Raw genomic sequence first — 57,671 nt, forward strand, 5'->3', positions numbered from 1 at the left:
TCGAGGCCGACCGGGTCACGATCCGGCATGCGGACCTCGACGAACGGCAGGCCCTTACCGAACTGCTCACCAAGGAAGAGAAAGAACGGACCACCACCTGGTCGGTACGACTGTGACAGGTTCCCCGGCAAGTGAGACTTGACGAGAAAGGGTCCGTGGGACTGGAACCGTCTCCGCGCCCCCGCATGTCCGCGCGCCAAGGGCGCGAAGGGCCGGCCGCGGCAGGACGCGTAGCAGCACGGCTTCCACGTGCTGCGACACGCCTACTCCTCGATCATGCCGGAGGCCGGGGAGTCCGTGGTGGGTGACGCCGGCGCGGTGGCTCGGGCACTCGTCGCCAGCCGTCACGCTTGGTTACTATGCTCACTTCATGCCAGAGGCCGGAAGCAAGGGCCCTGCCGCTACTGACGGATTGCTGGGAAGGCAGGGAGACGAGCATGCCGGTCGACACTCCCCGAGTTCTCCCCAGGACTGATCGGGGAGGTTTTCCCGGATTGCAACGCCTTCGAGCTGCCATGGAATGCAAGGTAGAAGAGTCGTGGGACCTTCAAGGATGCTGAGGGAGGTCACGGCAACCCGCTACATCGCCCCGCTGCGCGAGGGCGGCTCGCTGCCCGGTCTGGTCGAGGCCGACGACCGGATCACCTATGTGGTGAAGTTCGCCGGTGCGGGACAGGGTCGCAAGACGCTCGTCGCGGAGGCGATCTGCGGGCGGCTCGCCCGGCTGCTGGGCCTGCGCGTCCCCGGGCTCGTCACCGTACGGATCGATCCCGTGCTCGGACTCGGCGAGCCCGACCCGCAGGTCCAGGACCTCCTCAAGGCGAGCGGGGGGCTGAACCTCGGCGTGGACTACCTCTCCGGCGCGCTCGGGTTCGACTCGCTCGCCTACGCCGTCGACCCCCTGGAAGCCGGACGCATCGTATGGTTCGACGCATGGGTGGGCAATGTGGACCGTTCCTGGCGAAACCCCAACATGCTGGTCTGGCAAGGTGACCTCTGGCTGATCGACCACGGCGCCACCATGATCTGGCACCACAACTGGCCGACCGCGGGGACCGCCGCCACCCGGCCCTACGACGCCTCCGACCATGCGCTCGCGCCCTTCGCGCCCGACATCGCCTCCGCCGCCGCCGACCTGGCTCCCCGGATCACCCCCGACCTGCTCGCCGAGGCCACCGCCGACGTGCCGGACGCCTGGCTGGCCGACGAGGCCGGCTTCGCCGGCCCCGACGAGGTGCGCGAGGCCTATGCGTCCGCGCTTCTTGCACGCGCGGCGACCATCCACGAGCACATCACACCGGGCCGGCCGTCCGGTCGTCCCGCACCGTCGTCGGGCTGGCTGCCGGCCGGCCCCGCAGCCACGGGCGAGGGCGTATGAGCGACCGGCACGTCTTCGAGTACGCGCTGCTGCGGGTGGTGCCGAGGGTGGAGCGCGGTGAGCGGTTCAACGCCGGTGTCGTCGTCTACTGCCGCGCCCGCGGTTACGTCGCCGCGCGCACCCACCTCGACGAGGCCAAGCTCGCCGCGCTCGATCCGGGGGCCGACGCCACCGGAGTACGCGCCGCCCTGCACGCAGTGGAACGCGTCTGCCGGGGCGGCGACCAGGCGGGGGAGGCCGGGCGGGACGACGCCGGGCGCCGCTTCCGCTGGCTGATCGCACCCCGTTCCACCGTCGTCCAGCCGGGCCCGGTGCACACCGGGCTCACGGACGATCCCGAGGCGGAGGCGGACCGGTTGCTCGACCTCCTGGTGAGGTGAGCGAGGAGGCACGGGCAGGCAGGCCGTTGACACCGGGTGCCAGGGCTTCTAGCGTCACGACACGAAGGTACTAAGCGGTCGCTCACCGATGGTCCGCGGCTCACCGACGGACCACCGCACCGGACCGGCTGTCCCAGGACGAGGGGAACGAGGAGAAACATGTCCACCACTGAGCAGCGCGTCGCGATCGTCACCGGCGCCGCGCGCGGCATCGGCGCCGCCACGGCGGTACGACTGGCCGCGGAGGGCCGCGCCGTGGCCGTGATCGACCTCGACGAGGACGCCTGCAAGGACACCGTCGAGAAGATCACCGCCGCCGGCGGCAGGGCGCTCGCGGTGGGCTGCGACGTCAGCGACGAGGCGCAGGTGACGTCCGCGGTCGAGCGGATCGCCGCCGAGCTGGGCGCGCCGACGATCCTGGTGAACAACGCCGGGGTGCTGCGGGACAACCTGCTGTTCAAGATGAGCGCGTCGGACTGGGACACCGTCATGAACGTGCACCTGCGGGGCGCCTTCCTGATGTCGCGCGCGTCCCAGAAGCACATGGTCGACGCCGGCTTCGGCCGCATCGTGAACCTGTCCTCGTCCTCCGCGCTGGGCAACCGCGGCCAGGTCAACTACGCCGCGGCCAAGGCCGGTATGCAGGGCTTCACCAAGACCCTCGCCAAGGAGCTCGGCAAGTTCGGCATCACGGCCAACTCCGTGGCGCCCGGCTTCATCGCCACCGAGATGACCAAGGCCACCGCGGAGCGTGTCGGCATGGGCTTCGAGGACTTCCAGGCCGCGGCCGCCACGCAGATCCCCGTCCAGCGCGTCGGACAGCCCGAGGACATCGCCAACGCCGTCGCCTTCTTCACGGGCGACGCGGCCGGCTTCGTCTCCGGCCAGGTCCTGTACGTGGCCGGCGGCCCGCTCAACTGATCGCGAGGAACACCGCAGATGACGCAGCAGGACAGCGGCAGGGTCGCCCTGGTCACGGGCGCGAGCCGAGGCATCGGCTACGGCGTGGCCGAGGCCCTCGTCGCACGCGGCGACCGGGTGTGCATCACCGGACGGGGTGAGGACGCCCTCAAGGAGGCCGCCGAACGGCTCGGCGCGGACCGTGTCATAGCCGTGCCGGGCAAGGCCCATGACGAGGCGCACCAGGCGGTCGCCGTCGAGCGCACCATGGAAGCCTTCGGGCGGATCGACTTCCTGGTCAACAACGCCGGCACCAACCCGGTGTTCGGGCCGATGGCGGACCTCGACCTCAACGTCGCCCGCAAGGTGTACGAGACCAACGTCATCTCGGCACTCGGCTTCGCCCAGCGCACCTGGAAGGCGTGGCAGAAGGAGAACGGCGGCGCGATCGTCAACATCTCCTCCGTCGCCGGCGTGTCCGCCTCGCCCTTCATCGGGGCCTACGGCATGAGCAAGGCGGCGATGCTCAACCTGACCCTCCAACTGGCCCACGAGTTCGCGCCGAAGGTGCGGGTGAACGCCATCGCGCCGGCAGTGGTCAAGACCCGCTTTGCACAGGCGCTCTACGAGGGACGTGAAGCGGAGGCCGCGGCCGCGTACCCGCTCGGACGGCTCGGGGTGCCCGAGGACATCGGGGGCGCGGCGGCCTTCCTCACCTCCGACCAGTCGGACTGGATCACCGGGCAGACCCTGGTGGTGGACGGCGGCATCTTCCTCAACGCGGGTGTCGGCTGACCAACCGGAAGATGCCGGAACACGCGCTCTTCCCGGGTGCCAACGCCCCGTCGGATCACCGGCTGATGCGGCGGGGCGGGTCGCGGGGCACTGCGATATCGTCGCCCGATCCAAGGCGTTGCCTGATCGAGGAGAGCGCGTGTTCAACCGGATCAGATGTGTACGGCGGATCGCGGCGACAGCCTCGATATCCGTGCTTGCCGGGTGTGGTCTCATGCCGTCGCACAACGCGGGGGACGGGCACCGGATCGTCGTGGGCACCACCAGCGCACCCAGCACACTGGACCCCGCCGCTGCCTGGGACGGCTCCTGGGAGCTGTTCCGCAACATCTACCAGACGCTGCTCGCCTACCCGGTGGGGGCCACGGAGCCCAAGCCCGACGCCGCCGAGAACTGTACGTTCTCGGACGCCGCCAAGCGCACCTACCGGTGCACGCTCCGCGGGGACATGACGTTCTCCAACGGCGACACCCTCGACGCCCACGCCGTCAAGTACTCCGTGGACCGGATACGCAGGATCAACGTGCCGGGCGGTCCCGTGGGCCTGCTGGGCAGCCTCGACCGGGTGGAGACCCGGGGCGACTCCGTCGTGGTCTTCCACCTGAAGAAGGCCGACGCCACCTTCCCGTTCGTCCTCGCCACACCCGCCATGTCGATCGTCGACCCCGCGGACTACCCGGCCGACGCCGTCCGCAAGGACGGGGGCATCACCGCCTCGGGCCCCTACGAACTGAAGAAGTACGTGGCCGGCGACCGGGCCGAGCTGACCAGGAACGACAGCTACAAGGGGTTCGCGGACCTCAAGAACGACAGCGCCACGATCCGCTACTTCCAGGACTCGCACGCGATGGTGGACGCCCTGGAGAAGAAGCAGATCGACGTGACGGTCCGCGGACTGGCCGCGGACGACATCGTCGCGCTCCAGGGCGGCCGGTCGCACGACGGCCTCCAACTGATCGAGGAGGCCGGCGCCGAGACCAGCTACCTCGTCTTCAACCCCGAGGACGGCTGGGCGCGCAAGCTCCCGGTGCGCAGGGCGGTCGCCCAGCTCATCGACAGGGGCGCCATCGCGGACAAGATCTACAAAGGCACCGTCGACCCGCTCTACTCGATGATCCCGAAGGGCGTCGTCGGCCACACCGCCGGGTTCTTCGACGACTACGGCGACCCCAGCGTCTCCAGGGCCCGGGGGCTCCTGACCGATGCGGGCATCACCGAGCCGGTGCCGCTGACCATGTGGTTCGCCTCCGATCGGTACGGCTCCGCGACGGCGCCGATGTTCGCCGAGATCAAGCGGCAACTGGAGGCCTCCGGCCTGTTCCGCATCACCCTGAGGAGCAGGCCCTGGACGACGTTCGAGGCCGGGTACCAGAAGGGCGAGTACCCCGTGTTCGGGCGCGGTTGGTCCCCCGACTTCCCGGACCCGGACGACTTCGTCACCCCCTTCGTCGGGGAGCAGAACGCCCTCGGTACGCCCTACAGGATTCCGAAGATCACCGACGAGCTGCTGCCCCGGTCCCGCGAGGAGAGCGACCGCGGAGAGGTCGTCAAGCAGTTCCAGCAGACCCAGGACATCCTGGTCGCTGACGCACGCCTGATCCCGCTGTGGCAGAGCAAGCTGTTCGTGGCGGCGAACGACGACGTCTCCGGCGCGGAGAGTGCCTTCGACTCGTCGTCGATCATGATGGTGTGGGAACTGGGCCGGAAGACCAGTTGGTAGGACGGCGCCCGACGGCGGATGTCAGTGGTCGCCGGTAGGTTCTGTGTCCTGTCGGCGACCACATGATCGGCGTGGCCGCCACGTGCGCGTACCCCGGAGGAAGTTGACGTGACCGACACCGCCATGCTGCCCGAGTCCTGGCGCGGCGTCCTCGGCGAGGAGCTGCAGAAGCCGTATTTCAAGCAGCTCACCGAGTTCGTGGAGGAGGAACGGGCGAAGGGTCCCGTCTACCCGCCGCGCGAAGAGGTGTTCGCCGCGCTCGACGCCACCCCCTTCGACCAGGTGAAGGTCCTGATCCTCGGCCAGGACCCGTACCACGGCGAGGGCCAGGGCCACGGCCTGTGCTTCTCTGTGCGGCCCGGCGTGAAGACGCCGCCCTCGCTGCGCAACATCTACAAGGAGTTGCAGGACGAGCTTGGCCTCCCCGTCCCGGACAACGGCTACCTGATGCCCTGGGCCCGCCAGGGAGTCCTCCTGCTCAACGCGGTGCTCACGGTCCGGGCCTCAGAGGCCAACTCGCACAAGGGCAAGGGCTGGGAGAAGTTCACGGACGCGGTGATCCGTGCGGTCGCCGAGCGGCCCGACCCGGCGGTCTTCGTGCTCTGGGGCAACTACGCGCAGAAGAAGCTGCCGCTCATCGACGAGAAGCGGCACGCGGTCGTCAAGGGCGCACACCCCTCGCCCCTGTCCGCCCGCAGGTTCTTCGGCTCGCGCCCGTTCACGCAGATCGACAAGGCGGTGGCGGAGCAGGGGCACGCGCCGATCTCGTGGCGGATCCCCGACCTGGGGGAGTCCCGCTGAGGGTTTCCCTCTGACGGCCTTCGCCGAGGGCCTTCGCCGAGGAGCAGCCCCGGGGCGGGCGGCCCGGGCGGGCGTCATAGGGGTGGGTGGCGCCGCAGGTCGGCGCATCGGCCTGCGGTCGGGGGCGGAGTCGGCGCTGGCCGGGCCGCCGGCGGGTGAAGCGCCCCCGCTCCTTCGTGGCGCTCAGCCCCGTCCGCCGCCCGGCCGCCGCGCGTACGGCCCCGGCCGTCACCGTGCTGGCCCAGTCCCGGATGCGGGACCCGGGGGCTGGACGCCATTGTCGGTGGCGGTGGATGGCGTCGGTACCGGTGGTGGCGCGCGGGCACCGGCACGGCCGGCGGGTGCCGGGGCTGTCCGCATGACGTTCCCGGGGCCCGTGCCAGGACGGCGCCTCATGGTGGAAGAGGCGTGGGCCGGGGCCCGACGGGTCCTCGGCGGAGCGGGCCGTGGCGCGAGCGTGGAGGAAGCGGTGGCTGAGCACGAGGAGCAGGCGGAGCACGAGGAGTGTGCGGAGCGCCAAGGGGGCCGGGAGCGCACGGCCGACGACGCCATGACGACCAGGATCGGCCAAGTGATCATGCTGCACCACGGGGGAGACCGCGAGGAGGCGCGTGGCCGCTTCCTCGCCCTGTGGTCGGAACTCGGCGAGGGCGGCCACCCGTTCCACCGCTGCACCCTCGCCCACTACATGGCGGACACCCAGGACGACCCCGCGGACGAGCTGGCCTGGGACCTGCGCGCCCTGTCCGCCGCGGAGGAACTGGCCGGGCTGCCGGCCGCCGCCGTCCACGGCGGGCCGCCCGCCGCCCGCGCCTTCCTGCCGTCCCTGCACCTCAACCTGGCCGCCGACTACGACCGGCTCGGCCGCACCGAAGCGGCGCGCAGCCATGTGCGCAGCGCTCGCGGCGCCGTCGCCGCCCTGGCCGACGACCGCTACGGCAACGGAGTGCGGGCCGCCATCGGCCGCCTGGAGCGCAAGCTCGCCGGCGAAGTGACATAGCGACGCGCCGGTACGGTGGGCCCGGCGCACGGCTTCGGGCGGCCGCCCGGCTTGCGGGGGTCGCAGGCGTCCCTTCCGGCCGTACACGCGCGCGTCCCGCCGTCGCGCCGGGCTCGCGGCCGGCTGCCGCCCACCGCCCCTCCCACACACCGCCGGGCGTCGGCCACCGCCGGCCCGCCGGGCCCCGCGCCGTCAACAGGCCGTCGCCCGGCCGCCGGCGTTGCCGCCGGGGCCGCAGCCGCCGGGCCGTACCGGGACCATCCAGAGCGGTCCGGCGGGGGCGGCCGGGATCTGCGCCGGGACCCATGGGACGGGCAGATGCGGCAGCGGCGTGCGAGGCACCGGGGCGGGTGGGCCGGGCGACTCGTGCGGCAGGGGCCCCGGGGCTGCGCCGGGCGGCCCGCCCGCCCGCTCGTGCGCACCCGGCGCGGTGGCGGCGGGCCCGGCCCGGCGCCGTCCGGGTGCGGGTGGCCGGGAGCGCCGTATACGGTCCAGCACCTCGGGGACCGGCGCCCGCACCGTCCGCGGCACGGGTCCGCCGTCCGGGCCCGACGGGCGGTCGGGCGGGCTCGCGGGCGGGGCGGTCGAACGCGCGGCGTCCGAAGACGGCTGTACGGCCACACAGGCCGTGACGGCCGAGGCCGCGGCGGCGATCAGCAACGCGGCCGATGTCATGGTTCTGTGCACGTGGGCAACTCTGCTGTGCCCGCGCCCTCTCGCCCGCACACGAAACCCGGCATGGCCCGCACGAGTGACGACCCGTACAGGTGACGGACGCCTTGGACCACCGTCGCCGCCGGGCCCTCGGCGGTCGGTGCCGAGCATGCAGGCGAGCACGGTTCCCGGCCCCGTAGCGCACCCGTGGCGCCCGCTGCCCAGCCGGTGGTCGGAACGGCGGGCCGGGATCGAGAACCCTGCTGAGCGTCGAAGCCCACGAGGGCGCTGGTCGGCTTGCGGCCCCCTCACCTGCATGGTGCGGGCGTGGGCGCCGATGCCGCCGGAGACGAGCAGGGTGTCGCCCGTGATGCGGCCGACCGCGTCGGACGCGAGGGAGGCGACGGCTCCGGCGCTGTCCGCGGGGGCTCCGACGCGGCGAGGGGGAGCGCCTTCGGCCCAGGAGGCGATCGCGTCGGTGAAGATGCCCGTCTTGCTGTACGGAGGGGTGCCGACCGGGCCGGGGCTCACCACGTCGACCCGGATGCCCGTGGGGCGAGTGCGCCGGCCAGGGAGCGCACGAGGGGCAACTCCCCAGGCGCCGGTCATCACGGACGGCATGCCGCACACCGTGCTGCCCGGCGTACGCACCCGTGCTGCGCGGCTTCGACGAGGTGGCCGACCGGCGGCCGCCCCCGGGCACGTATGCTTCCTCGACATCGGAGCACACCCCTTGACCCCACGCTCCGTAGCGCATCGCGTATGACGACCGTTGACGAGAGCTGAGGAGACACCGGTGAAGGTCGGCTGCATCGGGCTCGGCGACATCGCCCAGAAGGCGTATCTGCCGGTGCTCACCGCCCTGCCGGGCGTCGAACTCCACCTGCACACGCGCACGCCCGCGACACTGGCCCGCGTCGCCGCCGCCCTGCACATCCCCGACGAGCGCTGCCACACCGACCTGGACGGGCTGCTCGCCCAGGGCCTCGACGCGGCGTTCGTGCACGCGCCCACCAAGGTGCACCCGGAGATCACCGCCCGCCTCCTGGAGGCGGGCGTGCCGACCTGCGTCGACAAGCCGCTCGCCTACGAGCTGGCGGACTCCGAGCGGCTCGTGAGCCTCGCCGAACAGCGCCGGACCAGCCTCGCGGTGGCGTTCAACCGCCGCTACGCACCCGGTTACGCACAGTGCGCCGAGCATCCGCGCGAACTGATCCTGCTGCAGAAGAACCGGGTCGGCCTGCCCGAGGACCCCCGCACCTTCGTCCTGGACGACTTCATCCACGTCGTGGACACGCTGCGCTTCCTGGCCCCCGGGGAGATCGACCACGTGAGCGTGCGCGCCCGTACCGCGCGCGGGCTGCTGGACCACGTCGTGCTGCAACTCGGCGGCGCAGGCTTCACCGCGCTCGGTGTGATGAACCACCGCAGCGGCTCCACCGAGGAGATCCTGGAGGTCTCCGGACAGGACACCAAGCGGCAGGTGCTCAACCTCGCCGACGTCGTGGACCACAAGGGCCAGCCGAGCGTGCGGCGGCGGGGCGACTGGGTGCCGGTGGCGCGGCAGCGGGGCATCGAGCAGGTCGTCCTCGCGTTCCTGGACGCCGTGCGGGCGGGCACCGTGCTCAGCGCCCGTGACGCGCTGGCGACGCATGAGCTGTGCGAGCGGGTGGTAGCCGCGGTGCTTGAGCAGGCCGCCTGAGCGAGCGGAGGCACTCGGCCCCGCCCAGCACGGCCAGCACCAGCAGCGCGCCGTGCACCGGCCAGTCCCCGAAGCGGACGTACCAGGTGGTGCCGGTGGCCACCGGCACCTCGTACACCACCGCTCCCCGCGTGTCCGTGCCGAGCGGCGCACCGATGCGCTCGCCCCCCGGCCCGTACGCCGCGGACACCCCGGTCAGCGTCGCGTGCACCATCGCACGGCCGGTCTCCGCGGCCCGCAGCGCCGCGAGTGACGCGTGCTGCGCAGGTGCCCAACTGTGCTGGAACGAGGACGTGGAGGACTGCACCAGCAGCACACCGGCACCGTCCGCCGCCAGATGGCGGCTCATGTCGGGGAACGCGGACTCGAAGCATATGAGGGGCCCGATCCGCAGAGTGCGACCGCCCTCGGCGGCGCGTCCGACGTCCATGAGCACCTGTTCCCGCCCTCGGACCCGGTCCTCACCTGCCGCCTTGCCGACGGAGGTGGCCCAGCCCAGGACCGAGCGCGCGGGAACGTACTCGCCGAACGGCACCAGGCGCATCTTGTCGTACCGGTCGCCCGTGGGTCCGTGCGGGCCGACCAGGACGGAGCTCTTGTAGATGCCCGGAGTGCCGGCGTGCGCAACCCGGCCGCCGGCGTGCGCAACCGAACCGTGCATCTTCGGGCCGCCGGCGTGCGCCGAGGTGGCCGTGCGGCGCGCGTCCACATTCACCAGGACGTCCGCGCCCACCCGCCGGGAGAGGGCGGCGAGACGCGCGGCGAGGTCCGGACGGTCCGCGAGGTCGAAGCCGACGCTGCTCTCGCCCCAGACCACCAGGTCGGGGTGCCGGTCGGCCAGGCTTCTGGTCAGCCGCTCCTCGCGGGCGAACCGCCGCTCGCCGCTGCCGGGTCCCGCGACGACGCCGGGCTGGACGACGGCGATCCTGGCCACTCCCGCGGGCTCGGGACGGGGGGCCCACGCCCACGCGGTTCCAATGAGGGCGGCGACCGCGAGCAGACCGACCACGACGGGGGCCCGCGCGCCGGGCACGCGGAGCACCAGCACCACAGCGGTGTTGACGGCCACCACCAGCAGGCTGACCAGCCACACTCCGCCCAGTGAGGCGAGTCGCAGCGCCGGAGCGACCTGCCACTGGCTGGACCCCAGCAAGCCCCACGGGCCGCCCAGGCCCTGCCATGACCTGACGAGTTCGACCACCAGCCAGCCGGAGGGCACCACCACCAGCGCCGCAGCGGCACGGCCCGTCGAGGGGCGGCCACCGACCATCCGGCGGGCCAGCACGCCCCAGGGCGCCCACAGCGCTCCGAGCAGGGCGGCTATCACGACCGTGAACACGTGCAGGCTCGGCAGCAGCCAGTGGTGCACCGCCAGCATGAACCCGGTGCCGCCCAGCCACCCGTCGTACGCGGCACGGCGCCGCGTCCCCGCCGAACGCACCAGCAGCAGCCACGGGACCAGCGCCCCGTACGCGAACCACCACAGGGCAGGAGCGGGAAAGGCCAGTGCGGGCAGCGCCCCGGCCCCGACCGCCGCGGCACCGCGCCACCAGGGCGAGCGCAGCAGCCCGGTGTCTTTGCCGGGGCGCCGCGGACCCGCGGCCCCGGCCGCCCGCCCCGGGGTCCGGTGCCCGCCCGCCGGGCCGTACCACCGCCCGGCCCGCCGCGGCACACGCCCCGCCCCGCCTTCACGCACCGGTGCACGGGTGCGTGCCAACACAGCCGCCCGCCCCGGCACACGGGTGCGTCCCGCCGCACGCACACGTGCGACCGCACGCCGTGCGGCCCGCGGCAGCGCCGTGCGGCCCACCGTCCTCCGGGCGCCCCTCGGTACGTCCATGCCGCCCCTCCCGATCGCGGACCCCCGGTTCCGGCCCACCAGTGTGGGGGCTCGTGCGGATCATGCACAGGGGGCCTCCCTGCGCGGGGGGCCGCGGCCGCCGCGGGCGGTGGCCGAGAACGCCGCGCCGCGCCGCGGGCACGGCCGCACCCACCCGTAGGCTGCTGACGATGATGGAGACCTTCGTTTTCGACGTGGGGGAGACCCTCGCCAAGGACGACCGCTACTGGTCGGGATGGGCGGACTGGCTCGGTGTGCCGCGCCACACCGTCTCGGCGCTGGTGGGCGCGGTCGTCTCACAGGGCCGCGACAACACCGACGCGCTGCGGCTGCTCAGCCCGGGCATCGACGTCGACTCCGCCTACCACGCACGCGAGGCCGCGGGCCGTGGTGAGTACCTCGACGAGAGCGATCTGTACCCCGATGTACGGCCCGCGCTCGGCCGGCTGCGCGGGCTCGGCAGACGTGTGATCGTGGCCGGCAACCAGACCGCACGCGCCGGGGAGCTGCTGCGCGACCTGGACCTGCCCGCCGACATCGTGGTCACCTCGGGGGACTGGGGGGTGGCCAAGCCGGACCCCGTGTTCTTCGAGCGCGTCCTCGAACTCGCCAAGGCTCCGCCCGAGCGGACCGTGTACGTGGGCGACCACCCTGCGAACGACGTCTTCCCGGCGAAGGCCGCCGGGATGCGCGTCGCCCACATCCGGCGCGGTCCCTGGGGACATCTGTGGGCGGACGACCCGGAGGTGGCGGCCGCGGCCGACTGGCGCATCGGATCGCTCGGCGAACTCCCCGACGCCGCCGCGCAGTGACTCCGCACGGTCTGAGCGCGGCCCGTCCGTGCCTCCTCGCCGCCCCCACCGCCGCTCGACCGACCCCACCGCCCCTCGACCGACCCCGCCACCGGATGGTGCCTCGACCCCCCCCGTCGGGCCCCGCGGCGCGCGGGCCGGCCGTGCGGTCCGGCCGCCGGCCGCACGGCCCGGTTGCTCCGGCGGGAAGGCGGGTTACTCCCGCGGAAACGGGGGACCCCGAAAAGCGACACACCGGTGCGCCGCTCGCGGCGGGCGCCGGGTATCCGCATGCCGAGGGAGAGCGCCATGCCATCGTTCCTCATGGTCCTGACCGGAGCCGCCCGATGGAGCCTGAAGGACGGCACGCAGCATCCCACCGGCTTCTGGGCGGAGGAGTTCGTGGAGCCGCACCGCACCCTCATCGACTCCGGGATCGCCATCACCCTGGCGACGCCCGGCGGCCGCAGGCCGGTGCCTGACGGGATCAGCCTGACGCCGGAGATGAACGGCGGCGACGCGGCCCGGGCCGCCGAGATGCGTGCGTACCTGGAAGAGGTGAGCGACGTCCTGGACGCACCACACCGCCTGGAGGGCGAGGATCCCGCCGCCTACGACGGAATCGTCATCCCCGGCGGCCACGGCCCGATGCAGGACCTGGCCGTGAACGAGGAGGTCGGCCGGCTGCTCGCGGCCATGCTGCCCGACGCCACGAAGGTGGTCGGCTCGCTGTGCCACGGTCCCGCCGCCTTCATGTCGGCGGGCGACGAGAAGAGCTGGCTGTTCGAGGGCCGGACGATGACCGCGTTCACGGACGAGGAGGAACGGCAGGTGGGGCTGGCCGCCAACGCGCCCTGGCTGCTGGAGTCCCGACTGCGCGGCGCGGGCGCCCACTTCGAGGCCGGACCCCCCTGGTCCTCGCACGTCGTGGTGGACGGCAACCTGGTCACCGGCCAGAATCCGGGCTCCGCCAAGGAGGTCGCCCAGGCATTCCTGGAGACACTGGGCGCACGCGTCTGAGGTGCCGGGGCCGCGCGGGCACTCACGGGCCGCCCCGGAGCGCAACTCCCTCGTGCACCGTACGGCTGTGCGGGGCGGGGCCGTGCATCACACCGATGTGCGTCGCACGACTGCGCGCCGCACGCCCTGCGCGCCCGCGGCGCGGAACCCGGAGGCGGACCGGGTGTACGTCGGGGGCGCCGACGGACCCGGGCGGCTGCCCTGGGACGTACGGCACGACATGCTCAGGTGACTCACCCTCATATGACTCGTCGATCGACATGTGACTCGTCGATCGACCGGTCCGGCGGTGCCGCACCGTCCGCACACGGGTGTCGGGCGCCCCGGCGGAGGTGGCGCCGCCGGGGCCCATCGGTGTGGGGGTGGATGTCGGTCGGGGCCCGGTCGTGGAAGGCGGGCCGGAGTTCGCGGGCCTCGTCCTCGGGGCCGCAACGGTCGGCCGGACGCGGGGGGAGCGCACGGCCCTGGGGGGTCAGGCGGCTTCGACGATCTCCCGTCGCATCGCCTCGGCCCACTCGGTCACCAATGCCTCGTACTCCCGTCGCTGCTCCGTCGAGAGCGTGCCACCGGCACGCAGCCACAGCGCACGGATCTGCTCGTTGACCTCGGCAGAAGATCGCACGAGACGACGTGTCTCACGGATAGGGGACATGCTCCAAAGCTTAGGGGGTGAATATGACTCCCCGCTTCGCTCTGTCAGTAATCCATTGCCACGTGTAGCCACCAAAACGCCTCTGACCAGGCGAATCGCAAGTGAGGGAACCCTTCGTGCATCCGGTGTGATGTTGGCCGCATCGAGGTTTGGCGCCAGACCGGCTCGGTGGCGGCAGGGTTCCTGCTCGATGGGTGTGCGGCAGGAAATCTTCCCTCGGTCGGTGGGCTTCCTTGCGGATTTCTTCGTGCACCTGACGGTGGCGGCCGGAAGGCGCTACGGAACACCGGTTGCGGGCGGTGCGCGGCGGGCGCCGCGAGGTGGCTGGGGTCGTGCCGGCGGCGTTCGCGGGCCATGTTCGGCGCTGCCTGCCCTCCGTCCGGCGGGACCCCGCCGAGGGGGCCGGTGCCGGTTCCGGCGGTGCGTGTCGCTGCCGTGCCCGACGGCGGGTCCTGCCCGCGGCGGCGCCCCCGACCGCCGCCGCACACTGACCGGCGCATGTGTGTTGACCCTTCAATTCCCGCCCCCTAAGTTGCGCGCAGGATTGAAAGCGCTTGCTGTGAATCGATTCAATCTCCGTACCCCAGCCGAGGAGGCGACCGTATGAACGGCGAGGGCACCCGGACGACCGCAGACGGCCCCGACGCGACAGCCGCCCGGGCGGGGGGGTTTGCGGATCCGGCGCAGGGCACCGGACTGCGCATCGTGCACGCGCACGGCGAGTGCGTCACCGTCACCGAGCCGGGCACCGGCGTCGAGCTCTTCCGCTACGTCTACCGGCCGGAGGCGGCGTTCGAGGCGCCGAAGCCGTATCTGCACCCGATCAGGACCCTGTCCGGGGACGTGGTCACCGACTACCGGCCCAACGACCACCGCTGGCACAAGGGCCTGCAGATGACGGCCTCGCACCTGTCGGGCCAGAACCTGTGGGGCGGCAACACCTATGTGCACGGCGAGGGCTACCTGCCGCTGCCGGAGCGCGTCGGCTCCATGGCCCACGTCGCCTTCGACGAACTCGCCGCACACGACGGCGGCCTGGTCCTCCAGGAGCGGCTGACCTGGCATCCGTACACCGGTGAGCTGTGGGCCGAGGAGACCCGCCGGATCGAGGTGCGCGACGTGGATCCGGCGGCCGGTACCTGGGCGCTGGTGTGGAGCGTCCAGGTGGCCAACCGCAGGGACGAGCCGCTGCGGTTCGGCAGCCCCACCACCCACGGCCGTGAGCTGGCCGGCTACACCGGCCTGTTCTGGCGCGGACCGCGCGGCTTCCGGGGCGGCCGGATCCTCGCCCCGGACGCCGAGGGCCCCGGCCTGATGGGTGAGCAGGCACCCTGGCTCGCCTACGGTGCCGAGCACGACGGCACCGACGGACACGCCACCCTCGTCTTCGAGCACGCTCCCGAGAACGGTCACGAGGGCGACGGCCTCAACCACCCCGCGCACTGGTTCGTGCGCAACGAGCCGTTCGCCGCCGTGGCGCCGTCCCCGGCCTTCTTCGACGAACTCGAACTCGCCCCCGGGGACACCCTCAGCCGCCGCTACCGGATCGTGGTGGCGGCCGCGGCCTGGGAGCGCACCGACATCACCGGCTATCTCCGGGACCACCCGTGGTGACCGGCGCGGCCGGCCCCGCCGACCGGGCCGGGCGCGGCGGCCGGGGGCGTGCCGCGCCCCTGCTCGCGGCGGCCGGCACCGTGTGCGCCCCGCCGCCGTCGGGCTGCTCGGCCGATGGGGCGGGCGGTGCCGGCGGGGCCGCGTCACCCCCACCTCCACCCGGTGGGGCGACGACGACCGCGTGAGGTGCACCGATGAGGTGGTGCACCTCTTCGGGGCACTCCCCCCTTCGCCGGGGCCGCCTTCGCCGTGACCGCCGTCACCGTGCGTACGGAGCCGGCGACCGTGCGGGGTACCGGGCAGGTCGGTGACGTGGCGGGGTGAGGGCGGAGCTCCGGGCGCGCACCGACGTGGAGATCTGCCGACTGCGGCGTGACGTCAACCTCCACATGGCGCACACATCATGGACGCAACAACCATACGGGTGGCCGGTGCCACCCGCGTAGACTTCCGCACCGCTAGCCACACCCACCAGGCTCGGGACCAAGGCAGAGGGACGTATGAGCAGACACCGCCGACAGCATGTGATAGGCCGGGCGCGGTCGACCGTCATGAAGACCGCCGCCGCGATGGGCGTGGCCACCGCCATCGCGGCCGGCGCGCACTCCGTGGCGGACAGCCCCGTGCGGGCCCAGGCGTCCTCCGAACCCCGGGACGAGACGCTGGAGACGAGCGAGAACCAACTGGCCACGGCCCAGGACACCGCGCACCCCCGGACGCCCTCGGGGACCCCGTCCGACCTCGCGACCGACTCCGCCCGCGCGCCGCAGGCCATCCAGCAGGCGTCCCGGCACACCGGTGCGGGCACCGCGGGCTCCGGCCACGTACAGCACCACACGGCGAGCTCCGCGGGCGGCGCACCCTCCGTCGCCCCGGCCCCCTCGTCCCCGCCTGCCGCGGACACGCCGGGCACCCCGGCTCCCAGCCGGCCCGCGGACTCCCCACCGCAGGCCGCACAGCAGCCTTCCGGATCCTCCGGGCCCGCGGACGGCAGTGACCAGTCCGGCCAGGGCGGAGTCCTGACCGGTGTCGTGCACGGCGTCGGAGGGGTCCTCGGGGGACTCCTCGGCTGACGCCGCGACACCGTACGAGCCGTCACGCCCCGCCACCGGCGCGCTCCCGCGCGCCGGTGGCGGGGCGGCCGCTCGGTGGACCGGGCCGTCAGTGCCCGCGCAGCCGGTGGCGGGCGCGCCATGCCACCGCCGCGCCGGCCGCGCCGGTGAGCACGATGAACCCCATCGCGACGAGGAAGACCGGCGACATCGGCGCGGAGGCACGGGCACCCGCGATGACGTACGCCGCCGTGTTCGGGACCGAACCCAGGCAGGTGGCCAGGACGAAGGCGGGCCAGCGCATCCGGGACACCGCCGCGGCGTAGTTCGCCGCCCAGAACGGCACCCCGGGGAACAGCCGCACCGCCATCATCGAACGGAAGCCGTGCCTGCTGAGCTGGCCGTCCGCGGCCTTCAGCAGCCGGGCCCGGAGCAGCGGCCGCAGTGCGTCCTGCCCCAGCATCCGGCCGAGCCCGAAGGCGAGCCCGGCGCCGACGACCGTACCGGCCAGGGCCGCGGCAAGACCGAGCTGCGAGCCGAACAGCGCGCCCGCCGCGAGGTTCAGCAGCGGCCGCGGCACGAACGCCACGCTGCACACGCCGTACGCCAGCGCGAACACCGCCGCGGCGGCGGCACCGTCGAGCCGGGGCGGCCAGCCGTGCGCCAGCAGCCGCTGCGGTTCGTAGAGCAGTACGCCCGCCCCGGCCGCGGCGAGCAGCGCCACCAGCAGGGACAGCCGGGCCCACGGCGACAGCAGGATCCGTACGCATCGCCGGGAGAGGCCCGGCGGTGGTGCCGGTGCCGGATGGAGCGCGGGTGGGGCGGCCGAGTCGAGCACTCCGGGAGACTAACCGAAGCACGGCACTGATCGCCGCTGCCACCGGACGCCGTGCGGCGGGCACGGAGGGCGCAAAGGCGGTGCCGGCGGCCGAGGGCCGGCCACCGGACGGCGCGTGGTGCCCGCGGCGGACCGGCGGGCACCCGGGGAGTCGCCCGGCGCGTTGGAGCCTTCCCGAGTGCCCGGCCAGGTCCCGGAACGCACGAGCACCCGGGCCGCACGAGCACACCAAGGACGGGCCGGCGTCCCGGCACCGACCCGTGCCGGGACGCGCGGATGCCCGGCCACCGGCCGCACCGCGCCGCCCCGCAGACACCACCGCACGCACGGGCACGAAAACCATTCGACGCCGCGCCGCGCGTCGGCGATGATCGGCGCATGTTCCGGTACGCCTTCCTCCTCGCCGCATCCGCCGCCGCGGATGCCCGGAGGGCTGCCGGCATCCTGCCGACCGCCGTCGACGGCGCACGAAGCTGACCCTTCCCGGACAGTCCGGCGGACCCCGCAGGGGGAGGGTCGGTCGGGCCAGGGGTCCCCGCTCCCGGTGCACGGGAAGCTCTCTCACTTCACCTCAGCGAGGACAGCCATGCCCAAGACGGCATACGTGCGCACCAAGCCGCACCTGAACATCGGCACCATGGGCCACGTCGACCACGGCAAGACCACTCTGACCGCCGCCATCACCAAGGTGCTGGCCGAGCGCGGCGGCTCGGGGACCCGGTACGTGCCCTTCGGCCGTATCGACCGCGCCCCGGAGGAGGCGGCCCGCGGCATCACCATCAACATCGCGCACGTCGAGTACGAGACCGACACCCGCCACTACGCGCACGTCGACATGCCCGGCCATGCCGACTACGTCAAGAACATGATCACCGGCGCCGCGCAACTGGACGGCGCGATCCTGGTGGTCTCCGCGCTCGACGGCGTCATGCCGCAGACGTCGGAGCACGTCCTGCTCGCCCGCCAGGTGGGCGTCGACCACATCGTCGTCGCACTGAACAAGGCGGACTCCGGTGACGAGGAGCTCACCGACCTGGTCGAGCTGGAGGTCCGCGAACTGCTGAGCGCGCACGGCTACGGCGGTGACAGCACGCCCGTGGTCCGGGTCTCCGGACTCGGGGCGCTCCAGGGCGACCCGCGCTGGACGGCGTCCGTCGAGGCACTGCTCGACGCGGTGGACACCTACGTCCCGATGCCCGAGCGGTACGTCGACGCGCCGTTCCTGCTGCCCGTGGAGAACGTCCTGACCATCACGGGACGCGGCACCGTCGTCACCGGGGCCGTGGAGCGCGGCACCGTCCGCGTCGGCGACCGCGTGGAGGTGCTGGGCGCGGACACCGCCACGGTGGTCACCGGTCTGGAGACCTTCGGCAAGCCCATGTCGCAGGCGCAGGCCGGGGACAACGTGGCGCTGCTGCTGCGCGGTGTGCCGCGCGGTGCGGTGCGGCGCGGCCACGTCGTCGCCGCGCCGGGCAGCGTGACGCCCCGCGGCAGGTTCACCGCGCGGGTGTACCTGCTGCCGGCCGGCCAGGGCGGGCGCAGCACCCCGATCACGACCGGCTACCGACCGCAGTTCCACATCAGGACGGCGGACGTGGTCGGTGACGTGGATCTGGGCGAGCTGGGTGTCGCCCGGCCCGGCGACACCGTCACCATGGCCGTCGAGCTGGGCCGCGACATGCCGCTCGAAGCGGGGCTCGGCTTCGCCATCCGCGAGGGCGGCCGCACGGTCGGCGCGGGCACGGTGACCGGGACCGGCTGACCGCGGCACCCGGGCGGCGGGGCGGCCGTCGGCCGTCACGGGGCGGCGGCCGTCCCGCGCGAGCGGCAGTCCCGCCGCGAAGCCGGCGACCGCCGACGCCTGCCCTCGCCGGACGGCGGGGCGGCGGGCGCCGCCCACCCCGCCGCCGCCGCGGGGGCGGGCGGCACAATGGCGGCGTGGACGAGTCGATTCCGGTGATCCGGGCCGTGGACCACGGCACCGCCAGGCTGCTGCCCGACGTCGACCGGGCCCGTGCCTGGCTGCTCACGGTCGACGGCGCCCCGCAGTCGTACGTCGACCTGGACGACCCGACCCATCTGGAGTTCGAGTACGCCCGCCGGGTGGGGCACGTGCTGGACACGGCGGCGCCGCGCGGCAGGCCGCTCGACGTCGTCCATCTCGGTGGGGGAGCCCTGACGCTGCCGCGCTACGTCGCCGCCACCCGGCCGGGCTCGCGGCAGGACGTGGTGGAGGCGGACCGCGGCCTGCTGCGGCTGGTCACCGAGCGGCTGCCGCTGCCGCCGGACACCGGCGTCCGCCTGCACACCGCGGACGCCAGGGCCTGGCTGGCCGAGGCCGAGCCGGCCGGGGCGGACATCGTCATCGGTGATGTGTTCGGCGGCTCACGGGTCCCCGCGCACCTCACCTCGCTCGCCTACGCCCGCACCGTGGAGCGTGCGCTGCGGCCCGGCGGCGTCTACGTGGCCAACCTCGCCGACAGCGCGCCCTTCACCTTCCTGCGGTCGCAACTGGCGACGTTCCGCGCGGTCTTCGAGGAACTCGCCCTGGTCGCCGAGCCCTCCGTGCTGCGGGGCCGCCGGTTCGGCAACACCCTGCTGATCGCCTCGCACCAGCCACCCGACCTCGCCGCCCTGGCACGGCGCACGGCGGCCGACGCCTTCCCCGCGCGCGTCCAGCACGGAGCTGCGCTGCGGCGTCTGACGGGGGACGCGGCGCCCGTGCACGACGAGGACGCGACCGCCTCACCGCTGCCGCCCGGCGGGACGTTCAGCGTGGGCTGACCGGACGCTGCGGCTGTGTCCGTGGGGCGGCGCCCGGGTCCCCGGCGGTGGCCGCGGCGGAGCCCACCGCGGGGTCCACGGCCCGGGCGGCCGCCGCGGCATGCGCGGTCCGGCGGGTGAGCCGGCGCACGTCGGGGACGAACAGCACGGCGGCCGTCATCACCACCACCAGTGCGGCGCACCCCCACAGCGCCGCCGCCCGGCCGAACGCCTGCTCCGCCGGGCCCGCGAGCGCCGTGGCCAGGGGCACCATGCCGATGGAGCCCAACCAGTCGTAGGCGGAGACCCGGGAGAACTTCTCCTCGGGGATCTCCTGGTGCATGGTGGTGATCCAGGAGACGCCGAACACCTCGATGGTGGCACCGCTCACCAGCATCACCACGTCCAGCACGCCCACCGGCACCGGTATCGCGAGCGCCGCGGACGGCAGCGCGAGCGGGAAGACGCAGAGCGTGCCCGCGAGCAGTGGCCGCCGCGGCCTCCAACGGACCATCAGCAGCGCACCCGCGACCGTCCCCGCCCCGAACGCGCCCAGTGCGAGGCCCCACGGGCCCGGCCCGCCCAGCCGGTCCCGGGCTACCAGCGGACCGTAGACGGACTCGGCGGCGGCGACGACGGCGACCACGACCGAGAACTGGGCCACGATCGACCACAGCCAGGGGCGGCCGACGAACTCCCGCCAACCGTCCCGCAGGTCCGCGAGCATGCCGCCGCCCGGTTCCCGGGGCGCCAGGTGACCGAGGTCGAGCAGTGCGCGCAGGGCAGCGGACACCGCGAAGCAGCAGGCGTCCACGACCAGCACCCAGCCGGGGCCGAGCGCGGCGACCAGCGCACCGCCGAGCGCGGCGCCGCCGATGCCCGCGCCGTTCATCGCCATCCGGTACACCGCGAACGCGCGCCCCGCCCGCTCCGGGGACACCGACGCCATCAGCATGCCCTCGGACGCCGGGTTGAAGAAGGCCTGCCCCGTGCCGCCGAGTGCGGTGAGCAGCATCATCTGCCAGAGCCGGGGGTCGCCGGTGAGCACCAGTACACCGAAGGCGGCCTGCGACAGACAGTTCAGGGCGTTGGCCGCGACCATCACCCGGTGCCGCGGCAGCCGGTCCGCGACCGCCCCGCCGATCAGCAGGAACAGCACCAGCGGCAGGGTCCGGGCGGCCGCCACCAGGCCCACCCCGGAGCTGTCGCCGCCGGTGCCGAGGACCGCGAACGCGGCGGCGATCAGCGCACCCTGGCTGCCCAGGTTCGTCACCACCGTGGCGGCGGTCAGCAGCGTGTAGTTGCGGCCCGGCCGAGAGGCGGGGAGCCCGGCGGAGGGCGCGGCGTGGGGATCGGTCACCGGTGGACTATCGCCGCTCGCGGGAGGGGTCGGCAAACGAATTGCCACCCCGAGCGCCTGCCGCACGACGGCCGGGCCGCCGGGCCACCGCCCGGCGGCCCGGCCGCGGTCAGGAGGCGTACGGGGTGGCCGTCAGCCCGCGGAGTCGTCCTCGGGCTGGCCGTTGAGGCGCACCGTGCTCAGGATCTTCTGGATCGTCGCCTCCGGGACCTCCTCCTTGACGCCCTTGGCGCCGTAGAAGGTCCAGGACACGAAGTCGCCGGCGGCGTTCTTGAAGGCGAACGTGGTCGCCTTGCCGTCCGAGTCGCACTTGTCCTTCTTCGGCACGCCCTTCGAGTAGGTGGTGGCCACACTGCCCTTCACCCCGGACTTGGTGGTGTACGGCTTGGGCTCACCCACCTTCAGCAGCTTCTTGTCGGAGTCCTTCTGGTCCGTGTAGCCGCCGAAGACCCACCAGGCCGGGTCGTTGCGTGCCGGGTCGTCGGTGTTCTTGGCGCCGTTCTGGCCCTTGGTGCCCGCCGCTGCCAGCGCCGTGTCATCGGGCTGTCCGTCGTGGTCGTCATCCGAGGTGCACCACTTCTCCTTCAGGAAGGCGGGTGCGGACATCGTGATGAGCGGACTGCCGTCGCCCTTCTTGTCGTCCTCGAAGCCGGTGATCAGCGTGGGCGAGGACACCTGCCAGTCGGGCGGTACGTCGAAGGCGGTGCCCCACTTCGGGTTCACCACCACCTTCCAGCCCGGGATGGTGGGCTTGGCGCCCTCGGTGCCGCGCGGGTTGTCGTCGCCGCCGGCCGCCGTGTCACCGGGGCTCGGGGAGGCGGGCGAGGACGCGGTGGGGGACTTGGACGCGGCGGGGGCCGCCGTGTCGTCGTCGTGACCGCCGAGGACCAGGAAACCGGTGACACCGGCGGCGATCACGACCGCGCCCGCCGCGACCAGCGCCGTGATCATCGTCTTCCTGCGCTCGTCACGCGGCGGCCGGGGTGCGCCCATCGGTACGGTGGGAGCGGACCACTGCGGCTGGCCGGGCGGCTGTCCCGGCTGCCGGCCGTACGGGTTCTGCTGCTGGTACCCCGGCTGCGTGTACGGGTTGGGTTGCTGGTACCCCGGTTGCTGGTACGGGTTCTGACTCTGGTTCTGCGGGTTCTGCTCGCCCCCGGGCGGCTGGTCTCCTGGCCACATGGGCAGCACCTTAGTGGCGGCGCGGACACGGCTGGGTCACCGGCCCTCGTCAGCTCCGTACCGGAGCGACGGCGCCCGGGGACGCACCCGGCGGGCGGTGGGGGCGGATCGTGGTAAGCGATCGCTCAGAAGCCCTGGCCGTAGGTTGCTACTCGCGGGTAACGTCTGGGCATGAGCACCGACCAGCAGCCGATCGGCGAGATGCTCGCCGCCACCGTGCCGATGACCAGGACCCTGAACCTCCGGTACGTCGAGACCACCCCCCACAGGGCGGTCGTGGTACTGCCCGACCGGAGCGACTTCCACAACCACGTCGGAGGACCGCACGCCGGCGCCATGTTCACGCTCGGCGAGTCCGCGAGCGGGGCCGTCGTCCTGGCCGCGTTCGGCGACCGGATGTCGAGTGCCGTGCCCCTCGCGGTGCGCGCCGAGATCGCCTACAGGAAGCTCGCCATGGGAACGGTCACCGCGACCGCCACCCTCGGCCGCCCGGCCGCGGAGGTGGTCGCCGAACTCGATGCGGGCACCCGGCCCGAATTCCCGATCACCGTCGAGATCCGGCGTGAGGACGGCGCCGTGACCGCGGAGATGACCGTGGTGTGGACCCTGCGGCCGAACGACTGACGGCCCGGGTCGGGACGGACCGGTGACGGCACGGCCCCGGCCGACACGCGCACCGCGCCGTCCCACGGCACACCGCCGTGCCCGAGCGAACCGGTAGGCTTCCGCACAGGCGTGCAGGGGGCGCGCGGACAGTGCACGGGGGAGCCGGCGGACCTGGACCGCGGGTACGGCGGGGAAAGCGGGAGGACCGGCGTTGAACGTCCACGAGTGGCTGGAGCACGTACCGGCGGTCAGCGTCTACGTCCTGGTGGCCCTGGTCATCGGCGTGGAGAGCCTGGGTGTTCCGCTGCCCGGCGAGATCGTCCTGGTCGCGGCCGCGCTGCTGTCCTCCCAGGAGGGCCATATCGATCCGGTCGTCCTGGGTGCGTGCGCCAGCGCGGGCGCCGTCGTGGGCGACTCCATCGGCTACGCGATCGGACGCAGGGGCGGTAGGCCGCTGCTCGCATGGCTCGGCCGCAGGTTCCCCAAGCACTTCGGGCCCGGCCATGTGGCGACCGCCGAGCGGTCCTTCCAGAAGTGGGGCATGTGGGCGGTGTTCTTCGGCCGCTTCATCGCCCTGCTGCGGATCTTCGCGGGCCCCCTCGCGGGTGTGCTCCGCATGCCGTACTGGAAGTTCCTCGTCGCCAACCTCCTCGGCGGTGTGGTCTGGGCCGGCGGCACCACGGCCGTCATCTACTACGTCGGGGTGGTCGCCGAGTCCTGGCTCAAGCGGTTCTCCTGGCTCGGCCTGGTGCTCGCGGTGCTCATCGGGCTCGCGTCCATGCTGGTCATCCGGCACAGGGCGAAGAGGGCCGAGCACACGGAAGCGGCCGGGGCCGAGCAGGAGAGGGAGCCCGCCGGGGTGGACGCGGAGTAGACGGGCCGGGCCCCGGCCGGTGCACGCCGGCCTGCCGTGCCCGCTTGCCGTACCCGCCCCCCGGCCGCAGCGGCCACCGCCCTCGCGTCGCGCCCCTGGGTGCGCCCACCCGCGCGCGGGGCGGGTGTACGACGACTGCGGCTGCCGTACGGCCACTGCGTGCCCCGGGCCGCCGCGTGACCGTGCCGACCGCCGACCCCGGCGGGGCGGACTACTCCGCGGGCGCGCCGCCCCGGCCCGTGCCGTCCCCGTCCCGACCCGCGCCGGGGTTGTCGGTACTGTCGGAGACATCGGCATTGTCAGGTTCGCCGGAACTACCGGAGTCCGTGGCGTCCGTCTCGGGCATGCGGAACTCGTGGGCGCCCCGCAGCTCCCGCCGGCTGTGCCCCTCCGCGTGCGCGGCGGCGTGCGCCTTGGCCAGCTCGACGTAGACGGTGGCGTTGAGCGTGACGCCCTCGCGCTCCTCGTCCGTCAGCGGGCGGCGCACCTTGGCGGGCACGCCCGCCACCAGTGATCCGGGCGGCACGTGCATGTCCTGGGGCACCAGTGCCTGCGCGGCGACCAGGGAGCCGGCGCCGATCACCGCACCGTTCAGCACGGTCGCCCCCATGCCGATGAGGCAGTCGTCCCCGATCGTGCAGCCGTGCACCACCGCGTTGTGGCCGACCGAGACCCGTTCACCGATGGCCACCGGGAAGCCGGGGTCGGAGTGCACGGTCGAGTTGTCCTGGATGTTGCTGCCCGCACCCAGCTCGATGGGGCTGTAGTCGGCGCGCAGCACCGCCCCGTACCAGACGCTCGCACCGCCCCGAACGGTCACCTCGCCGATCACCACCGATGCCGGGGCGATGAAGGCGCCCTCGTCGATGGCCGGCGCCTTGCCGCCCACCGCACTGATCAGTGCTCGCTCGGCCATCGGCGTCTCCTCGCTGCGTTGCGGCTGTCTGCCCCGCACGGTGTGTCGTGCGCGGCGGCCCACTCGTACGGTAGAAGACCGGCAGCGGGCGACCGCAGGCTAAGCGACGCGCCGCAGCCGGCCGCAGCCGGGGTGGGGGAGATCACAGCAGGTGCCCCCGTGCCGACCCGGGGCCGGGGCTGAGTACGGTGGGCGGGTGCCGAAGAACAAGAACGTGTTCTCGTCCCCGGCGGCCCGGGGGCGCCGTCTTGCGCAGCGAGTGGTCCACAGGTGCTGGGCGTGGGCCCAGGACGCGGGTGCGGTGACCGCTCGCCACCCGGGCCGGTTGCGGTTCGGCGCCATCGGCCCCGGCACCCGGCTCGCCTTCCCGCAGGGCACGATCTTCGGCGAGCGCTGGATCCACCTGGGTGATCACTGTGTGATCGGGGAGCAGGTGACCCTCACGGCGGGGCTGGTGCCGGGTGTCGACCTCGGACCGGATCCGGTGCTGCGGATCGGCGACGGCGTGGTCATCGGCCGCGGCAGCCACGTCATCGCCGACACCCGGGTCACCATCGGCTCCGACTGCTACGTCGGTCCGTATGTGTACGTCACCTCGACCAACCACTCCTACGACGACCCGCACCAGCCCATCGGCAGGCAGTGGCCCCGGATGGAGCCGGTGGAGATCGGGACGGGCTGCTGGATCGGCACCGGTGCGGTGATCCTGCCCGGGGCGGTCGTCGGACGGAACGTGGTCGTCGCGGCGGGTGCGGTGGTGCGCGGCACGGTGCCCGACCACTCCGTGGTCGCCGGCGCGCCCGCCAGGGTGGTGCGCCGCTGGTGCCCGGAACTGGGCTGGCAGCCCCCGCTGCGCACTCCGGCACCGGTCGCCATCCCGGAGGGCGTCACACCGGAGCAGTTGCTCGCGCTCGCCGCCCATGAGGAGGCCCAGCGGGCGGCGGTGGCCCTGACGGCTCCCGCCGGGGCGGCCTCGGACGCGGCCGTGAGCCTGGTGGAGGAGGCGGCGGCGGTGGGCGTACGCTCCCCGGGAGCGGGGGAGAGCGCGGTGGCCGCGCGGCGCACGGAACCGCCGGGCGGCGCCGCCGCGCCGGAGGACTGCTGAGATCGGGAGATCCGGGGACGGGAGATCCGGTGGACGAGAGATCCGGGGACGGGATGTCTGCGAGCGGGGGCCGGGGATCGAGGGCGGGGGGACCTGAGGTCGGCGAGGCCGTCGCCGGGGTCCGCGCCGCGGTGGGAGGCCGTCCGCTCAGCCCGTGGCCAGCAGCACCGCGCCGAGCAGCGCGAGGCCCGCTCCCGCCGCCTGTACGGTGCGCAGCCGCTCGCTGAGGAAGCTGCGGGCCGCGAGCGCCGTGATCACCGGGTAGAGCGAGGCCAGCACCGCGGCCACGGTCACCGGGCCGTGCTGGGCCGCCAGGGCGTAGCTGCCGTTGGCCGCGACGTCGGCGAGACCCACGAAGGCGAGCGCGGGCAGTGCGCGGACCACCACCAGCGCGCCGCCGTCCCCGGGCAGCGCCGAGCCGCCCCGCCGTACCGTGGCGAGCAGCGCCGAGCCGCCCACCACCACATTGGTCAGCCGCTGCACCAGCAGGGCCAGGAACAGACCTGTGACGGTCGTGGACGCCTCCGAGATCAGCGCCATCACCGCGCCGAAGCCGACCGCCGCGACGAGGGTGAGCGCGATCGCCTGGCGCTGCACCGGCGCGCCGCGCAACTCCGGGCCGCCCGCGAGCACCACGCCCACCACCGCGACGGCGATCCCGCCGAACTGGAGGACGCCGGGCCGCTCGCCGAGCACCAGCCCCACCGCCACGGGTACGGCGACGCCGAGCGAGCCGAGCGGCGAGACGACCCCCATGGGGCCGAGCGCGAGCGCCCGGTAGAAGGCGAGCATGGCGACCGTGCCCACCACGCCCGCGCCGACCGCGAACCAGAGCTGCGGGCCGGCCTCGTGCCAACCGCCGGTCACGGCCACCACGGTGCCGAGCACCACGATCGTGCAGGTCTGCGAGACGGCGACCACGGTGAGCGCGGGGATGCGCCGGGTGAGCAGCCCGCCGCCGAAGTCGGCCAGCCCCCACAGCAGGCTGGTGGCCAGGGCGAAGAGTGCAGTCATGGTCGACCTCGCAGGAGCAGTACAGTGCGGTGCATCGGGAGTACACCACACCGTAGTGCAGTGTACTGAACTGCGCATATAAAATATTGGACGGAACGTGTCGGACCTCGATCAGCTCACCCAGTCGCTCGCGCGCAACCTCAAGCGCTGGCGCGGCGAGCGCGGCTACACGCTCGACGCGCTCGCCGCACGTGCCGGGGTCAGTCGGGGAATGATCATCCAGATCGAGCAGGCCCGCACCAACCCGAGCGTCGGCACCACGGTGAAGCTCGCGGACGCGCTGGGCATCAGCATCGCCACCCTCCTCGACCACGAGCAGGGTGCCCGGCTCAGGGTCGTCCCCGAGGAGCAGGCGGTACGGATGTGGTCGACCCCCGCGGGCAGCAGCAGCACGCTTCTGGTGGGCACGGAGAGGCGCGGCCCGCTGGAGCTGTGGTCCTGGCTGCTGATGCCCGGCGACGGCAGCCACTCGGACGCGCACCCCTCCGGTACCGCGGAGCTGCTGCACGTCGAGGAGGGCACCCTCACCGTGGTGGTGGACGGCCGGCACCACACCGTCACGGCCGGGACCTCAGCGGCCTTCGAGGCCCATGTGCCGCACGGCTACCGCAACGACGGCACCGAGCCGGTGCGGATGACGATGGCCGTGTCGGTGCCGCCCCCGACGTGACTGCCGGCGTTCCGGCATGCGTGCGCCCACCGGGGACTTCGATGACGCGGCCCCCGCCCCCCACTGCCTCGACCGAGTGGCAGCACCGGTCGCGGATGCCGTGCGCCACCGGAGCACAGCGTTCCCGCCGGGCGACTGGTCCACGTCGGCACCGGGCCGGAGTGGGCCGGTGCTTGCACCGGGCGGACCGGTGTCTGCACCGGCCAGACCGGCGCCCGGGCCGTGCGGGTTCGGCGCCTGGACGGTGCGGGTCCGTGTGTGCGGGCGGCTGCGGCACCTCCTCGTCCCACCCCTCCGGCGCCCCGCGGCCCCGCCCTTCCAGGGCCCGGGGTGACTGCACCCGGTCGCGCGGGGCCCCTCGTGCCACGCGGCGGATGACGCCTGCCCGCCCGGCGGACGAACTCGCCCGCGCCCCGCGCCCCCGCGCCCCGCATCCCGCACCCGCGCTCCGCACCCGCCACTCCGCCCGACGGTGTTTACCGGCCGCCGGACAGCGAAGGATCATCGCAGCCGATCCTGGTGGTGCGCCCGATGCGCCGGTGCGGAAGGCAGGTGAGGACGGTGCGCCCGACGACCGAGGCGGTTCCCGGGCCGGGTCTCGGGGCCCGGCGGCCCCGGCCCGCGATGCCTGTGCCGCGCGCCGCCGTAGGTTCCGCCGCCGCGGCGCGAGAGACGTGCGGATGCGCTGCGGACCTTTCCCCGGGTGGCGCCGGCGCGTGCGACGGCATGTCGCGGCGGGCCGGGGCGACGGGGAGCCGAGGGGCGAGGACCGGCCAGGACCGCCCGGCACCGGCCAGGACCGCCCGGCACCGGCCGGCGCCGCCCGGCACCGGCCAACCCCACCGGGCCGCCGCACTGTGCGGCCCCTCCCGCCCCCGCCCCCCGTACGGCCCCGGGAGCCGTACATCCCGACTGCTCCGCCCCGCGCCCCCACCGGCCGCGGGAAACACCGATATGGAAGAGGGTCCCTTCATGTCCGTCATGTCACATGTCGAGATCGGAGTGCGCGACCTCACCCGCTCCCAGGAGTTCTACGGAGGACTGCTGGGCTTCACGCCCGTGCCCGCCGAGAGCGGCGGCGACACCCTCGTGATGCAGGCGGGTGAGGCCCGCGTGCGGCTGGTCGAGGCGGGCCCGGGTGGCACGCCGAGCGGCTGGGTGGACGACGACCTCCAGCGTGGCTTCAGGCACTTCGGGCTCAAGGTCGACGAGGTCGACGCCAGGGTCGCCCGGCTCGCCGAGGCCGGGGTCGAGATCCGGGTCCAGCCGCTGGACGCCTTCGGCGGCGTCCGGCTCGCGTTCTTCGCGGACCCGGACGGCGCACACCTGGAGTTCGTCTCCGGCCCCCTGCAGTACCAGCCGCTGTGGTCGCCCGAGCTGGCCGCCGAGGAGGAGGCGAGCCTCGTCGGGGGCTGGGACGGCGAACCCCGCTTCGACCACGTCGCCGTCACCGTCGCCGACCTCGACCAGGCACTCGCGTACTACCGGGACACCCTGGGCATCCCGGTGGTCGGCCAGCTCGACCGGCGGGACCAGGACGAACGCGGCTTCGTCATCACCTACTTCCGCGCCGGCCGCACGGTGATCGAGGTCTTCAGCTTCGACGCCGGCACCGCCCCCAACCCCTGGCAGCCGGAGCCCGACCTGCTCGGCATCCGGGCCATCGGCATCGACGTGGCAGACCCCGACACCACCCGTGCGGCACTCACCGCGGCCGGCGGTGAGCCGGTCGCCTGGCGCGGCGACGGCCGCGGTGCCGACCTGGTCGCCGACCGGGACCGGGTGGTGGCCAACCTCGTCAGGGCGGGGAACCGGTGACCCCGGCGGCCCCGGTCGCAGTTCCGCACGCCAGGACTGCGGCGCACAACGGCACCACACCGACTGCGGTCACCACGGCACACACCGGCAGCACCCCAGGCGCGGTCACCACGGCACAGATCGGTACCAGGACACACACGAGCACTACGGCACATATCAACACCAGGGCATACATAAGCACGACAGCACACCGCAGCACCAAGACAGGCACCGGCCTCACCGCGTACACCAGCCCCGCACCGCACGTCTGCACCACCGGACGACCGGAGTCTGGAGCCACATGACCACCTGCGCAACATCCACACCCGTGGCGGCCGAGTCACCGCCCCGGCCGCTCGGCCGTACGGGAGTGGACGTCACACCGCTCTGCTTCGGCGGCGCCCCGCTCAGCGGGATGCCGCAGAACTTCGGCTACGACGTCTCCGAGGAACGCGCCGCGGCCACCCTGCACGCGATCCTCGAAGGCCCCGTCAACTTCCTGGACACCTCGGCGAACTACGGCTCGGGCCGCGGCGAGCAACGCATCGGCGCCGCACTGCGGGCCCGCGGCGGACCACCCGCGGGATTCGTCGTGGCCACCAAGGCCGACGGCGACGACGGCACCGGCGACTTCTCCGGCGCCCAGGTGCGCCGCTGCGCGGAGCGGAGCCTGCGGCGCCTCGGCCTCGACCGTTTCCCGCTGTACCACCTGCACGACCCCGAGCACCTCACCTTCGAGGAGGGCATGGCGCCGGGCGGCCCGGTGGAGGAGATGCTCCGGCTCAAGGAGGAGGGCATCGCCGGCAGCCTCGGCGTGGCCGGCGGCCCCGTCGACCTCATGATCCGGTACGTCGAGACGGGCGCCTTCGACGTGGTGCTCACCCACAACCGCTACACCCTGCTCGACCGCTCCGCGGATCGCCTGCTCGACGTCGCCGCGCGGCACGGCGTCGCCGTCCTGAACGCGGCGCCGTTCGCCGGCGGGGTGCTCGCCAAGGGGCCCCGCCGTCAGCCGAGGTACGTCTACCGCGCCATGCCCGAGCCGGTCCGCGAGCGGCTGGAACGGCTCGCCGCGCTCTGCGGGGAGGCCGGTGTGCCGCTCGCCGCGGTGGCGCTCCAGTTCTCGCTGCGCGAGCCGCGGATCGCGTCCACCGTGGTCGGGGTGTCGACCCCGGAACGGGTGCGCCGGACACTGGACCTCGCCGCCGTGCCCGTACCCGACGACCTGTGGTCCGCGGCCGCGGACTGCGCCCTGCCGCCCGAACTCCAGCAAGACGCCGACCCTGGGAGCGCTCAGCGATGACCGACACCGTCCACACCCCCGCCAGCGGGCCCACCGGCGCCACGGAGCCGCTCGTCCTGCCGCCCGGATTCGTCTGGGGCACCGCCACCGCCTCGTACCAGATCGAGGGCGCGGTGGCCGACGGCGGCCGAGGCCCGTCCATCTGGGACACCTTCGCGCGCACCCCGGGCGCCGTGGTGAACGGCGACACCGGCGACGTCGCCGACGACCACTACCACCGCTACCGCGAGGACGTCGAGCTGCTGTCCGAGCTGGGCGCCACGCACTACCGGTTCTCGCTCGCCTGGCCCCGGCTCCAGCCCGACGGCACCGGCGAGCTCCTGCCCGCCGGCGTCGACTTCTACCAGCGCCTGGTCGACGCCCTGCTGGAGAAGGGCATCGAACCCTGGATCACCCTCTACCACTGGGACCTCCCGCAGGCCCTCCAGGACCTCGGCGGCTGGCCGCACCGGGACACCGCCGACCGGTTCGCGGACTACGCGGCCCGCGCCTTCGGGAAACTCGGCGACCGGGTACGGATCTGGACCACGCTCAACGAACCCTGGTGCTCGGCCTTCCTCGGCTACGGCAGCGGCCAGCACGCACCCGGGCTCACCGACCCGGCGGCGGCCGCGCGCGCCGTCCACCACCTGCTGCTCGGCCACGGGCGGGCGGTGCGCGCGATGCGGGCCGCGGCTCCGGCGGGCGGTGACCACCGATTCGGCATCACGCTCAACCTGTACGACGTCAGCCCGGCGCGCGCCGACGAACCCGCCGACCGGGCCGCCGCGACCCGGATCGACGGCCTGATGAACCGGATCTTCCTCGACCCGGTGCTGCGCGGCAGCTACCCCACCGACGTCCTCGACCACCTGCGTGAGAGGGTCGCCGATCCCGCCGACTGGATCAGGGACGGCGACACCGCCGAGATCGCCCAGCCCGTGGACGCCCTCGGCATCAACTGCTACGCGCGGCACGTGGTGCGCGCCGTCGACGAGCCCGAACCCCAGGGGCCGTCCCCCTGGCTCGGGTGCGAGGACATCGAGTTCGTCACGACCGGGCGGCCGCAGACCATGATGGGCTGGGAGATCGACCCCGAGGGCATCTACGACGTGATCGCCCGGGTGCACCGCGAGTACGGCGGCGGGACGGGCCGTGAACTGCCGCTCTACGTCACGGAGAACGGTGCCGCGTTCGACGACCCCGACACCGCGGGCCCGGACGGCGCCGTCCACGACCCCGAGCGGATCGCCTACCTCGACGGCTACGTACGGGCCGCGCTGCGCGCCCGGGCCGAGGGGGCGGACCTGCGCGGCTACTTCGTCTGGTCGCTGATGGACAACTTCGAGTGGGCCTTGGGCTACACCCGGCGCTTCGGCATCGTGCACGTCGACTACGCGACCCAGCGCCGCACGGTCAAGGACAGCGGCCACTGGTTCGCCGGCGTCGCGCGCCGCAGCCGCGACCAGGGCTGACACCCGGCGCGCCGGCCCGCCAGGCGCCGGACGGGAAGCGGACCGCGGCCGCCCGGCCGGGGTCCGTTTCCCGGAGTCCGCACCCCGGCAGTCCCGCACCCCCAGCCGCACTGGGCGCCGTGCGGTTCCCCGCACGGCGCCCCGGGCGGCCCCCTGCGCGGTACGCGCCCCCGGCGCGCCACTGCCCCCTCAAGAAGCCGGTGCGCGCTGCGCGGCCGGCGGCTCCGCCCGCCACCCGCCCATGTGCCCGGCCGCGGAGCCGGGGCCCGAGAAGGACATGCCGAAGAACTTTTGGGCGGCTGCAAGATTTGTCCCGCCTCCCCGGCACCGAGGGGAGGATGCGTAGACCGGATCGCCGCCGCAATCTCCGGTCCGCTCGTCGTACCGGCGCCGCCCCTCGCACCGGCTTCCGGTGCGGTTGACCCTCCTCCGCCTGACCACTCTCCAGCCCGTCGAACCGGTCGACCCGACGCTCACTCGTCGGCCGCGGCCGACGGCGGGCCCCGGACCCGGCCGCCGGGGAGACCGCAACGCCCAGGCGCCCGGGCCCCGCTCCCGGCCCGGCACCGCGAAGGCCGGGGACCCAGAACCTCCCGTCGCTCCTCCACCGCGCGCCACGGGCGCCCTGACGACCCATGGATCGGAATATGACGGAATCCCTCTCTGCTGCTTCTGCCGACCGGATCGCGATCATCGGAATCGGCTGCCGCTTCCCCGGACACGCCCGGGACCACCGGTCGTTCTGGCGGAATCTGATCGACGGCAGGGACTGTCTCACCCCGACACCCCCCGACCGCTACGACTTCGCCACCCTGGGCAGCCGGGACGCGGCCGGGCCCGGGCGGATGACCGGCGGAAGGGGCGGGTACATCGACGGGTTCGACGAGTTCGATCCGGCCTTCTTCGGGATCAGCCCGCGCGAGGCGGGCCACATGGACCCGCAGCAGCGCAAGCTCCTCGAAGTGGCGTGGGAGGCCCTGGAGGACGGCGGGCAGCGCCCGGCCGAGCTGGCCGGTGCACAGGTCGGGGTGTACATCGGAGCCTTCACGCTGGACTACAAGATCCTCCAGTTCTCCGACCTCGGCTTCGAGTCGCTGGCCGCGCACACGGCGACCGGCACCATGATGGCGATCCTCGCCAACCGGATCTCCCACTGCTTCGACTTCCGCGGGCCCAGCCTCTCCATCGACACCGCCTGCAGCTCGTCGCTGGTCGCCGTCCACCTCGCCTGCCAGAGCCTGCTGCGCGGGGAGAGCGAGCTCGCGCTGGCCGGCGGCACCCTGCTGCACATGGCGCCGCAGTACACCATCGCCGAGACGAAGGGCGGATTCCTGTCGGCCGAGGGCCGCTCACGGGCGTTCGACGCCGCCGCCGACGGCTACGTCCGCGCCGAGGGCGTCGGCGTCGTCGTGCTCAAGCGGCTGGCGGACGCGCTGCGCGACGACGACCCCGTCCACGCGGTGGTGACCGGTACCGCGGTGAACCAGGACGGCCGTACCAACGGCATCACCGTGCCCAATCCGGACGCCCAGGCCGCCCTGGTCGAACGGGTCTGCGCCGAAGCGGGCATCACACCGGGCGACCTCCAGTACGTCGAGGCGCACGGCACGTCGACACCGGTCGGCGACCGCATCGAGGCCGCCACGCTCGCACGGGTGCTGTCCGTCGGCCGCGCGCCCGGCGCCCCCTGCTACGTCGGGTCCGTCAAGACCAACATCGGCCACGCGGAGTCGGCCGCCGGGGTCGCCGGCCTGATCAAGACGGCGCTCGCCCTGAAGCACCGCCGCATCCCGCCGCACCTCAACCTGGAGCGGATCAGCCCGGCCATCGGCAGCGAACTCCCGTACGAGATCCCGACGCGGGCCGTGGACTGGCCCGCACACGAGGGACCGGCCAGGGCCGGCGTCAACTCGTTCGGCTTCGGCGGCACCAACGCGCACGTCCTGATGGAGGAGCCGCCGCCCCGTCCCGCCGCCGGCGAGTCCGCGCGCCCGCCCGCGCACACCATCCTCCCGCTGAGCGCCCGCGACCCGGCCGCCCTGCCGGACCTCGCCGCCGGCATCCGCCAGGAGCTCGCCGGCGGCGGCGCCGACGGCCGGCCCGTGCCGCTCGCCGACCTCGGCCACACCCTGGCCCACCGGCGCCAGCACCACGAGCACCGCATGTCGGTGGTGTACTCCTCGCGGCAGTCGCTCGACGAGGCGCTGGCGGCCTGCCGGCGCGGCGAGCCGCACCCGCGGGTGCTCACGGGCCGCCGGCGCGAGCCCGCACAGCGCCTGCTGGCCTGGGTGTTCACCGGGATGGGGCCGCAGTGGTGGGGCATGGGGCGCCAACTCCTCGCGAGCGAACCGGTGTACCGGGAGGCGGTGCTGCGCTGCGACCGCGAGATCCACCGCCAGGCCGGCTGGTCGGTGGCGGAGGAGCTGGCCGCCGACGAGACCGCGTCGCGGATGGCCGAGACCTGGCTCGCGCAGCCCGCGAACTTCGCCGTCCAGGTCGGCCTGGCCGCGCTCTGGCGCAGCCGCGGCATCCGCCCCGACGCGATCGTCGGTCACAGCACCGGCGAGATCGCCGCGTTCTACGAGGCAGGCGTCTACAGCCTCGCGGACGCCGTACGGGTCGTGCTGCACCGCAGCCGCCTCCAGCAGACCCTCACCGGCACCGGCACCATGCTCGCGGTCGGCCTGCCGGAGGCCGAGGCGGCACGCCGGATCTGGCCGCACCGGGACCAGGTGTCCGTGGCCGCGTCCAACAGCCCCTTCGCGACCACGCTCTCCGGCGACCGGCAGGCACTGCTCGACATCGCGGACCGACTGCGCGAGGAGCAGGTCTTCGCCAGGTTCCTCACGGTGCAGGTGCCCTACCACAGCGTCCGGATGGACGACATCAAGGACGACCTGCTGGGCGCCCTCGACGACCTCGCTCCCCGGCCCGCGCGGCTGCCGCTGTACCTGACGGCGCGCGAGGGCACCGCGCACGGCACCGAACTCGACGCCGCCTACTGGTGGCAGAACGTCCGCGAGCAGGTCCGGTTCCGCTCCGCCGTCGACCGGCTCGCCCGCGACGGGCACCGGATCTTCCTGGAGATCGGCCCGCATCCCGTGCTCGCCCACGCCGTCCACGAATGCCTGAGGGACACGGCGCCGGCCGGCACGGACTCCTCGGACGGCACGGCAGGGGCCCTGGTGCTGCCCTCCATCCGCCGCCAGGAGGACGAGCCGGAGCGGTTCACCCGCTCGCTGGCCGCACTCCACAACGCCGGTCTCGACGTCGCCTGGGACGTGCTCCAGCCCGCCGGCCGCACGGTGTCCCTGCCGCCGTACCCCTTCCGGCGCGAGCGCCACTGGGTCGAGCCGGAGCCCGTGCGGCAGGTCAGGCTGGGCGTGATGGACCATCCGCTGCTCGGCCGCCGCACCGCGCACCCCCACCCGACCTGGCAGGTGCGGCTCGACCTGGAACGCCTGCCGTACCTTGCCGACCACCGCATCCAGGGCAACGTGGTCTTCCCGGCGGCCGGTTACCTGGAGATGGCCGCACAGGCGGTGCGGTCGCTGACCGGCGGCGGAGAGGCGACCCTCGCCGGTATCGAGCTGCACAAGGCGCTGTTCCTCTCCGGGGCCGCGTCCAGCACGGTCCAGCTCACGCTCGACCCGACGAGCGCCCGGTTCACCGTCGCCGCGGCCGGCGCCGCGGCCACCGTGCACGCCACCGGTGCCGTCCACACCGAGCAGCACCGCACGCCAGGTCCCGCTCTCGACCCGGATGCGGTCCGCGTGCGCTGCCGCCGCCATCTGAAGCGCGAGGCGTGCTACGCCGCGCTGGCGGAACTGGGATACCACTACGGGACCGCCTTCCAGGGCATCGAGGAGGTGTGGACGGGCCGCGGCGAGGCACTGGCCCGGATCCGCCCTGAGGCGCTGCCCGCCGAGGACGCGGCCGGCAGCCACGTCCACCCCGTGCTGCTCGACGCCTGCTTCCAGACCCTGCTGAGCGCGCACCTGCCCGACAACGGCGCCGTCGGCGGCATCCGCCTGCCCCGGACGATCCGGGAGGTGCGACTGCGGCCGGCCGGCGAGGCGGTCCTGTGGGCCCATGCGACCGTCGTGGGCCACGACGACGGCGAGCTGACCGGCGACATCGCCCTGTACACCGACCAGGGCGCACCGCTCGGCCGAATCACCGGCTTCACCGCCGTCGACGTCGAGCACGCCGCCGCCTCTGCCGGCCAGGACACCATCGACGGCTGGCTGGCCGAGCCGGTGTGGACCGAGGTGGCGGCGGTGCCCGGCGAGCCGGCGCCCCCGGACGGGCTGCTTGTCCTCGCCGACGCGGGCGGTACCGGCGACGCCCTCGCCCGGCTGGCCCGCACCCGCGGCTCCCTGTGCCACCTCGTGCGGCACGGCACCGCCTACCGGCGCGAGAAGGGCGCCACGACGGTGCGCCCTGGCCACCGGGCCGACCTCCAGCGGCTGTTCGCCGAACTCGACACGCCCTTCGACGCCGTCGTCCACCTGTGGAACCTGGACCTGCCCCCGCTCGACGCGGCCACCTGCGAAGCGCTCGACGGCTGCGCGGACCTCGGCGCCTACTCCCTGGTGGGCCTCGCCCAGTTGCTGCCGTCCGCCTGCCCCGGCGCGCGGCTGCACATCGTGACCCGGGGCGCACAGGCGGCGGACGGGAACGACCAGGTGGCACCGCTGGCGGCACCGGCCTGGGGCGTCGGCCGGGTGCTGTGGCAGCAGGAACTCACCGCGCACCGCGGCAGACTGATCGACCTGGATCCCGCCGGGGACCGCGACGGCGCAGCCGAGGCAGAGGCCCTGCTGCGCGAGGTCTCCGCCGCCGATCCCTGCGCCGCACCCGACGAGGAGGAGATCGCCCTGCGCGGCCACCGGCGGTACACCTGCCGGCTGCGACCGCCCACCGATCTCAGCCGCCCGCTGCCGCTGCGGCTGCGGCCCGACGGCAGCTACCTCGTGACGGGGGCCTTCGGCGCCCTCGGCCGGCTGCTGTGCCGCACCCTCGTCGCCCGCGGCGCCCGCCGGCTCGTCCTGGCCGGCCGCGGCGCCCTGCCCGAGCGCGACCAGTGGGCCGGCACCGACCCGGCGAGCCCGGCCGGAGTCCGGATCGCCTTCGTCAGGGAGCTGGAGGCGCTCGGGGCCGAGGCCCTGCCGGTGGCCCTGGACATCACGGACGAGGCGGCGCTCACCGGCTGGCTCGCCGGCCACCGGCGCCGCGGTCTGCCGCCCGTCCGCGGGGTCTTCCACCTGGCGGGACAGGTCAGGGACGCGACCGTGACGGACATGGACCGCGCCGCCTTCGACACCGCCTACCGCCCGAAGGTGACCGGCGGCTACCTGCTGCACCGGCTGCTGCGCGACGAACCGCTCGACCACTTCGTGCTGTTCTCCTCCATCGCCTCGCTGCTCACCACCGCGGGCCAGACCAACTACGCCGCGGGCAACGCGTTCCTCGACGCCCTGGCCCACCACCGCAGGGCCCTCGGCCTGCCCGCGCTCAGCCTGGACTGGGGGCCGTGGGCCACCGGCATGATCGAGGAACTGGGACTGGTCGAGCACTACCGCAGCGCCCGGGGCATGACCTCGCTGACGCCCGCGGCGGGCATGGCCGTCCTGGAGCGCGTCATCGGGCAGGACCGTGCGCAACTGCTGGTCGCCACGATCACCGACTGGCCCGTCTTCCTCGCCTGGTACTCCGCACCGCCACCGCTGGTGGGCGAGCTGGCCGCGGACCTCGGCGGGCGCCCGGCCGACGAGCCGGACGGCTTCCTCGCCCACTTCGCCGAAGCCGACGAGGCCACCCGCAGACAACTGCTGACGGCACGCTTCACCGCCCTGGTGGCCGACGTGATGCGGCTCGGGTCCGCCCGCATCGGCCCGTCCGACGAGCTGAACTCGCTGGGCCTCGACTCGCTGCTCGCGATGGAGCTGCGCGCCCGTATCCACACCGAACTCGGTGTCGCGCTGCCCGTGGTGGCGCTGCTCGGCAACGCCACCGTCGACGCCCTGGTCGACCGGCTCGCCGACGGCCTCGGCGAGCAGCCGACGGCCGGCGCCGCCGTGGACGCCGATCCCGTCGAGGAGCACACCGACGAGCTGTGCCACCCGCTGACGCACAACCAGAAGGCGCTGTGGTTCCTGGAACAGCTCAACCCCGAGGCGTTCGCGTACAACATCGGCGGCGCGGTCGAGGTGCGCACCGCGCTCGACCCCGACCTGCTGTTCGCCGCCTTCCGCACCCTGGTCGAGCGGCACCCGTCCCTGCGCGCCAACTTCGTGCTCCAGGACGGCGGCCCCGTGCAGCGCGTCTCGACCGAGGCGCGCGCCGAGACACGGCTGTTCGACGTCGAGGGCCGGCCGTGGGAGGAGGTGCACGACATGATCGTCCGCGAGTACCGCAGGCCGTACGACCTCGCCCGCGATCCGCTGGTGCGCCTGCACCTGTTCCGGCGCGCCCCCGACGACTGGGTGATCATGAAGGGCGTCCACCACATCGTCTCCGACGCGATCTCCACGTTCACCTTCATCGAGGAGCTGTTCGCGCTCTACGAGGGGGCGCGGCGGGGCCGCCCCGTGCAACTGCCGCCCGTCCGGGCCCGCTACCTGGACTTCCTCAACCGGCAGAACCGCTTCCTCGCCGGACCGGACGCACAGCGGATGCTCACCTACTGGCGGGAGCACCTGCCCGCTGAGCTGCCGGTCCTCGGCCTGCCCACCGACAGGCCGCGCCCGCCGGTGCAGACGCACAACGGCGCCTCGGAGTTCTTCCGGCTCGACGCCGGGCTGACGGCCCGCGTCCACGCGCTGGCCCGCGAGCACAACGTGACCGTGTTCGTGGTGCTGATGAGCGCGTACTACCTGCTGCTGCACCGCTACTCGGGCCAGGACGACATCGTCGTCGGCAGCCCCGTCACCGGCCGCACCCAGGAGGAGTTCGCCGGCACCTACGGCTACTTCGTCAACCCGCTGCCCCTGCACGTCAGCCTGGCCGGGCGGCCCTCGGTCGGCGAACTCCTCGCACGGGTGCGCGAGGCGGTGCTCGGCGGGCTCGACAACCAGGAGTACCCGTTCGTGCTGCTGGTGGAGAAGCTGGGCCTGCGGCACGACCCCAGCCGGTCCGCGGTCTTCCAGGCCATGTTCATCCTGCTCGCCCACAAGGTGTCCACCGAGCAGTACGGCTACCGCCTCGACTACATCGAGCTCCCGGAGGAGGAGGGGCAGTTCGACCTCACGCTCTCCGCCTACGAGGAGGGCGCGGACGGCTGCTTCCACTGCGTGTTCAAGTACAACTCCGACCTGTTCGTACCGGACACCGTCCGGCGGATGGCCAGGCACTACGTCCGACTGCTGGACGCGCTGACCCGCGCGCCCGCCGCCGCGCCCGTCGGGGCGCTCCCGCTGCTCGACGCCCGGGAGCGCCGCCGGATCCTCGGCGAATGGAGTGGCGCCGGCCGGCGGGTGACGCCAGGGCCGCCGGTCCACGAACTCATCGCCCGCTTCGCCGCCGAGTCCCCCGCGGCCGTCGCCGTCTCGGCTCCCTCGGCGTCCGGCGGCACCCGCTCGCTGACCTACGCGGCGCTGGACCACGACTGCCGCCGCGTGGCGCGGGGACTGCGCCGCCTGGGCGTCGGCGGGGGCGCGACGGTGGCGCTCTGCCTGGACAAGTCGCCCGAGCTGATCGCCGTCCTGCTCGGCGTCCTGCGGGCCGGCGCCGCCTACCTGCCGCTGGACCCCGGCCACCCCGCCGACCGGATCGCCTACATGACGTCCCACGCCGGTGCCACCCTGCTCGTCACCGCGGCCGGCCACCCGGTCCCGCCCGGCTGCGGGGCCGCCGCCGTCACCGTCGCGGAGCTGTACGCCGCCGGCGCCCCCGACGCCGGTGAAGCGGTCCAGGACGGCCCCGGGGACCCGGACGCCGTCGTCGGTCCGGACGATGTCGCCTACACCGTCTACACCTCGGGTTCCACCGGGCGGCCCAAGGCGGTCCAGGTCACCCATCTGAACCTCGCCTCGGCCTTCGCGGCCTGGCGCGAGGAGTACCGCCTCGACGGCGACGTCCGGGTGCACCTGCAGATGGCCGGGGTCGCCTTCGACGTCTTCTCCGGGGACCTGGTGCGCGCCCTGTGCTCCGGCGGCACGCTGGTGCTGGTCGACCGGGAGCTGCTGTTCGACACGGCCCGCCTGTACCGCACGATGGCGGCCGAGCGCGTCGACTGCGCCGAGTTCGTGCCCGCCGTGGCCCGGGCGCTGATGGCGCACTGCGAGCAGCACGGCCTCCGGCTGGACTTCCTGCGGCTGCTCGTGGTCGGCTCCGACGCGTGGAAGGTGGCCGAGCACCGGCGGCTGCGCGCCCTGTGCGGCCCCGGCACCCGGCTGGTCAACTCCTACGGCCTGACCGAGGCCACCATCGACAGCACCTACTTCGAAGGCCCGGTGGACGGCCTCGAACCGGGCAGGATGGTGCCGATCGGGCGACCCTTCCCGTCCAGTGCCGCCTACGTCCTGGACGCGTGCGGCGAGCCGGTGCCGCCGGGCGTACGGGGCGAGCTGTGGATCGGCGGTGCGGGAGTCGCCGCCGGCTACCTCAAAGACCCCGAGCAGAGCGCGGAGCGCTTCGTCGTCCGGCTGCTCGACGGGGCGGGCCCCGGTGCGCCGGCCGGGGAAACTCCCGCTCCGGTCCGGCTCTACCGCAGCGGGGACCTGGCCTGCTGGGACGCCGACGGCGTGCTGCACCTGCTGGGTCGCACCGACAGCCAGGTCAAGGTGGCAGGACACCGCATCGAGACCGGCGAGATCGAAGCCCTCCTGACCCGGCACCCGGACATCGCCCAGGCGTGCGTGACCGTCCGCGCGGACGGCGGCGAAGGCGCCCTGTGCGCCTACTGCGTACCGGTCCCCGGTGCCGCGGCCGACCGGCGGGAGCTGCGCAGGCACCTCGCCGAGTCCCTGCCGTCCTTCATGGTTCCGGCCCACTTCACCGAGCTTTCCGAACTGCCCCTGACCCGCAACGGCAAGGTCGACGCGGACGCTCTGCCGCCGCCCGCCCACGATCCCGGCGCCGACGCCCACGAGCCCCCGGTGACGCTGTACGAGCAGCGCATGGCCGCGCACTGGCAGGCCCTGCTGGGCCTGCCGCGGGCCGGACTCGCCGACGACTTCTTCGAGGCCGGCGGCAGCTCGATCAAACTGATCGAGCTGATCCACCGGCTGCGGACCGAGTTCGGCATCGACGTGCCGGTCAGCCTGCTGTTCCGGGCCACCACGCTGCGCGGCATGGCCAGGACGGCGGAGGGCGTCGTCACCGGGCGGATCGCCGGCGCCCATCCGTACCTGACCTTCAACCCGGGTGCGGACGAGGGGCGCACGGTCTTCTGCTTCCCACCGGCCGGCGGCCACGGGCTCGTCCACCGCCAGCTCGCCGCCCACCTGCCCGAGCACCGGCTGATCGCGTTCAACCACATCGCCGGAGACGACAAGGTGGCACGGTTCGCCGACCTGGTGGCCGCCCTGGTCCCGCAGGCCCCGGCCACGCTCTTCGGCTACTCGCTCGGTGGCAACCTCGCTTTCGAGGTGGCCAAGGAGCTCGAAGGCCGCGGGCACCCTGTCGCCGGCGTCGTCATCGTCGACTCGTACCGCATCCGCGAGGCGTACCCGCTCGACGAGGAGCGCATCGACGCCTTCGAACACGAGCTGCGCGCGCACCTGCGGCGGCACACCGGTTCCGAGGCGGTGGCCGAGGAGACGATGCGGCAGGCCCGCGAGTACCTGGACTTCTGCAGCAGGACACCGAACCGCGGCACCGTGCGGGCACCGGTCACCGTGATCTCCGACGAGGACAAGCTGCCGCTGTACGAGGCGGGCCGGCGCGGTAGCTGGCACGGCACCTCGACCAGCCGCACCGTGCTGCTGCGGGGCCACGGACCGCACGCGGAGATGCTCGACGGCGACCATGCGCGGCGCAACGCCGACCTGCTGCGTACCGTGCTGACCGAGGACGTCACCCGTGCCAGCGCCTGACGCCGGGCCCGACTGGAGCACCCGTGACCGCCCGCTCGGGGCACCGCCCAGGGTCATCGTGATCGGCGCCGGCGTCGCCGGCCTGGCCACCGGCTGCTACGCGCAGATGAGCGGCATGCAGACGCGGATCTTCGAGAAGCACGTCCTGCCCGGCGGCTGCTGCACCGCCTGGTCACGCGGGGGCTACCTCTTCGACTACTGCATCGAGTGGCTGATCGGCACGGCGGAGGGCAACGACGCACACCGGATCTGGCGGGAGCTGGGCGCCCTGGACGGCAAGACCATCGCCAACTTCGAACTGTTCAACCGCGTCGTGGACGTCGACGGCAGGTCGGTGACGTTCTACAACGACCCGGAGCGCCTGGAACGCCACCTGCTCGCGCTCTCCCCGGCCGACGCACGCCAGATCCGCGCGTTCTGCCGCGACCTGAGCCGCTTCACCGCCCTCGACCTGCACCCCTTCCTCACGCCTCCGCCGCTGCGGACGCTGCGGGAGCGGGCCGAGCTGCTGCGTGCGGTGCTGCCGAGGTTCCGGCTGCTGTGGCGGACCGCCGCCACCCCCATGCACGCCTTCGCGGACCGCTTCCACGACCCGCTGCTGCGCAGCGCGTTCCGCAACATCTTCTTCCAGGACCCGGAGGGCTTCCCGCTGCTGCCGTACCTGTTCAACATGGCCGCCGCGCACAACCTCAACGCGGGATTCCCGCAGGGCGGTTCCCTCGGCCTCGCCCGGTCGATCGAGAGCCGCTACACCTCGCTGGGCGGAGTGGTCGGCTACCGGTCCAGGGTCGAGCGGATCCTCGTCGAGGACGGCCGCGCGGTCGGCGTCCAGCTCCGCGGCGGGGCACGGCACTACGCCGACCACGTCGTCTCCGCCTGCGACGGCCGCACCACGGTCTACGGCCTGCTGGACGGCCGGTACACGGGCCCCCGGATCGAACGGCTCTACCAGGAGATCCTGGGCAGGCCCGGCGCCCTCTTCCCGGCCGTGGTGTCCGTCTTCGTCGGCGTGGACGGCAGCGTGGGCGGGGCGGACCCGCACAGCACCACCTACCTGCTCACCGCCGAACAGGCCGCCCGGTTGCCCGGCGCGTTGCAGCGCAGCCTCGTGGTGCAGCTCCGCTCCCGTTACGCGGAGGGCTTCGCCCCGGCCGGCAAGTCCCTGCTGCACTGCACCTACTTCAGCGACTTCCACTCCTGGAAGGACCTGCGCGCCCGCAGCCGCCGGGAGTACCGGGCGCGCAAGCAGCGGGCGGCCGACACCGTCCTCGACTTCCTGGAGCGGCGCTACCCGGGGATCGGCGCGCGCACCGAGGTGGTGGACGTCGCCTCACCGGCCACCACCGAGCGCTACACGGGAAACAGCCAGGGCAGCATCCTCGCCTGGAAGGCGTTCTCGGAGGCCGATGACGTGGCGGCCCGGCTGGTGGCCCGGGACCGGATGCGGCTGCCGGGCCTGCGCGGCTTCTCCATGGCCGGGCAGTGGGTGGGCCTCGGCGGCCTGATCAGGGCCGCGTCCACCGGCCGGTTCGCCGTGCGGTACCTGTGCGAGGAACTCGGCATGCCCTTTCGCGCCTGGCCGAGCACCGACCGCGAGCCCTGGCACAGCGGCAGGCTGGGCCGGCTGCCGCAGCTCGACCGGTGGCCCGCACCGCGGCACCGGGGGACCGCGGGCGGACCGGCACCGAAGGGAGGACGCGCGTGACCACCGCACGGCAGACCATGGTCATCGTCGGCGGCGGACTCGGCGGGCTCTCGACGGGCTGCTACGCCCAGATGAACGGCTACCGGTCCACCATCCTGGAGATGCACGAGCTGCCCGGCGGCTGCTGCACCTCCTGGGACCGCGGCGACTTCACCTTCGACTGCTGCGTCAGTTGGCTGCTCGGCTGCGGGCCCGGCAACGAGATGCACCGCATCTGGCTGGAGCTCGGCGCGCTCCAGGGCAAGCAGGTACGCCACTTCGACGTGTTCAACACCGTGCGCGACCGGGAGGGCAGGGAGGTGCGCTTCTACTCCGACCCCGACCGGCTCGAAGCCCACCTGCTCGACATCTCTCCGGCGGACGCCCGGCTCATCCGGCGGTTCTGCGGCGGGCTGCGGGCGTTCCGCCGGTGCCTGCGGCACTACCCCTTCCTCACCCCGGTGGGCCTGATGCCGCCCGCCGAGCGCTGGCGGATGCTCGCCCGCTTCGTGCCGTACTACCCCGCCATCAGCCGGTCGATCGGCACCCTGATGACCGACTACTCGGCCCGCTTCCGCCACCCGCTGCTGCGCGAGGCGTTCAACTACATCCTCTTCGAGAAGCACCCGGCCTTCCCCGTGCTGCCCTTCCTCTTCCAGCTCGCCTCCCACGCGAACCTCTCGGCCGGGGTGCCCGAGGGCGGCTCGCTGGGACTCGCCCGCTCCATCGAGCAGCGCTACCTGCGGCTGGGCGGCGACATCCGCTACAACGCCAAGGTGGTGCGGATCCTCGTCGAGCGGGACCGCGCGGTAGGGGTGCGGCTGAGCGACGGCCGTGAGATCCGCGCGGACGTCGTGGTCTCCGCCTGCGACGGACAGACCACGCTGCTGCGGCTGCTGGGCGGCCGCTACCTCGGCGACGCCTACCGCGAGCTGTACACCAGCACCATCGAGGAACCCGGCATGATCTTCCCGGGCTATGTCACCGTGTTCCTGGGGCTGCGGCGCCCCTTCCCCGCCGCGACCCCCTGCACCACCTACCTGCTGGACGAGGACAGGGCCGCCGAACTCGTCGGCATCCGGCACGCCAGCATCAACGTCCAGTTCCGCAGCGCCTACTACCCGGAGCTGTCGCCCCCGGGCTCCGCGGTCGTCTACGCCAGCTACTTCAGCGACGTCGGCCCGTGGCGCGACCTGAGCACCGGTGAGGAGCAGACCAGCCGGGTGCGGCGCGGACAGGAACTGCACACGCTGCCGGTCGGCCGCGGCCGCGCCTACCAGCGGGCGAAGCGCAGGGTGCGCGACGCGGTCATCGGCATGCTGGACGAGCGCTATCCGGGACTGGCCGCAGCCACCGCGGTACGCGATGTCTCCACCCCGCTGACACAGGTGCGCTACACCGGGAACCACGACGGCACCGTGCTCGGCTGGCAGCCGTTCGTCGCGGGCGGCGAGACCGTCGAGAAACTGGTCAAGCGGTACGGGCCCGCGCTGCCGGGCCTGCAGAACTTCTACCTCTCCGGCGTCTGGGCGACCACCGGCGGGCTCATCAGGGCGGCGGCGGCCGGGCGGCATGTCATGCAGTTCGTCTGCCGCGACGACGGCAGGCCCTTCCGCACCACGCTCGACGAGACGGCGGCCCCGCCGACCCACGTCGTGGTCCCCGTGGGAGAGTGAGGCGCCGCGCCGCTGCAGGACGCCGGCGGGCAACGCCAGGCACCGGACCACGAAGGGACCACGGATGACCAGAGCACCCGAAGTCGGCGCCGCCGCACCCGACTTCGCCCTGCCCGGCCTGCTGCTCTCCTCGGACGCGGTCCGCCGGCGCGAGTACCGGCTGGCCGACGCCAAGGGCCGCCCTCTCGTCCTGGTCTTCTACCCGGGCGACGGCACCATGGTGTGCACGAAGCAACTCTGCTCGTACACCTCCGAGCTCGACCGGTTCAAGGACCTGGGGGCCGACGTCTGGGCCGTCAGCCCGCAGGACCTCGACAGCCACGAGAAGTTCGCCCGCAAGCACGGCCTCGCCTTCCCGCTGCTCTACGACGAAGGGCAGGCGGTGGCGGCGGCCTTCGGCATCAGAGCGCCCGGCGTCGGTCCCCGCAGGTCGGTGTTCGTGCTGGACGGCGACGGTGTGGTCCGCTGGCGGCACATCGCCCTGGTGGGGTTGACCTTCCGCAGCACCGACACCCTCGTGGAACAGCTCGCTCTGCTGCGCGACGGACGGTGACCGGCCGCGCCCGGGCGCGGCGCGATCGGTCCTCCGCTCCCGCGCGACGCCCTACCAGGTGACCGGCAACTCGGCCACGCCGCCCTGCTGCACGTACGGGGCGTGACCGGGCACCTGTGAGGCGGGCACCGCAAGACGCAGCGTCGGAACGCGCTCGAAGAGGGTCGTGAGCGCGATCTCCAGTTCGGCGCGGGCCAGGATCCGGCCGATGCAGTTGTGGATGCCGTGGCCGAACGCGACATGGCGGGCGGCGGCGCGGTCCAGGTCCAGCACGTCGGGATCCGACCAGACGGCCGGGTCCCGGTTCATCAGCATGGTGGAGACGACGACACCGTCGCCCGCCCTGATGGTCCGCCCGGCGACGCCGATGTCCGCGAGAGCCACCCGGGGCAGCCCGTCGGCGACGGAGACGAGCCGGGTCAGCTCGTCCACCGCGGCCGGTGCCAGGGCGGGGTCGGCGCGCAGCCGCCGCAGTTGCCCGGGGTGCTCCAGCAGGACCAGCACGGCGGAGGCCAGGGTCGTCGCGGTGCTCTCCGAGCCGCCCAGCAGGACCACGCAGGTCATCGCGATCTCCTCGCGGCCAAGGCCGGGGTCGGCGGCCCGGTGCGCGATGAGGTCGTCGACGAGTCCTTCGCCGGGCTGCCGTTCCCGGGCGGCGACGAGATCGGTGAGATAGGTCCTGATCTCGACGAAGGCGTCCTCGGGCGAGCCGCCGCCGTCGTCGTCGCGGGGCGGGGAGAGCATGCGCCGGGAGCGGTCCGCGAACCAGTGGCGGTCCTGGGGCGGCACGCCCAGTGCCGCGAAGGTCGCCGCGAAGGTCAGCGGCAGCGCGAAGGCGCCCACCAGCTCCGCTTCCGCACCGCTGGTGAGCATCGCGTCGGCCAGGTCCTGCGCGGACCGCTCGATGCCCGGGCGCAGCGCCGCCACCCGCCGGATGCCGAAGGCCGCGGCCACCCTCCTGCGCTGCCGGGCGTGCTCCGGATCATCGGTGCCCACCAGCGGCAGCACGATGCGCTGCGTGCGCTGCTGCTCCGCCTGGCGCTGAGTCAGATGGGGGAAGCCCGGGTGCAGGGTGTCGGAGGACAGTCTCGGATCGAGCAGCAGGGCGCGGCCCTCCTGGTACCCGGTGACCAGCCAGATCCGCCGTCCGTCGTACAGCGTCACCCGCGTCAGCGGGCCCCGGGCGCGCAGGGCCGCGTAGCCGGGAGGCATCTGGTACGGACAGGTGCGCTCCATCGGGAAGGGCGGGGCGCCCTCGGCGTCGGACGGTGTGCCGGTGGCTGCCACGGTTCTCCTCACTCCGCTCGGCGCGAGGAGTGCTGCGGCCTCGGGCACGGGGCGGAACCCGGCGCCCGCCCCGGTTCCGGGTACGGGCACGCCTGGCGTCCCGGCCGGCGCGGAAGGGACGTCACCCCAGATTCGCCGTGTGGCGGACCGGCCACCAGACGATCCGGAAGAAACCCCCCTTACGTGTCATTCACGTGTTATCACCGTCAGTGACTTCGAAGCCCTCGACGGCCCCGCGCGCTGCGCCGTGCGGTTCCGCATGCCGCGGTGCCCCTCCCGGTGGCGGCGGGGCGCAGGCGGCCCCGGCCGGCGCGGAGCGGGCAGGGCCGTCAGCCGAGCCGGGGGATCTCGATGGCGGGGCACCGGTCCATGACCATCTCCAGGCCCGCGGCGCGGGTGCGCTCGTAGGCGGCCTCGTCGACGACGCCGAGCTGGAACCACACGGCCCTGGCGCCCTTGGCGACGGCTTCGTCCGCCACGGCTCCCGCGAGGTCGCTGTTGACGAAGACGTCGACCACGTCCACGTCGAAGGGAACGGCTCCGAGGGACGGGTAGCCCTGCTCGCCGAGGACCGTCTCGGCCTTCGGGTGGACGGGGACGATCCGCTTGCCGTGGCGCTGCAGGACCTGCGCGACGCCGTAGGCGGCGCGCCGCTCGTTCGTGGAGAGTCCGACCACCGCCCAGGTGTCGCCGAGTTCGTCGAGGATCCTGCGGATCGTCCTGATGTCGCCGTGCACGCTGTGCCTCCCCTGGCTCGGGTGCTCACCCGCACCCGCACAACGAACGACGGCCGCGCACCATTCCCGGCATCCCCGCGCGCGCGGACCCGGCCGCCCCCTCGCCCTCCCGTGCCCGGCGGCCGCATACGCTGGCCGGATGCCGGACGAGTACCGCACCGTGCCCCGCGAGGGCAGCCACGAGACCGAGGTCAACCGCTCACGCTTCGTGTGCACCCTCGCGCCCGCCGGCACCGAGCAGGAGGCGCAGGAGTTCGTGGCCCGGGTCCGCCGCGCCCACGCCGACGCCAACCACAACTGCTTCGCCTACGTCATCGGGGCCGACGCCGCCGTGCAGAAGGCCGGCGACGACGGCGAGCCGGGCGGGACCGCGGGCGTGCCCATGCTGCAGATGCTGCTCCGCCGCGACATGCGCTACGTCGCCGCGGTCGTCACCCGGTACTTCGGCGGCGTAAAGCTCGGCGCGGGCGGCCTCATCCGCGCCTACGGAGGGGCGGTCGGCGAGGCCCTGGACACGGTCGGCACGGTCACCCGCAGACGCTTCCGCCTGGTGACCGTGACCGTCGACCACCAGCGCGCCGGACGTCTGCAGAACGACCTGCGCACCGCCGGCCACGAGGTGCGCGACGTCCGCTACGCCGAGGCGGTCGTCCTCACCGTGGCCCTCCCGGACACCGGCGTCCCCGACTTCCGTGCCTGGCTCGCCGCCGCCACGGCAGGCGCCGCCCGGCTCGAACTCGGCGGCGAGGCCTACGGGGAGGCGTGACGCCGGGCGCGGAACCGGTTCGCCCAGGGCAGCGCGGACCGCGCAACCCGGTCCGCACCCGGGCACCGCACCCAGGCCCGCAGGCCCCGGCGCGGTAACGTCCGCACCCCGGGGCCGCGTCCGGCCGTGTGCTCCGGGAGCCCGGCTCCTGCGCCGCGGGCGGCTGGGCCCGGGCCACGGATCCGGTACGGGAGCGCACCGGGTGCGGGAGCGCGCCAGGCGCTGTCAGTGGCGGCCTATAGGGTCGTTGCCCGTGAGGTTGCTGCATACGTCGGACTGGCATCTGGGACGTGCGTTCCACCGGGTCAGCCTGCTGAACGCCCAGGCCGAGTTCCTCGCGTACCTGGTCGAAGTGGTCCGCGAGCACGCGGTGGACGCCGTGCTCGTGGCCGGTGACGTCTACGACCGTGCGGTACCGCCGCTGGCCGCCGTCGAGCTGTTCGACGACGCCCTGCACCGGCTGGCCGAGTTGCGCGTGCCGACGGTCATGATCTCCGGGAACCACGACTCGGCCCGCAGACTCGGCGTGGGCGCCGGACTGATCGAAAGGGCCGGCATCCACCTGCGCACCGACCCCGCCCGCAGCGCCACGCCCGTCCTGCTGTCCGACCGGCACGGCGAGGTGGCCTTCTACGGCCTGCCGTACCTCGAACCCGCCCTGGTCAAGGACGAGTTCGCGGTGGACAGGCCGAGCCATGAGGCGGTACTCGGCGCCGCCATGGACCGCGTACGCGCCGACCTCGCACAACGCCCTCCCGGCACCCGCTCCGTGGCGCTCGCGCACGCCTTCGTCACCGGCGGCGAGGCGAGCGACAGCGAGCGGGACATCACCGTCGGCGGCGTGGCCGCGGTGCCCGCCGGTGTCTTCGCCGGCGTCGACTACACGGCACTGGGCCATCTGCACGGCAGTCAGACCATCAACGACCGTGTGCGCTACGCGGGCTCCCCGCTCGCCTACTCCTTCTCCGAGGCAGGGCACCGCAAGAGCATGTGGCTCGTCGACCTCGCCGCCGACGGCGCCGTCACCGCCGAGCGCATCGACTGCCCCGTGCCCCGCCCCCTCGCCCGGATACGCGGCACCCTCGCGGAACTGCTCGCCGACCCGCGGCTCACCGCGCACGAGGGCGCCTGGGTCGAGGCCACCCTGACCGACCGGGTACGCCCCGCGGAGCCGATGGCCCGGCTGGGCGAGCGCTTCCCCGGCACCCTGAGCCTGGTCTTCGCCCCCGAGCGCGCCCCGGACGACCCGGAGGTGTCCTACGCCCGGCGCCTCGCGGGCCGCGACGACCAGCAGATCGCGGAGGACTTCGTCGCCCATGTGCGCGGCACGGGGCCCGACGAGGCCGAACGCGTCGTGCTGAGGGACGCGTTCGACACCGCCCGCGCCGACGACGCGCTCCACGAGGTGGTCCGGTGAGGCTGCACGGACTGCACGTCACGGCCTTCGGCCCCTTCGGCGGCCGGCAGGACATCGACTTCGACGCCCTCTCCGCCGCCGGCCTCTTCCTCCTGCACGGGCCCACCGGCGCCGGCAAGACCTCCGTCCTCGACGCGGTCTGCTACGCCCTGTACGGGTCCGTGCCGGGCGCCCGGGGCACCGGCGGGCAGGGCACCGGACTGCGCAGCGATCACGCGGACCCCGGCATCCGTACCGAGGTGCGCCTGGAGTTCAGCGTCGCCGGCCGCCGTCTGGAGATCACCAGACAGCCCCCGTGGGAGCGCCCGAAACGCCGCGGCAGCGGCACCACCACCGACAAGGCGCACAGCGCCCTGCGCGAGTACGACGCGGCGACGGGCTCCTGGCGCGGCCTCAGCCGTTCGCACCAGGAGATCGGCGAGGAGATCGGCCTCCTGCTCGGTATGAGCAAGGAGCAGTTCTGCCAGGTCGTGCTGCTGCCCCAGGGAGACTTCGCACGCTTTCTGCGCGCCGACGCCGAGGCTCGCGGCAGGCTCCTCGGGCGGCTCTTCGACACCCGCAGGTTCGCCGCCGTCGAGCAGTACCTCGCCGAGCGCCGCCGGGCCGGCGAGGCCGCCGTCCGCGACGCCGACGCCGCTCTGCTCGCCGACGCCCACCGCATCCAGCAGGCCGCGGGCGACGCCCTCGAACTCCCGCTGCCGGACGTCGCCCCCGGCGACCCCGGCCTGGCAGTCGCCCTGCTGACCTGGGCAGCCGTCGCCCGCTGCGGCGCCCGCGAACTGCTCGCCGTCAGGACGGTCTCGCTCGCCGCCGCCGAGGCCGCGGCCGCCGGCGCGGCCCGGCACCTGGGCGAAAGCCGCGAACTGCACCGCCTCCAGCGCCGGTTCGCCGAGGCCCGGGAGCGCGCCGACCGGCTGGCCGCCTCCGCGGACGAGCACCACCGCGACCAACTGGCGCTGGAGCGCGCCCGCAAGGCGGAAGCCGTCGCGCCCGCCCTCCGCCTGCGGGACGCGGCAGCCGACGAGCACAGCGCCGCCCGCGCCGCCGGCGAACGGGCCCGTGCCGCACTGCCCGCCGAGCTGTCCGGGGCCGGCGCCCCGGCGCTCGCGGCCGCCGCCCGCAGGGCGGCCGAGGAACTGGGGGCCCTGGAGACCGCCCGGCGCGCAGAACACCGCCTTTCGGAGATCGTCGAGGAGCGCACGGCACTGGACCGCCAGGAGCGCGCCGACGACGACCTCCTCCAGGAGGCGGAGGGCTGGCTCGCCGACTGGGCGCCCACCCGCGCCGCGCTCCAGGACGCCATCGACACCGCCCAGGACGCCGCCGCCCGCACCGAACACCTCGCGGCGCGCGTCGAGTCGGCCGAGGCGCGGCTCGCCGCGGCGCTCCGCCGCGACGACCTGGCCGCCGAGGCGGCGGCCGCTCAGGAGCATGCGCTCGCCGCCCGCGAACGCGCCGGCGCCGCCCACGAGCGCTGGCTCGACCTCAAGGAACAGCGCCTGCGCAGCATCGCCGCCGAGCTCGCCGCCGGCCTCGTGGACGGCCGCCCCTGCGACGTCTGCGGCGCCACCCGGCATCCCAGCCCGGCCCGTAAGTCCGCCGGCCACGTGGACGCCGCAGCCGAGGAGGCCGCCCTGGCCGCCCACCGGCGCGCCGAAGAGGCCCGTGGCGACGCGGAGCGCCGACTGAGCGGCGCCCGGGAGGCCCTCGCCGCCGCCACCGCGGAAGCATCCGCGACCGCCACCCCGCAACTCGCCGAGGAGGCCGACAACCTGCGGCGACAGTACGCCGAGGCGCACCGCACCGCATCCGGCGCGCATGCCGCGCGCGAAGCGCTCGCGACCGCCGAGCAGGAGCACGGCCGCAGGCTCGCCGCCCAGCAGGAGGCGGCCCGCCGCGCCGCGTCCCGTGCCTCCCTGCGCGACGCGCTGGATCGCGAACGGGCGACCCTGGAGGAGGAGCTGACCCGCGCCCGCGGCACCGAGGACAGCGTGGCGGCCCGGGCTCGCCGCCTGGAGCGCCGCGTGGTCCTGCTCACGGACGCCGCGGATGCCGCGCGCGCCGCGGACGACACCGCCCAGCGGGTGAAGGACGCCGACGCACGCCTCGCCGACGCCGCGTTCCGCGCCGGGTTCGACACGCCAGGGGAGGCCGCGGCGGCGCTCCTCGACCCGGCCCGGCAGCGCGCGTTGCAACACCGCCTCGACACCCGGCGGCAGGAAGAGGCGGCCGTGCGCGCGGTACTCGCAGAGCAGGACACCGCCGCCGCCGCGGGCCGCCCGCCGGCCGATCCCGGCGCCGCAGAGCGGACGGCCGCCACCGCCGAGCGGACACTGCGTGAGACGGCCTCCGCCCGCGACGCCGCCGAGCGCCGCTGCACCGAGCTGGACCGCCTCTCCACGCGTGCCACCGCCGCGGCCGGGCGACTCGCGCCGTTGCGCGCCGGCCATGACCGGGTCGCCCGTATCGCCGCCCTCGCCGCAGGCACCTCCGCCGAGAACGACCGCAGGATGCGCCTGGAGTCCTATGTGCTCGCCGCCCGCCTCGAACAGGTCGCCGCGGCCGCCTCGGCGCGGTTGCGGCGCATGTCCCAGGGCCGCTACACCCTGGTGCACTCGGACGACCGTGCCGGGCGCGGCCGCTCGGGCCTCGGACTGCACGTCGTCGATGCCTGGACCGGCCGCGAGCGGGACACGGCGACGCTCTCCGGCGGCGAGACGTTCTTCGCCTCACTCGCACTCGCGCTCGGTCTCGCCGACGTCGTCACCGACGAGGCGGGCGGCGTCCGCCTCGACACGCTCTTCATCGACGAGGGCTTCGGCAGCCTGGACGACCAGACCCTCGACGAGGTGCTGGACGTCCTGGACGCCCTGCGCGAGCGCGACCGCAGCGTCGGCATCGTCAGCCACGTCGCCGACCTGCGCCGCCGGATCCACGCCCAGTTGGAGGTGGTCAAGGGGCGCGACGGGTCCTTCGTGCGACAGCGGGAGGCCGGCATGGTGTGAGGCGGCCGGCGCCTTCGCAATGCCCGGGACCGCGACCGGTGGCGGCGATGGGGTGCCACGCCCGGGGCAGCCGCCTGCCGGTGCCGAAAAGCGGATGCGGGACCGCGCCCGGCTGCGCATGATGACTCACCATGCCCCTCCTCCCCGCACCCACCGCCGCCCAGCTCCGCCGGGATCCCCTGCCACTGCGCGGCCGTACGGCCCTCGTCACCGGTGCCAGCCGCAGGAGCGGCATCGGCTACGCCGTGGCCAGGCGGCTCGCGGCCCTTGGCGCGAGCGTGTACCTGCACCACCACGTGCCGCACGACGCCGCCATGCCCTGGGGAGCGGACCGTATCGAGGAGGTGGTGGCCGGTGTCCGGGAGGCTCGGGCCGACCCGGCTGCCCTGGTCGCCGAAGGCCCCGGCGACCTCGCCGACCCGGCAGTTCCCGCCGAACTGGTCCACCGGGCCGCCGCGGCCCTCGGCGGACGGCTCGACATCCTCGTCGCCAACCATGCGCTCAGCGGTTCTGACGGTTCGCTCGCCACGATCGACGCCGCCGCGCTCGACGCCCACTGGGCCGTCGACGCGCGCTCCGTGATCCTCCTCGTCCAGGCCTACGCCCGGCTGCGGGCCGTCCTGCCGCCGCGCACCCCCGGCGGAAGGGTGGTGATGATGACCTCCGGCCAGGACCACGACGGCGGGATGCCCGGCGAACTCGCCTACAGCCTGCAGAAGGGCGCCCTGGCCTCCGTGACGGGCTCCCTCGCGGCGACCCTCGCACCGGACGCCGTCACCGTGAACACCGTCAACCCCGGCCCGGTGGACACGGACTACTGCACGGGGGACGACTACGAACGGATCGCCGCGATGTCCCCGGCAGGCCGCTGGGGCATGCCCGACGACCCGGCCCGGCTGATCGCCTGGCTGGCCACCGACGAGGCGGAGTGGATCACCGGCCAGGTCATCGACTCGGAGGGCGGCTTCGCACGCTGAGCGGGCCCGGGCGGCCCGGGCTTCGGCCCGGGCCCGGGTCCAGGCCCGGGTCCTGGGCCGGGGGGCGGTCAGGCGTCGGCCGCGGTGCGGTGCCCCGGCACACCGCACCGCACATCACACCGCACACCGCCACCGCGGGCCGGGCTACAGCGCGGACAGCTCGTCCACGAGGTCGTCGAGACCCAGCGACCCCTGCGACAGCGCCGCCATGTGCCATGCCTTGGCGTCGAACGCGTCGCCGTGCCGCCGCCGGGCGTTCTCACGGCCGAGCCGCCAGGCGCGCTCGCCGAGCTTGTAGCCGATGGCCTGGCCAGGCATCGACAGATAGCGGGTCAGCTCGCTCGCCACGAAGTCCGCGGGGCGGCTGCTGTGCATGCCGAAGAACTCCTGGGCCAGCTCCGGCGTCCACCGCTCGCCCGGACGGAACGGCGAGTGCGCCGGGATCTCCAGTTCGAGGTGCATGCCGATGTCGATGATGACCCGTGCGGCGCGCATCATCTGCGCGTCCAGGTAGCCGAGCCGCTCCTCCGGATCGGTCAGGAAGCCCAGCTCGTCCATCAGCCGCTCCGCGTACAGCGCCCAGCCCTCGCAGTTGGCGCTCACCATGCCCACGCCCGCCTGGTAGCGGGAGAGGGAGTCCGCGACATGCGTCCACTGCGCGAGCTGGAGGTGGTGCCCCGGCACACCCTCGTGGTACCAGGTGGACACCAGGTCGTAGACCGGGAAGCGGGTCTGGCCCATGGTCGGCAGCCACGTGCGGCCGGGACGTGAGAAGTCCTCGGACGGCTCGGTGTAGTACGGTGCCGCGGCGCTGCCCGCAGGAGCGATGCGGGACTCCACCCTGCGCACCCGCTCGGCCAGCTCGAAGTGCGTGCCGTCCAGCGCGTCGATGGTCTTGTCCATCAGGTCCTGGAGCCAGTCGCGGACCTCGTCGACGCCCTCGATGTGCCGGCCGTGCTCGTCGAGGTGCGCCAGCGCCTGCCAGGGAGTGGCCGCGCCGGGCAGGATCTTCTCCGCCTCCGTCCTCATCTCGCCGAGGATGCGGTGGAACTCCGACCAGCCGTACGCGTACGCCTCGTCAAGGTCCAGGTCCGTGCCGTTGTAGAGGCGCGACCAGCGGGCGTAGCGCTCGCGGCCCACCGTGTTCGGCGCGCCCGCAACGGCCGGTGCGTACACCTCGCGCATCCAGTCCCGCAGCGCGACGACCGCCGCGCCCGCCGACCTGGCGGCTTCGGTCAGCTCGCCGCGCAGTGCCTTCGGACCGGCGTCCGCGAACTCCTCGAACCAGCTCCGGCCGGTGCCGCTCGGATCCGCCCACTCGGTCAACTGCTCGACGAAGGTCGCGGTGGGCCGGGGCCCTGCGGGCAGCCCGCGCTCCAGGCCCAGCGCGAGCGAGGCGCGGTACCCCTCCAACGCGGCGGGCACGGCCCGCAGCCGGCGCGCGATCGCCGCCCAGTCCTCGTCGGTGTCGGCCGGGGTCACGGTGAACACCTCGCGGACCGAGTGTGCGGGCGAGGCCAGGTTGCTGACGGCACGAAGGTGCTCGTCGGCCTCGTGCACGGCGAGCTCGGCCGTCAGCCGTTCGCGCAGCAGGCGCCCGCAGCGGCGCTCGATGTCATGGTCCGCGCCGGGCGCGCGCTCCGCTGCGTCGAGCCGGGCCAGCGTCCGCCGGGCCAGCTCCGCGCGCGCCTCGTGGCCGGCGGGGGAGTAGTCGGGCAGCTCGGCGCTGCTCTCCTTGACGCCGAGGTAGGTGCCGGCGACCGGATCGAGGGCGATGAGCTCGTCGACATAGGCGTCGGCGACCGCACGGGGCAGCGTGGTCTTCGTCTCTGGCATGGGGACATCCTCGTACGGCGAGGGGGTGGCCGTCAGCAGGATTCGGCCACCGGCGTCCGCCGGCGGAGGCTCAGCGCTCGGCCCGGGGCCCGGGCGGCAGCAGCGGGCCGCACTCCCACTGCTGGAAGATCAGCAGGGTCTCGACCCTCGCCACCTCCTTGCGTGCGGTGAACTCGTCGAGCACCAGGCGCTGGAGCTCCGCCGCGTCGGCCACCGCGACATGGACGAGGTAGTCGTCGGGCCCGGTCAGATGGAAGACGGTGCGCGCCTGCGGCAACGTCCTGATCCGGTCGACGAACGGACCGACCAGTTCCCGGCGGTGCGGACGCACCCGCACCGACAGCAGGGCCTCAAGGCCCCGCCCCAGCTTCGCGGGGTCGAGCCGCAGCCGGTGCCCGAGGATCACTCCGGAGCGGCGCAGCCGCGCCACCCGGTCCAGACAGGTGGAGGCCGCCACGCGTCCTTCGCACAGCCGCACCGCGCCGGTGCGGGGGTCGCGCGGGCCCGTGATCTCCCCCTTCCCCGTACCTGTCCTGGTCCTATCGTATGACGTCTTTCAAGGCACTCCTGGTCGGCCCCGCGGGCGGGCACGATCGACATACCGGGTGGAACAGCCCGGGCCCGCGGCGCGGAACGGTCCGCGCCGTCGCGTCATTCGAGCCAGTCGTGACGTGCGAGTCAGTCGCGTCATCCAAGCCCCTAGGAGCACCACCCGCCATGAACGCACAGCAGGACACCGGCCGCGGCATCCGGATCGAATCGGTGGGCGGCCCCACCGCGATCCTGGAGATCGGCGGCGTGCGTCTGATCACGGATCCCACCTTCGACGAGCCGCAGGAGTACGACCTCGGGCCGGGACGGCTCCTCGCCAAGACGGCCGCCTCCGCCCTCGGACCCGACGACGTCGGTCCGGTCGACGCCGTCCTGCTCTCGCACGACCAGCACGTGGACAACCTGGACGTGTCGGGACGGGCCTACCTCGCGCGGGTGCCGCTCGTGCTGACGACGCTCAGCGCGACGGAGCGGCTGTCCGGCGCCTGCCAGGCCGTCGACCTGTGGAAGCACGTCGACCTGCGGCGCCCCGACGGCGACGTGCTGCGCGTCACACGGGTGCCGGCACTGCACGGCCCCGCGGGCACCGAGCACCTGGTCGGGGAGGTCGCCGGTTTCGTGCTGTCCGGCGAGGGCGTCCCCACCGTGTACGTCAGCGGGGACAACGCCTCGCTCGACGTGGTGCGGGCCGTCGCGGAGCGGTTCGAGCGGATCGATGTCGCGGTGCTGTTCGCCGGCGCCGCGCGGATCGGGCTGATCGACGGCTTCCTCACCCTGACCGGCCGTCAGGCCGCCCAGGCGGCCCGGATCCTGAGCGCCCCGCACGTGGTGCCCGTCCACTTCGACATGTGGGGGCACTTCACCGAGGGCGCCCCCGAGTTGGCCGGCGCCTTCGCCGAGGCGGGGCTCGGCAGTCGCCTGACGCTGCTGGCCCCGGGCGAGAGCACGGTCGTCGCCGAC

General features: G+C 73.9%; 42 protein-coding genes and 1 pseudogene (1 of these 43 running past the window's edge). 31 read left to right on the forward strand and 12 right to left on the reverse strand.

The genetic code is table 11. The features are described 5' to 3' along the window. The first annotated feature begins 553 nt into the window (after positions 1–553). The 7 genes from IE313_RS24845 (at position 554) to IE313_RS24875 (ending at position 6,974) form a co-directional block, all read left to right on the forward strand. Complete coding sequence (locus IE313_RS24845; protein ID WP_189936154.1) at positions 554–1,378, forward strand: HipA family kinase; 825 nt, start codon at positions 554–556, stop codon at positions 1,376–1,378. After that, a complete protein-coding gene (locus IE313_RS24850; protein WP_189935914.1) occupies positions 1,375–1,758 on the forward strand; it encodes a DUF3037 domain-containing protein in 384 nt (127 codons plus the stop codon). Before IE313_RS24845 ends, IE313_RS24850 begins: the two co-directional genes overlap by 4 nt. Before the next feature lie 159 nt (positions 1,759–1,917). Next, positions 1,918–2,679, forward strand: coding sequence for a 3-oxoacyl-ACP reductase FabG (fabG, locus tag IE313_RS24855; RefSeq protein WP_189935915.1), 762 nt, complete (start codon positions 1,918–1,920; stop codon positions 2,677–2,679). Positions 2,680–2,697: 18 nt separating this feature from the next. Next, entirely contained in the window at positions 2,698–3,453 is a 756-nt protein-coding gene (locus IE313_RS24860; protein WP_189935917.1) for an SDR family oxidoreductase, read from the forward strand. Between the two features lie 139 nt (positions 3,454–3,592). Next, positions 3,593–5,173: an ABC transporter substrate-binding protein gene (locus IE313_RS24865; RefSeq protein ID WP_229924927.1), complete on the forward strand. Its 1,581-nt coding sequence runs from the start codon at positions 3,593–3,595 to the stop codon at positions 5,171–5,173. A 108-nt stretch (positions 5,174–5,281) separates the two neighbouring features. After that, complete coding sequence (gene ung / locus IE313_RS24870; protein ID WP_189935920.1) at positions 5,282–5,974, forward strand: uracil-DNA glycosylase; 693 nt, start codon at positions 5,282–5,284, stop codon at positions 5,972–5,974. Positions 5,975–6,524: 550 nt separating this feature from the next. After that, positions 6,525–6,974 carry a hypothetical protein gene (locus IE313_RS24875; protein WP_189936156.1) on the forward strand — a complete coding sequence of 150 codons (450 nt, stop codon included), beginning with the start codon at positions 6,525–6,527 and terminating at the stop codon, positions 6,972–6,974. A 192-nt stretch (positions 6,975–7,166) separates the two neighbouring features. Here IE313_RS24875 and IE313_RS36460 read toward each other — a convergent pair whose 3' ends face one another. Further along, entirely contained in the window at positions 7,167–8,456 is a 1,290-nt protein-coding gene (locus IE313_RS36460; RefSeq protein WP_373317057.1) for an SDR family oxidoreductase, read from the reverse strand. On the opposite strand from IE313_RS36460, the gene IE313_RS24885 reads away from it, so the two are divergent. After that, entirely contained in the window at positions 8,425–9,330 is a 906-nt protein-coding gene (locus IE313_RS24885) for a Gfo/Idh/MocA family protein (RefSeq protein ID WP_189936160.1), read from the forward strand. The two genes, IE313_RS36460 and IE313_RS24885, sit on opposite strands and share 32 nt — an antisense overlap. Here the strand turns inward: IE313_RS24885 and lnt are convergent. Then, positions 9,254–10,897, reverse strand: coding sequence for an apolipoprotein N-acyltransferase (lnt, locus tag IE313_RS24890; protein WP_229924942.1), 1,644 nt, complete (start codon positions 10,895–10,897; stop codon positions 9,254–9,256). The two genes, IE313_RS24885 and lnt, sit on opposite strands and share 77 nt — an antisense overlap. A gap of 443 nt (positions 10,898–11,340) precedes the next feature. Here lnt and IE313_RS24895 point away from each other — a divergent pair, with 443 nt between their 5' ends. The 3 genes from IE313_RS24895 to IE313_RS36035 all read left to right on the forward strand — a co-directional run bounded on the left by IE313_RS24895 (position 11,341) and on the right by IE313_RS36035 (position 13,213). Continuing rightward, on the forward strand, positions 11,341–11,982 hold the full coding sequence (locus IE313_RS24895; protein WP_189935923.1) for an HAD family hydrolase: 642 nt from the start codon (positions 11,341–11,343) through the stop codon (positions 11,980–11,982). Between the two features lie 288 nt (positions 11,983–12,270). Next, a complete protein-coding gene (locus tag IE313_RS24900; protein WP_189935925.1) occupies positions 12,271–12,981 on the forward strand; it encodes a type 1 glutamine amidotransferase domain-containing protein in 711 nt (236 codons plus the stop codon). A 97-nt stretch (positions 12,982–13,078) separates the two neighbouring features. Beyond that, positions 13,079–13,213 (forward strand): hypothetical protein, encoded by a 135-nt coding sequence (locus IE313_RS36035; RefSeq protein ID WP_268256738.1) that lies wholly within the window; start codon positions 13,079–13,081, stop codon positions 13,211–13,213. 240 nt (positions 13,214–13,453) lie between these two features. Here IE313_RS36035 and IE313_RS24905 read toward each other — a convergent pair whose 3' ends face one another. Further along, positions 13,454–13,633 carry a hypothetical protein gene (locus IE313_RS24905; protein ID WP_189935926.1) on the reverse strand — a complete coding sequence of 60 codons (180 nt, stop codon included), beginning with the start codon at positions 13,631–13,633 and terminating at the stop codon, positions 13,454–13,456. A gap of 603 nt (positions 13,634–14,236) precedes the next feature. Between IE313_RS24905 and IE313_RS24910 the strand changes: the two genes are divergently transcribed. Both IE313_RS24910 and IE313_RS24915 read left to right on the forward strand, forming a co-directional pair. After that, positions 14,237–15,247 (forward strand): DUF6807 domain-containing protein, encoded by a 1,011-nt coding sequence (locus tag IE313_RS24910; RefSeq protein ID WP_189935928.1) that lies wholly within the window; start codon positions 14,237–14,239, stop codon positions 15,245–15,247. Between the two features lie 500 nt (positions 15,248–15,747). Next, positions 15,748–16,320, forward strand: a complete 573-nt coding sequence (locus tag IE313_RS24915) for a hypothetical protein (RefSeq protein ID WP_189935930.1) — start codon at positions 15,748–15,750, stop codon at positions 16,318–16,320. Positions 16,321–16,408: 88 nt separating this feature from the next. Here IE313_RS24915 and IE313_RS24920 read toward each other — a convergent pair whose 3' ends face one another. Continuing rightward, entirely contained in the window at positions 16,409–17,137 is a 729-nt protein-coding gene (locus IE313_RS24920) for a TVP38/TMEM64 family protein (protein WP_189935931.1), read from the reverse strand. Between the two features lie 586 nt (positions 17,138–17,723). On the opposite strand from IE313_RS24920, the gene tuf reads away from it, so the two are divergent. Both tuf and IE313_RS24930 read left to right on the forward strand, forming a co-directional pair. Continuing rightward, positions 17,724–18,899, forward strand: a complete 1,176-nt coding sequence (gene tuf / locus IE313_RS24925) for an elongation factor Tu (protein ID WP_189935933.1) — start codon at positions 17,724–17,726, stop codon at positions 18,897–18,899. A gap of 176 nt (positions 18,900–19,075) precedes the next feature. After that, entirely contained in the window at positions 19,076–19,921 is an 846-nt protein-coding gene (locus IE313_RS24930; RefSeq protein WP_189935935.1) for a spermidine synthase, read from the forward strand. Here IE313_RS24930 and IE313_RS24935 read toward each other — a convergent pair. Both IE313_RS24935 and IE313_RS24940 read right to left on the reverse strand, forming a co-directional pair. After that, complete coding sequence (locus tag IE313_RS24935; RefSeq protein ID WP_229924928.1) at positions 19,908–21,260, reverse strand: MFS transporter; 1,353 nt, start codon at positions 21,258–21,260, stop codon at positions 19,908–19,910. The two genes, IE313_RS24930 and IE313_RS24935, sit on opposite strands and share 14 nt — an antisense overlap. Positions 21,261–21,392: 132 nt before the next feature. Further along, on the reverse strand, positions 21,393–22,442 hold the full coding sequence (locus tag IE313_RS24940) for a DUF8017 domain-containing protein (protein WP_189935937.1): 1,050 nt from the start codon (positions 22,440–22,442) through the stop codon (positions 21,393–21,395). Positions 22,443–22,613: 171 nt separating this feature from the next. Between IE313_RS24940 and IE313_RS24945 the strand changes: the two genes are divergently transcribed. Both IE313_RS24945 and IE313_RS24950 read left to right on the forward strand, forming a co-directional pair. Next, positions 22,614–23,066 (forward strand): DUF4442 domain-containing protein, encoded by a 453-nt coding sequence (locus IE313_RS24945; protein WP_189935939.1) that lies wholly within the window; start codon positions 22,614–22,616, stop codon positions 23,064–23,066. 193 nt (positions 23,067–23,259) lie between these two features. Next, complete coding sequence (locus IE313_RS24950) at positions 23,260–23,922, forward strand: DedA family protein (protein WP_189935941.1); 663 nt, start codon at positions 23,260–23,262, stop codon at positions 23,920–23,922. 394 nt (positions 23,923–24,316) lie between these two features. Here IE313_RS24950 and IE313_RS24955 read toward each other — a convergent pair. Then, a pseudogene (locus tag IE313_RS24955) lies at positions 24,317–24,838 on the reverse strand (gamma carbonic anhydrase family protein); the annotation flags it as partial. Positions 24,839–25,034: 196 nt separating this feature from the next. Here IE313_RS24955 and IE313_RS24960 point away from each other — a divergent pair. Beyond that, on the forward strand, positions 25,035–25,943 hold the full coding sequence (locus tag IE313_RS24960; protein ID WP_189935945.1) for an acyltransferase: 909 nt from the start codon (positions 25,035–25,037) through the stop codon (positions 25,941–25,943). Positions 25,944–26,090: 147 nt separating this feature from the next. Here IE313_RS24960 and IE313_RS24965 read toward each other — a convergent pair whose 3' ends face one another. Beyond that, complete coding sequence (locus IE313_RS24965) at positions 26,091–26,957, reverse strand: EamA family transporter (protein WP_189935947.1); 867 nt, start codon at positions 26,955–26,957, stop codon at positions 26,091–26,093. A gap of 97 nt (positions 26,958–27,054) precedes the next feature. On the opposite strand from IE313_RS24965, the gene IE313_RS24970 reads away from it, so the two are divergent. The 8 genes from IE313_RS24970 to IE313_RS25005 all read left to right on the forward strand — a co-directional run bounded on the left by IE313_RS24970 (position 27,055) and on the right by IE313_RS25005 (position 46,134). Then, the gene (locus tag IE313_RS24970; protein ID WP_189935948.1) at positions 27,055–27,627 is read left to right on the forward strand and encodes a helix-turn-helix domain-containing protein; all 573 of its coding nucleotides are present in this window, start codon (positions 27,055–27,057) and stop codon (positions 27,625–27,627) included. A 981-nt stretch (positions 27,628–28,608) separates the two neighbouring features. After that, positions 28,609–29,445: a VOC family protein gene (locus IE313_RS24975; protein WP_189935949.1), complete on the forward strand. Its 837-nt coding sequence runs from the start codon at positions 28,609–28,611 to the stop codon at positions 29,443–29,445. 280 nt (positions 29,446–29,725) lie between these two features. Then, complete coding sequence (locus tag IE313_RS24980; RefSeq protein ID WP_189935951.1) at positions 29,726–30,727, forward strand: aldo/keto reductase; 1,002 nt, start codon at positions 29,726–29,728, stop codon at positions 30,725–30,727. Beyond that, on the forward strand, positions 30,724–32,181 hold the full coding sequence (locus tag IE313_RS24985) for a GH1 family beta-glucosidase (RefSeq protein ID WP_189935952.1): 1,458 nt from the start codon (positions 30,724–30,726) through the stop codon (positions 32,179–32,181). The genes IE313_RS24980 and IE313_RS24985 overlap by 4 nt, the downstream gene beginning before the upstream one ends. 647 nt (positions 32,182–32,828) lie before the next feature. Then, positions 32,829–42,221, forward strand: a complete 9,393-nt coding sequence (locus IE313_RS24990) for a non-ribosomal peptide synthetase/type I polyketide synthase (protein WP_189935954.1) — start codon at positions 32,829–32,831, stop codon at positions 42,219–42,221. Continuing rightward, positions 42,208–43,926, forward strand: a complete 1,719-nt coding sequence (locus tag IE313_RS24995) for a phytoene desaturase family protein (protein ID WP_189935955.1) — start codon at positions 42,208–42,210, stop codon at positions 43,924–43,926. The genes IE313_RS24990 and IE313_RS24995 overlap by 14 nt, the downstream gene beginning before the upstream one ends. A gap of 17 nt (positions 43,927–43,943) precedes the next feature. Continuing rightward, entirely contained in the window at positions 43,944–45,581 is a 1,638-nt protein-coding gene (locus IE313_RS25000; protein WP_189936162.1) for a phytoene desaturase family protein, read from the forward strand. A gap of 64 nt (positions 45,582–45,645) precedes the next feature. Further along, positions 45,646–46,134, forward strand: a complete 489-nt coding sequence (locus IE313_RS25005; RefSeq protein WP_189935957.1) for a peroxiredoxin family protein — start codon at positions 45,646–45,648, stop codon at positions 46,132–46,134. A gap of 51 nt (positions 46,135–46,185) precedes the next feature. Here IE313_RS25005 and IE313_RS25010 read toward each other — a convergent pair whose 3' ends face one another. Further along, the gene (locus IE313_RS25010) at positions 46,186–47,421 is read right to left on the reverse strand and encodes a cytochrome P450 (RefSeq protein WP_229924929.1); all 1,236 of its coding nucleotides are present in this window, start codon (positions 47,419–47,421) and stop codon (positions 46,186–46,188) included. A 329-nt stretch (positions 47,422–47,750) separates the two neighbouring features. Further along, positions 47,751–48,158 (reverse strand): CoA-binding protein, encoded by a 408-nt coding sequence (locus tag IE313_RS25015; protein WP_189935959.1) that lies wholly within the window; start codon positions 48,156–48,158, stop codon positions 47,751–47,753. Positions 48,159–48,297: 139 nt separating this feature from the next. Between IE313_RS25015 and IE313_RS25020 the strand changes: the two genes are divergently transcribed. The 4 genes from IE313_RS25020 to IE313_RS25035 all read left to right on the forward strand — a co-directional run bounded on the left by IE313_RS25020 (position 48,298) and on the right by IE313_RS25035 (position 54,323). Further along, the gene (locus IE313_RS25020; RefSeq protein ID WP_189935961.1) at positions 48,298–48,924 is read left to right on the forward strand and encodes a YigZ family protein; all 627 of its coding nucleotides are present in this window, start codon (positions 48,298–48,300) and stop codon (positions 48,922–48,924) included. A gap of 253 nt (positions 48,925–49,177) precedes the next feature. Further along, positions 49,178–50,341 (forward strand): exonuclease SbcCD subunit D, encoded by a 1,164-nt coding sequence (locus IE313_RS25025; RefSeq protein ID WP_189935962.1) that lies wholly within the window; start codon positions 49,178–49,180, stop codon positions 50,339–50,341. Continuing rightward, positions 50,338–53,346, forward strand: a complete 3,009-nt coding sequence (locus IE313_RS25030; protein WP_189935964.1) for an AAA family ATPase — start codon at positions 50,338–50,340, stop codon at positions 53,344–53,346. The genes IE313_RS25025 and IE313_RS25030 overlap by 4 nt, the downstream gene beginning before the upstream one ends. Before the next feature lie 131 nt (positions 53,347–53,477). Next, complete coding sequence (locus tag IE313_RS25035) at positions 53,478–54,323, forward strand: SDR family oxidoreductase (RefSeq protein ID WP_189935966.1); 846 nt, start codon at positions 53,478–53,480, stop codon at positions 54,321–54,323. Positions 54,324–54,467: 144 nt separating this feature from the next. Here IE313_RS25035 and IE313_RS25040 read toward each other — a convergent pair whose 3' ends face one another. After that, complete coding sequence (locus tag IE313_RS25040; RefSeq protein WP_189935968.1) at positions 54,468–56,159, reverse strand: DUF885 domain-containing protein; 1,692 nt, start codon at positions 56,157–56,159, stop codon at positions 54,468–54,470. Positions 56,160–56,229: 70 nt separating this feature from the next. Continuing rightward, on the reverse strand, positions 56,230–56,616 hold the full coding sequence (locus IE313_RS25045; protein ID WP_373317058.1) for an Lrp/AsnC family transcriptional regulator: 387 nt from the start codon (positions 56,614–56,616) through the stop codon (positions 56,230–56,232). A gap of 260 nt (positions 56,617–56,876) precedes the next feature. Between IE313_RS25045 and IE313_RS25050 the strand changes: the two genes are divergently transcribed. Further along, positions 56,877–57,671, forward strand: partial view of an MBL fold metallo-hydrolase gene (locus tag IE313_RS25050; RefSeq protein ID WP_189935972.1) — the 5' portion only. The gene runs 15 nt beyond the window's last position; only the first 795 of its 810 coding nucleotides appear in the window; its start codon is at positions 56,877–56,879; its stop codon lies off the right edge, out of view.

The sequence above is a fragment of the Streptomyces sulfonofaciens genome, from assembly GCF_014656295.1.
Lineage (GTDB): Bacteria > Actinomycetota > Actinomycetes > Streptomycetales > Streptomycetaceae > Streptomyces > Streptomyces sulfonofaciens.

Excerpts from the sequence above, each read along its gene's own strand:
- IE313_RS24845 (WP_189936154.1), top strand. The coding sequence starts at position 554 with ATGCTGAGGGAGGTCACGGCAACCCGCTACATCGCCCCGCTGCGCGAG.
- IE313_RS24850 (WP_189935914.1), top strand. The coding sequence starts at position 1,375 with ATGAGCGACCGGCACGTCTTCGAGTACGCGCTGCTGCGGGTGGTGCCG.
- fabG (WP_189935915.1), top strand. The coding sequence starts at position 1,918 with ATGTCCACCACTGAGCAGCGCGTCGCGATCGTCACCGGCGCCGCGCGC.
- IE313_RS24860 (WP_189935917.1), top strand. The coding sequence starts at position 2,698 with ATGACGCAGCAGGACAGCGGCAGGGTCGCCCTGGTCACGGGCGCGAGC.
- IE313_RS24875 (WP_189936156.1), top strand. The coding sequence starts at position 6,525 with ATGACGACCAGGATCGGCCAAGTGATCATGCTGCACCACGGGGGAGAC.
- IE313_RS36460 (WP_373317057.1), bottom strand. The coding sequence starts at position 8,456 with ATGTCGCCGAGCCCGATGCAGCCGACCTTCACCGGTGTCTCCTCAGCT.
- IE313_RS24895 (WP_189935923.1), top strand. The coding sequence starts at position 11,341 with ATGATGGAGACCTTCGTTTTCGACGTGGGGGAGACCCTCGCCAAGGAC.
- IE313_RS24900 (WP_189935925.1), top strand. The coding sequence starts at position 12,271 with ATGCCATCGTTCCTCATGGTCCTGACCGGAGCCGCCCGATGGAGCCTG.
- IE313_RS24905 (WP_189935926.1), bottom strand. The coding sequence starts at position 13,633 with ATGTCCCCTATCCGTGAGACACGTCGTCTCGTGCGATCTTCTGCCGAG.
- IE313_RS24910 (WP_189935928.1), top strand. The coding sequence starts at position 14,237 with ATGAACGGCGAGGGCACCCGGACGACCGCAGACGGCCCCGACGCGACA.
- IE313_RS24915 (WP_189935930.1), top strand. The coding sequence starts at position 15,748 with ATGAGCAGACACCGCCGACAGCATGTGATAGGCCGGGCGCGGTCGACC.
- tuf (WP_189935933.1), top strand. The coding sequence starts at position 17,724 with ATGCCCAAGACGGCATACGTGCGCACCAAGCCGCACCTGAACATCGGC.
- IE313_RS24940 (WP_189935937.1), bottom strand. The coding sequence starts at position 22,442 with ATGTGGCCAGGAGACCAGCCGCCCGGGGGCGAGCAGAACCCGCAGAAC.
- IE313_RS24945 (WP_189935939.1), top strand. The coding sequence starts at position 22,614 with ATGAGCACCGACCAGCAGCCGATCGGCGAGATGCTCGCCGCCACCGTG.
- IE313_RS24965 (WP_189935947.1), bottom strand. The coding sequence starts at position 26,957 with ATGACTGCACTCTTCGCCCTGGCCACCAGCCTGCTGTGGGGGCTGGCC.
- IE313_RS24975 (WP_189935949.1), top strand. The coding sequence starts at position 28,609 with ATGTCACATGTCGAGATCGGAGTGCGCGACCTCACCCGCTCCCAGGAG.
- IE313_RS24980 (WP_189935951.1), top strand. The coding sequence starts at position 29,726 with ATGACCACCTGCGCAACATCCACACCCGTGGCGGCCGAGTCACCGCCC.
- IE313_RS24985 (WP_189935952.1), top strand. The coding sequence starts at position 30,724 with ATGACCGACACCGTCCACACCCCCGCCAGCGGGCCCACCGGCGCCACG.
- IE313_RS24990 (WP_189935954.1), top strand. The coding sequence starts at position 32,829 with ATGACGGAATCCCTCTCTGCTGCTTCTGCCGACCGGATCGCGATCATC.
- IE313_RS25000 (WP_189936162.1), top strand. The coding sequence starts at position 43,944 with ATGGTCATCGTCGGCGGCGGACTCGGCGGGCTCTCGACGGGCTGCTAC.
- IE313_RS25005 (WP_189935957.1), top strand. The coding sequence starts at position 45,646 with ATGACCAGAGCACCCGAAGTCGGCGCCGCCGCACCCGACTTCGCCCTG.
- IE313_RS25020 (WP_189935961.1), top strand. The coding sequence starts at position 48,298 with ATGCCGGACGAGTACCGCACCGTGCCCCGCGAGGGCAGCCACGAGACC.
- IE313_RS25035 (WP_189935966.1), top strand. The coding sequence starts at position 53,478 with ATGCCCCTCCTCCCCGCACCCACCGCCGCCCAGCTCCGCCGGGATCCC.
- IE313_RS25040 (WP_189935968.1), bottom strand. The coding sequence starts at position 56,159 with ATGCCAGAGACGAAGACCACGCTGCCCCGTGCGGTCGCCGACGCCTAT.